Source organism: Brevundimonas sp. ZS04 (assembly GCF_001956865.1).
GTDB classification, from domain to species: domain Bacteria; phylum Pseudomonadota; class Alphaproteobacteria; order Caulobacterales; family Caulobacteraceae; genus Brevundimonas; species Brevundimonas diminuta.
This window is the reverse complement of the sequence record NZ_MTHE01000004.1, coordinates 1-53,049: the sequence shown is the minus strand read 5'-3', so window position 1 is coordinate 53,049 and position 53,049 is coordinate 1. Positions and strand designations below refer to the sequence as shown.

Genomic DNA, 53,049 nt, shown 5'->3' with positions numbered 1-53,049 from the left:
ATCAGCGTTGCGTCAATGCGCGCGCCAGGGATCCGATCGTGGGGTGGAACAGCCCGTTCCACTCATAGCCCTCGTGCAGGCGCTTGATGACGAAGTCCGCCTGCGCCGCGCTTTCGGCCAGGCGATAGCCCAGCCGTTCGAGCGCCCTGCCCAGCCAGAGTCCCGCAGGGCCGGCCGCGTCGACAAAGGCCACGCCTCGCGGCGAGGCGCGGGTTTCAAAGCGCCCGCTCGATAGGGAGAAGACCAGGTTCGACTGGTCGAAGGCCTCGCCGATGGCGCCGGACAGGGCCACGTCCTCAGGCGCGCCGTCGATGAAGCGGCCCTCGCCGGGCAGCAGCCAGATGCGGTCGGCGGCGTTGAGCGACAGCTCCAGATCGTGACTGGAAAGAATGATCGAGACGCCCGTTTCATGGGCGACTTTTCGCAGGGTCGATGTGATCGTCACCCGGCTCGGCAGGTCCAGGAAGGCGGTGATCTCGTCCAGCAACATCACCTGCGGCTGTTGAGCCAGGGCGCGCGCGATCATGACCCGCTGCCGTTCGCCGTCGGACAGGCTGTCGACGAAACGATCACGCAGGTGTTCGCCCTCGACCTGCGCCAAGGCCTCGGCGGCGATCGCCCGATCGTCTGCGGACAGGGCGCCGGTCCAGCCGGTGTACGGCTGCCGCCCCATCTCGACCAGCTCCCACACGCGCAGCGCGCCGACCTGCGGCCGATCGGTCAGCACGACCGCGACCTTGCGCGCCCGTTCGGCGGCGGGCCAATCCCGCACGGGCCGACCATCGAGCCGCGCCTCGCCCGCGACCGGTCGGATGAACCCGGCGAAGGTCCGCAGCAGCGTGGACTTGCCCTGGCCGTTTCGACCCAGCAGGCAGATGAACTCGCCCGGCTCCACCGTGACCTGCGAGAGGGTGGACAGAACCCGGCGGCCGTACCCGATCTGAAGATTGTCGATCGCGAACATTCAGCCCTCGCCTCCCCGCAGACTGCGAGCGCGCAACAGCAGCAGGATCACCAAGGGCGCGCCGATCAGGGCGAGAATGGCGTTCAGGTGCAGGAAATGCTGCTCCCACGGCAGGTGAACGACCAGGTCGGCGCTCAAGGTCAGCGCAGAGCCAATCAAGGCCGTCGCCGGGATCAGGACGCCGATCCTGGCGGTCCCCGCAAGGCCCCGCGCCAGATGCGGCACGATCAGACCGACGAACGCCACCGGGCCGCAGAAGGCCGTCACCGGGGCGGCGAGAAGGATGGTCGCGCCCAGCACGAGACGCCTGAACCGGGGCACGTTCACGCCCAGGCTTTCCGCATAGACGTCGCCCAGCAGAAGCGCCGTCAACGGCTTGGCCAGAATGACGCAGCCGATCAGGCCCAGCCCCAGCAACGGCGCCAGGGCGGCGAAGTCGCCCCACGTCACATTGGCGAAGGTGGCGTCGTTCCAGGCCGCGAAGATTCGGCCCTGGCTGCGGTTGGTGAAATGCAGCAGCACGCTGATCAGGCCCTGGGCGAGAAACCCCAGCATCAGCCCCAGAACCAGCAAGGTCACCGCGCCGACACGACGCGCCATCGCGCTCATGGCGAGCGCCACGGCGAGCATGCCCAAGGCGGAACCGGCCACGACGCTCAGGCCCGCGAACCCCGTCAGGACCATCAGGAATCCCGGCCCGACGACCGCTCCGGCGACGATGACCAGGGCGGCGCCCAGCTGGCCGCCCGCCATGAGGCCCAGCGACCAGGCGTCAGCCAGCGGATTCTGGAACAGGGTCTGCATCATCAGGCCGGCCAGTCCCAGGGCGGCGCCGCCGAGGATCGCCGCCAGGACGCGCGGCAGGCGCAGATCGAAGACGATGCGGCTTTCCATCGACCCGGACCCGATGGACCCCAGCCCCGTCAACACCTCGCCGGGACTCAGCATGACCTGACCGACCATCAGGCTGGCGACGGCGACCGCCGCAAGAACGCCGGCGGCCGCCAGACTCACGGCGACCGGACGAAAGGCGGCGTTCATTTGTAAGCCCCCTGAGCGACGGGCTTCAGGAAGCGAAAAGGCTCGCTGACCAGATCGGGATGAAGCGCCTTGACGAAGTCGGCCAGCACCCAGTCCGGCCGCACAAAGGCGGTCTGATACCAGTCATAGGCGTTGGCGGCGGGATTGCTGCGGCCCGTATTGGCGAACAGGCGGCCGGTGCGGAACGCCGGAGACGCGCGCTCCACGCCCGCGCCGCGCGGCGGGGCGGCGTGCAGATCGCCCACGATCCACACCTGGGCCTGATCGACGACCGGCAGCATCTGCTCGGTCGCCAAGGTTTCGGACGACCATTTGCGCGCATCCTCCGGTCGGAGCAGCAGATTCCGACCGCCAGCGTCCGCAAGATAGGCCTGTTCGGCGCCCCGCACGGTGACCACCCATCGATCGCCGCCCGCCGGATAGGCCCACACCATCGGCACAGGCGGCCGTTGCGACGCCACGCCCTTCAACGCCGTCACCCGCGCCTCGATCTGTTCGAAGAGGCGATCCGCCTCGGCCTCACGTCCGGTCAGAAGACCGTGCAGCCGAATCCATTCGGCCCGCCCGAGATAGGTCGGCTCGTCCTCGGCGAAGGTCGGCGCCACGGTCAATCCAAGGCGACGCGCCCGGTCCAGAACCGGCGTATGGGCCAGGTCCGACAGACGCATCAGGAAGACGTCGGGCCGGACCGCCAGCAGGACATCCAGATTGGGCGGCGCGTGCCAATTGTAGCCGATCTGTCCGATCCGCCCCTCCATGACGCCGCGCCGGACGTCATCGTCATAGGATACGCGCCCGCCGACCGCCGCCAATCGCTCCTTGACCCCCAGCTGCCCCAGGAAGGCCTCATCCGAACTTGCATTGGCGGCGATCCGCGTGACGGGCGTGCGGATCACCGTGGCGTCCTGCAATCTCCCGACCAGGACCGGGGCCGGTCCGTCCTTCGGCGCCAGCACCAGCACGGCCGTCTGCTCCTGCGCCTGTCCTCCGCTCTGGTCCGCAACCGGCGCGCGCAGCCGGGCCACGACGAACCCTTCATGACGTTCGAGCCGCAGATAACGGGCGTGGCGCAGAGGGATGGGAACGCCGCCGCCTTCATCGACAGAGGCCGTCTGACGCGCGTCGTCGCCACACCCAGCCAGCGCCGAGGCGGCGCTCGCCAACAAGAAGGACCGTCTCTGCATCGCTTCCCCTCTGCGGCCGCCTGCAACGCCCGGCGCCCGCCGTGACTGCAGATCGCATTTATGGGGTGACTATATGCAACGTTATATCATAACAACCCCAAATCATTTCATCGGGGATCTCATGAAAACGCTGCTCACGACCGCCGGCCTCGCCGCGCTTCTCGCCAGTCCGGCGATCGCCCAGGACGCCCCCATCGTCACAGGGGCCGACGATGTGACCGAGGTGGAAGCCATCACCGTCTTCGGCCGCGCGTTGGGCCGCATTCCCGGCGAGACGGCGACCAAGTCGGGCGCCCCGACGCTGGAAACGCCGTACACGGTCAACATCGTGTCGCGAGAACTGCTGGATCTGCGCAATGTGTCGAACATCGGCGAGGCGGCCGAGACGATCAGCGGCGTTCAGCGCACCATCGGCTTCTCGGGCAATCAGCGCTTCCGCATTCGCGGCTTCCAGAACATCTCCACCCTGCGCGACGGTTTCCGCCAATCGGTGAGCCAGCCGGAAATCGACCTGCAGGGCGTGGAAAGGATCGAGGTTCTGAAGGGCCCCGCCTCGGCCCTCTACGGCCGGTTCGAGCCCGGCGGCGTGATCAATTTCGTGTCCAAACGCCCCTATTCCGAGGTCGGCGGCGAAGCCTTCGTCGTCGCAGGATCGAACGACTACTGGCGCGGAGGACTGGACCTGAACACGCCGCTGACCGCTGACGGCGCGGTCCTGGCCCGGCTCAACATCGGCTATGAGAACGCCGGGAGCTTCCGCGAACTCGTCGACAACGAACAACTCTACATCTCGCCCGTCGTCGAATGGCGCCCCGACGCCGACACCAGCCTGCTGGCGCGGCTGGAATATCTGCAACGCGACGCCGCCTTTGACCGCGGCTTCGGCAACAACGCCGCCTTTCTGAAACAGCCTGTGCGCCGCAACTACGGCGAGGACTTCATGCGGGTCGAGAAGGAGCAATGGGTCGCCGGTCTGGAGTTCAACCGCCGCCTCAACCCGGATTGGCGCCTGCGCCTGGGCGGCTTCATCTCCGCCGTCGACGTGCCCGAGGAACAGTTCTTCAACTACGGCTTTCCGGCCCTGTCCGGCACGACGGTCAACCGCAACTTCGTCAGCTATGACGAAACCCAGGACGACCTGACCCTTCAGGCGGAACTATACGGCCGGGTCGTGACCGGGCCCCTGACCCATAGGCTGCTGATCGGGATCGACCACAGCCGCGACCAGCTCTCCTACCTCGACGGCCAGATCGCCTTCGGCCGTCCGATCGACCTGTTGAACCCGGTCCGCACCGGACGTCCGACGACCTATCTGCCCGTGGGCGACAGTCACTACGACTACACCTCCACAGGCCTCTATGTTCAGGACGAAATCGCATGGAGCCGGTGGCGGCTGCTGCTGGGCGGTCGGCTCGAAGAGGTCGAGACCTACGCCTTCGCCGCAGACTTCATCGAGCCCGGCGTGCGCCGCACGGACCGCCCCTTCTCGCCCCGCGCGGGACTGACCTATCTGGCGACGCCCGACTGGTCGATCTACGCCAGCTGGGCGCGGTCATCGCGCAATGAAGGCGACGCCGGCCTGTTGGAGAGCGGCCTGACGCCCAAACCCACGCGCGGCGAGCAATTCGAGATCGGCACCAAGGCCCTGGCGTTCGACGGCCGCGCCGAACTGACGCTGTCGGCCTTTGAAATCACCAAGACGGATGCGGTCGTGGCCGACCCGATCGACTTCAACCTGGTGATCCAGGCTGGCGAAATCCGGGTGCGAGGCCTGGAAGCCGAGGTCTCGGCCAGGCCGCTGGATCCATGGACGATCATCGCCTCCTACGCCTATAGCGACAGCGAGATATCCAGGGACACCAACGCCTTCATCGTCGGCAATCGCCTGGCGGGCGTGCCGGATCACCAGGCCGCCCTGTGGACCTCCTGGGCTTTCGGCGGCGACCTGGACGGCCTGACCATCGGCGGCGGCCTGTTCCACGCCTCAAGCCAGGCGGCGACGACCGGCAATAACCTGGACCTGCCCGGATACACGCGGCTGGACCTGAACGCGGCCTATCGGTTCGGAGCGGGCTATGAGGTGCGCCTGAACGTCGACAACGCCACTGACGAGACCATCTACATCACCGGCGGCTTCTCCCAGATCCACCCCCAAGCGCCGCGCACGGCGCGTCTGACCCTCAGCAAGCGGTGGTGAGATGATGCGGTTCGCCCTTGCCCTCTCAGTTCTGGGAACGCTGACCACGGCCGACGCGAAAGCTCCGGACGCGCCCCAGCAGCCGCCCGCCTTCGCCGTTGCGTCCAGACCCGCGCCGGCGTTGAACCATGTCTATGTCGTGCTGGACGCCGCCACGTTCGCGGCCGTCCGCGACAGCCTCCCTCTCAGCCGACTGCTCGGGCGCGCCGACGGCGGCCTGCCCGACTACGCCCCGCCGCAGCCCGGCGCCGACCGCGTCTTCTTCCGCGGGCGAGAGACCTATCTAGAGTTCTTCGCGCCGGAGAACCGCTTCGGCGAACCCGTCGGCAAGGTCGGCCTGGCTCTGGGCTATGACGCCTCCGGCGACCTCGACGCCCTGGAGCGGATTTGGCGGCGAACCTGCCCGATCGGCGCCAGGCGCACGCCCGTCCGCTATCGTCGTGTCGACCCGTCCGTGCCCTGGTACGATTCCATACAGTGCGACGAGACGGCGGGCGGAGATCATCTCGCGGTGTGGGCCATGGCCTACCGCCCGGAATTCCATCGCTGGCAGTCGGGAACCGGCCCGACGGAGGCGCCGCAGACGTCGCGCGCGCACATCCTCGCCCCGCGAAGTGCAGAGGGCCAGGGGCGTTTCGACATCACTCGCCTAGCCCTTCAGGTCACGCCGCCCATGTTCCGCCTGCTGATCCGGCAGTTGGAAGACGCCGGTCTGCAGCGGCGGGAAACCGCCGACGGAACCCTGCTGACCGGGGATGGCTGGACGCTGTTGCTTCGCGCCTCCGAAGATCCGCCGCGTCTGCTGTCGCTCGACCTTGCGACCGCCGACGCGCCGCCCGACAGGCTGTCGTTGGGCTCAGGCCTCCTGATCCGAATGGACCGGCAGACGGTCGCCTTTCGTCCTAGGAAAGACGTGGGGTGACTGGCGGCGCTCAAGAAGGGGCGAACCCCTCTTAACGGCGCGCATGTCGTCAGCGTCATCGCGGGCCTGTCGGAAGGCGTGGCGGCGCGCGCGCTGCGGGTTCTGGACGTCGATCTCTCTCGGTTGAAAGCCGCGGCGGACGACGTCAACGCGGCGAGCCGCGCCGGTTGACCTCCAGCCGAGACAGGACCGGATGGCCACGCGCCGCCGCCCTCACGGCTTCGGTCGTCCTTTCAGAAGTCGGTACAGCCAGAAGCCCTCGTCATTCCGGACCGAGGTTTCCAACCTGCGCGGCGACAGTCCAGTCACCCGCCGCACCTCCCGACCAAGATGCGATTGATCGGAGAAGCCCGCGTCGATCGCGGCGGCGGCGAGATCCGGCGGCGTCTCCCGCTCCCCCGCAAGGCCGTGAAGCGCCGCGGCCTCCACACGCTCATAGAGCTGCAGATCGCGTCGGCTCTGGCCGGTCCACCCCTTGATGCGGCGCTGCACCTGGCGCGCGCCCTCCCCATCCGGAGACGCCGCGCGCGCGCAGATCATGGACAGCCACGCCCGAATGTCGACGCCGCTCGGCTCGACCGGGTGGCCCGATGGCCAGGATGAGACGATCGACTGCACGCGCGAAAAAGGCTCAGGGCCGCGCTCGATGTTCAGCAAGCATGTGAGCGCCGCCCCCGACATCACCGCCTCGAGCGGCAGGATCACGTCCAGACAACGCTCAAGGGAAATGTCCAGCACGCGGCCGAGGGCTTCAGGATAGAAGCTGACCGTAAGCGCATGGACGGCGCCGGGCGACCAGCTCGCCACAGGCCGTCGATGCGGCCCCGCGAACACCACCCGAGGAAGCGGCCGCCCCAACCTCCCTTGCGCGACAGCCGGGCGCTCTGCGGCCATGTGCAGCTCGCCCTCGAAAATCCATGAGATGCTCGGAAACGGCGTGGCCGGATAGCAGTTGAAGCGCTGTTCGTCGGCGAGCGGCAGGCCGCGCGTATCGCGTTCGACCGCCATATAGATCCATGCTGACGCCGGGGCGCTGGGCCGGTGCAGGCGGGCCGACATCACGCGCGACGGCCCCCGTGTCGCTTCGGTTCTATACGCAGAACAACCTCCCCAGCATGGATCGCCGGGCGTCGGCCTGAAGCCCCCGCTGACGCAGCGCGCCGTCCTCCAGGCGCAGCTCCCATTCGCCTGCACCCCTGCTCAAAAGGCCTATTATGAAGCCCAAAGACTTCCTGTTTCAACGCTTTCCGTTGGACGGCCGCGTCATGGTCGCGGACGAAGAACTCACCACGCCCTATCATGTCTATGACGGCGTCATGCTGTGCATGAACGGCACGGTCGATGGGAAGAAGGCGGCCGACCTGCTGGCCCAGGAAGGGCTGACGCCCCTGATCGACACGCAAGGCCGGGCGCTGGCCGCCATCTGGATATGCGACTTCGTTAAGGCCAACCTCGGCGCCCATCACGAGTTGCAGATATCCCTGTTCGCGACCCCCGTCGCGGGAGCGAAACTGCCCGCCCACCCCTTTGCGTTTTTCGGCGCCCTGGCGAACCGGCCGGATCTTCACATGGTCTGCCACGGCCTGTGGAACGATACGCTGCGCGTCGTTCGCTACAATGACGAGCATCTGCGCCTGCCCGCACGCCTGACCCGAAGCGAGATCAAAAAGGAAGGCGAGCTGTGGCGCTTTCGATTTGCGGACACGGCCGGCGATCTGATCGCCGAGGGCTCCATTCTGCACCGCCATGGCTCGTCCATCGCGCCGGCCTGGCGGATTGCCGGACAGACCGGCCTCAAAGGGATGATGACGCTGATGCGCGCCCCCGCCATTAACATCCCCGTGGTGAACCTGAGACGAGCCGGCGAGACCCATAATCAGGTCTGTCAGACCTATACGACCTATAATCGGGCGCATGTGAGAGCCGCCGGACCCAGCGATGAGGTGACGATCCGTCACCCCGTCTACGCGCCGCTCGATTTCAAACCGGCGGCCATCCAGCAGTTCGACAACGTCGGCTTCATCTTTCTGCGCCCGGAACCTCTGTTTGACGACCGCCCCCCCGTTGACGCGCCAACCGGCCTATCGAAATGAAACAGACTGGACCTTTCTAACCACCCGGAAAGCCAGCACCCTCGCCCCGGTCGCCACAGTTCACGCGATTTCGGACAAGCAGGACGACCGGCCATGAACCAAGACTCGCGCATCCATAACCCAGGGCCGCGCAGGCGCTCTTTCGAAGGGGCCGATACGCCGGAAGGCGGCGCTTCGCGCAAGACCGCCCTGATCCAGATACTGGCCCTTCCCATCGCCGTAGTGACGGCGGCGGTGCTCATTGCGACCATCGCCGTCATCACGATCGGATGGAGCTGAATTCGCTTCGCGGCGCTCAAGCCGCCCTGCTTGAGCGCCCGCCTCGCGTCAAAGCCCCGCAGGCGGCTTCGAGGCGGGCTCCTGCGTCGGCGATCTCCTTGGCCGTCACCGTCAGCGGCGGCGCGAAACGCACGACGTTATCGCGCGCCGCCAGGGCGATCAGCCCCTGCTCGCGCAGCGCCGCCACGACATCGCGCGCCTCGACGCCTCGAGCGCAGAAGCCCTGCAGCAAGCCCTCGCCGCGCAGTTCTCCGACCAGCCTGCCGTAGACGCGCTGCACTCGCTTCAACTGGCGCCGCAACAGCACCGCCTTGTTCAACACCCGCGCCAGGAAGGCGTCGTCCTGTACGATGTCCAGCACGGCGTTGCCGACCGCCATGGCCAGGGGGTTGCCGCCGAACGTGGTGCCGTGGGTGCCCAGGGTCATCCCTTCCGCCGCATGGCGCGTCGCCAGACAGGCGCCCATGGGAAAGCCGCCGCCGATGCCCTTGGCCACCGTGACGATGTCGGGAACGATCCCGCTCCATTCATGGGCGAAGAACCGGCCGGTGCGGCCCACGCCCGACTGAACTTCGTCGAGGATCAGCAGCATGCCGCGCTCGTCGCACATGCGCCGCAGCCGCTCCAGGGTCTCGGTCTTGACGACGCGCAGCCCGCCTTCGCCCTGGATGGGCTCGATCATCAGGGCGGCGGTCTGATCCGTGACGACCGCCTCCAGCGCGTCCCAGTCGTCCAGCCGGACCTGATCGAAACCTTCGACCTTGGGGCCGAAACCTTCGATGTAGGGCGGGTGGCCGGTGGCGGCGATCATGGCCAGGGTGCGTCCGTGAAAGGCCCCCTCGAAGGTGACGATGCGATACCGCTCCGGCCGACCCGCCACGGCGTGGCGACGGCGCGCCATCTTGACCGCCGCCTCATTGGCCTCGCCGCCCGAGTTGGCGAAATAGACCACTTCGGCGAAGGTGCTGTCGACGAGCCGCTGCGCCAGCCGTTCGCCCTCGGGAATGCGCACCGTGTTGGACGTGTGCCAGATCTTGCCCGCCTGCTTCTTCAGCGCCCGCACCAGGTGCGGGTGGCAATGGCCCAAGGCGTTCACCGCGATCCCCGAGGCGAAGTCCAGATAGGCCTTGCCGTCCTGGTCATAGAGCCAGGCGCCCTTTCCATATTCGAACGCCAGATCCAGACGGGCTGCGACGGGTAGGATGGGGCTGGTCATGAGGCTCTTCGTGAATAGGCCGGACACGGCGAAAACCTGTCGACAGGACAGGCACGCAGCCACGCTAATCCGACGCCGGATGGTTCATCAGGGTCGGTTTCAGGAATTCGCCTAGACCGGATGACCGTCCGATCAGCAGAGGCCTGACGGCCTGACCAACCTCAGTCGCGCGCCACCTGGAAGCCGGCGAACGACTGGCTGACCGGCATCAGCTCCAGCGCATTGATGTTCAGATGCGCCGGCAGGGTCGCGACCCAGAACAGGGTCTCGGCGATGTCTTCGCCGGTCATCGGCGCCGCCCCGCCATAGAGGGCGTCGGACGCCGCCTGGTCGCCGCCGGTGCGGACCAGGGTGAACTCCGTCTCGGCCATGCCCGGCTCGATGGAGGTGACGCGCACCCCCGTCCCGTGCAGGTCCGAGCGCAGCCCCAGCGAGAACTGGCGCACGAAGGCCTTGGTCCCGCCATAGGCGTTGCCGCCCTTGTACGGATAGGTCGCCGCCACCGAACTGATGTTCAGGATCGCCCCTTTGCGAGCGATCAGGCGCGGCAGCAGCCGGTGGGTCAGCGTCACCAGACCGGTGATGTTGGTGTCGATCATCTGGCGCCACTGGGCCAGATCAGCCTCCTGCGCGGTGGCCGTGCCGAGCGCCAGACCGGCGTTGTTGATCAGCACGTCGATGTCGCGGAAGCCCTCGGGCAGGGCGTCCAGCGCCGCGTCGATGGCGGCTTCGTCCCGCATGTCGAACGGCGCGGCGTGGACCCGGTCCGCGCCCAGTTCGGCGACCAGTTCGTCCAGACGTTCCTGACGGCGGCCGGTGGCGATCACCTTCCAGCCCGCGCCGGCGAAGCGACGCGCCGCCGCCCGGCCGATGCCCGAGGTGGCTCCGGTGATCAGAATGACGCCGCTCATGATGTCCGTCCTGGCTGAGGCTTTACTGTCGGCCCGACTTAATCCCGCACCAGCCCGCCGTCGACCACCAGATTCTGCCCTGTCACCGCTCGGCTCCACGGCGAGGCGAAGAAGAGGGCCGCATCGGCGAACTCTTCCGGCGTGGTGACGGACCGCAGCGGGGTCATGCCGGCGATCAGGTCGAACACCGCCTCCGGCGTCGCGGCGCTGGCGTCGGTCGTGCGAAGAAGCCCGCCCGAGATCATGTTGACGGTGATCCCCGACGGCCCCAGATCGCCCGCCGCCGTTCGCGTCAGGCTGAGCAGGGCGGCCTTGGCGGCCGTGTAGTCGTGATAGGGCACGACCGGATTCTGGAACAGGTTGGTGCCGATATTGACCACCCGACCGAACTTTTGCGCGCCCATGCCCGGCGCCGTCGCCTGAATGACGTTCAGGGCGCCGCGGATCACGGTCGCGAACTGACGCTCCATGTCTTCCCATGGAATATCGGCCATCTGGGCGCGGGCGTCGCCGTTGAAGCTGTAGTCCAGCGCATTGTTGACCACGGTGCTGACCCGGCCGCCGAAATGGGCCTGAACCTTCGCCACCATGGCGTCCACGGCCGCACGATCGGTCACATCAGCCTGAACGGCGAAGGCGCGCTCGCCCAGTTCCGCCGCCAGCGCCTCGGCCTGCTCTCCGCTGTTGCGCCAGTTGATCGCCACCCGCGCGCCCTGCCCCGCAAAGGCCCGCGCCGCCGCCGCGCCCACGCCGCGCGCGCCGCCGGTGATGAGAACGATCTGATCGCGGATTTCCATGAGAACAACTCGCAAATTCTGAACCAACCTCTGCCATAGGCCGTGGCCGTGATGAAGACCAGCCGCCCCTGAAGAACAGCGGTTGCATTTAGCGTACTTCCTAATTAGCTTCCTGCCTATGAACAGCCTGTTCAAGGCCCTGTCCCACCCAGTGCGACGGCGCATCATCGCCATGCTGCGCAAGGGGCCGCTGGCGTCCGGCGACATCGCCGCCGCCTTCGACATGAGTTGGCCGACCATCACCGGCCACCTCAACGCGCTCAAGGAGGCCGGTCTGGTCAGCCCCGAGCGCGAGGGGCAGTCGATCCGTTATCGGCTGGAGATTTCGGCGGTCGAGGAGGCTCTGGCCTTCCTGATGGACCTGAGCAGGACAGGCAAAACTGAGGAGGAGGACCATCATGACTAGAGTGAAACTGGACGTCCTGGACCTGGCCTCGATCGTTCTGATCGTCGCCGTCACCTCCCTGGCGATCTGGGTCGGAACCGCAGGCCCGACGACGCCGATCCCCATCCATTTCAACCTGGCGGGAGAAGCCGACGGCTGGGCCCCGCGCGGCCAGGTCGCATGGATGATCGGCGGCCTCGGCGTCGTCGCCGCCGCGACCGTCGGCGGGTGCAGCCTTTACGCGCGGCAAGCGCAGGCCGATCCCGCGCGCCGACGCAGCCTCAAGAGCGCCCAGTTGGTCAGCCTGCTGGCCTTCGCCGGCTGCATCGGCCTGATCGCCTTTCCCCTGTTCAGCGCCGCCCCGCCTAGCCAGGGCGCGCACATGGCTCTGACCGCCCTGCTGTTGCTGGCGGTCGGCGCCTTCCTCGGTCGCGTCGGGCCCAACGTCGCCGTCGGGGTGCGCACCCCGTGGAACTACAAGAGCAAGCTGGCGTGGGAACGCTCCAACCGCCTGGCCGGACGGCTGATGTTCGGCCTGGGTCTGGCCGGGCTGGTAGCCGCGCCGATCGCGCCCCAGCCGCTGGGGTTCAGCGCCCTGATCATCGGCGTCCTGATCGCGACCGCCTGGTCGGTGTTCGAGAGCTGGCGCGTGTGGCGCGCCGATCCGGACCGACAACCCTTCTGACCCCTGCCCCTCTGACGACGGAGACGACCATGCTGACCCTCGCCGCCGCCCTGCTCCTCTCACCGGTTTCGACGCCGGTCGAGTCGCCGTCCAGCCCTGCGCCCTTGCACGGAACCCTGCTGACGCCCGAAGGCGAGACGCGCGCCACCGCCGTCATCATTCCCGGCTCGGGACCAGCGGATCGAGACGGGAACAGCCCGCAATTCGGCATTCAGGCAGCGACCTATCGCCTACTGGCCGAAGGTCTGGCCGAGCGCGGCGTCGCTACCGCCCGCATCGACAAGCGCGGCATCGGCGAAAGCGCAGCCGCTGGTCCTTCCGAAGCCGACCTGCGCTTTTCCGCCTATGCGGACGACGCCCGCGCCTGGGCGGCCGAGGCGGCGGCGAAGACGGGCCGCCCGTGCGCCTGGCTGATCGGCCACAGCGAAGGCGCGCTGGTGGCCCTGGCCGCCGTGGCGGAGGGCGACGACAAGGTGTGCGGCCTGGTGCTGCTGTCCGGCGCCGGACGTCCGGCGGGAACAGTGCTGCGCGAGCAACTGACGAGCCTGCCCGAGCCGCTGAAGGCCGAGGCCTATGCCGTCGTCGGCGAACTGGAGGCAGGCCGCACGGTCGCCGATCCGCCTGCATCGCTGGCCGCCCTGTTCCGACCGTCGGTCCAGCCCTACCTTATCTCCTGGCTGGCGCTGGATCCGGCGAAGATGGCCGCCGCCTATGACGGCCCGATCTTCATCGGTCAGGGAACCACCGACATTCAAATCAGTCTGACCGACGCCGAAGCGATCAAGGCGGCCCAGCCCCGCGCCGAACTCGTCGTCTGGGACGGCGTCAACCACGTCCTGAAGACCGCGCCCGCCGAACGTGCGGCCAATATCGCGACCTATATGGACCCAGCCCTGCCCTTGGCGCCCGGCGTGGTCGAAGCGACAGCGGATTTCATCCTGAAACCGCGCTAGGCCCTAATCGTCCAGTTCCGCCCGCGCCTGTTCAGCCAGGTCGAAGAAGCGGCGGCGGACTTCGGCGGCGAAGGGGTTGTCGTGTTCGATGGCGCGGAACACCGCCGCGCTGTCGTGACGGACCATGTCGACGCCCTGAATGAGGCGCTCGAAGCTGGTCGTCGTCATGCGCGTCGGCAGCGGCTCCATCGCCAGCAGCACCTTGGCGATCAGATGGGTCAGGCCCTGCACTGTCGCCGCCTCGCGGTCATGATCCTCGGGCGTGACGACGAAAACCTTCAGCCCCAGCGCCTTCCTGCAGAAGGCGGCCACGCGCCACGCCGCCTTGTCGCCGCGCACCGGACAGACGGCGATCCTCAGCCCCGCAATGCCGTCCTTGCCGCTCTGGGGGCCGAACAGGGGGTGGGTTCCGACGATGCCGACGCCGTCAGGCAGGCCGTCCAGCATGACCTTGGCCGGCTTCACCTTCACCGAGCCGACGTCGAGAACCAACGCCCCCGGCGTCAGGTGCGGCGCGATCGCCGCGACCGTTTCCGCCAACACGCCGACCGGCACGGCCAGCACCACCACCGGACAGGCGGCGGCCTCTTCCAGCGCGGTCAGCCGCGCCAGCCCCTCGTCGTCGCTGGCCGCCGGATCATGGGCGAGGATGTCGAACCCCGGCGACAGATGCTTCGCCGTCAGCCGCCCGAAGGCGCCGAAGCCGATCAGGCCGAGTTGGGGCTTTGGGCCGCTCACCCCGCCAGCGTTTCCTGGAATCGCACCGGCTGGCCGTGGGCCTGACCGATCAGTTCGCCGTCCTTCATCACCACGCGGCCGCGCACGATGGTGGCGACCGGCCAGCCGGTAGCCTCGAAGCCGTCGAAGGGGGTCCAGCCGCAGCGCGTGGCCTGCTGGTCGTGCGTAATAGTCTTCTTCGCCTTCAGGTCGACGATGGTCAGATCGGCGTCATAGCTGACGGCCATCCGGCCCTTGTTGGCGGTGCCGAACACCCGCTGCGCCCCGCCCGAGGTCAGGTCGATAAAGCGTTCCAGCGACAGCCGCCCGTTGGCCACATGGGTCAGCATTAGCGGCACCAAGGTCTGCACCCCCGGCATGCCCGAAGGCGAAGCCGGATAGGGCTTGGACTTTTCTTCCTTGGTGTGCGGCGCGTGGTCCGAGCCCAGCACATCGGCCACGCCCTGCTGCATGCCCCACAGCCACAGGGCGTCGACATGCTCCTGCGACCGGATCGGCGGGTTCATCTGGGCGTAGGCGCCGAGGCGTTCATAGGCTTCCGGCGCGGCCAGCGTCAGGTGCTGGGGCGTGATCTCGACCGTGGCGACGTCCTTGTGGAAACGCAGGAACTCCATCTCGTCCTTCGTCGTGACGTGCAGGACGTGGATGCGGGCGCCGGTCTCCTTGGCCAGGCCCACCAGACGGCGGGTGGACATGATGGCGCTTTCGGCGTCGCGGACCTCGGGGTGGCTGGTCCAGTCGCCGGTGCGGGCCAGGTTGCGGCGCTCAACCAGGCGGTATTCGTCTTCGGAGTGGAAGGTGGCGCGGCGGCGGACGTTCGACAGCACCTTGCGCACGCCCTCGTCGTCGGCGATCAGCAGGTCGCCGGTCGAGGCGCCCATGAAGACCTTGACCCCGCAGCAGCCCGGCAGGCGCTCCAGATCGGCCAGATGCTCGGCGTTCTCATGCGTGCCGCCGACGTAGAAGGCGTGGTCGGTCCACATCCGATCCTTCGCCCGCGCCAGCTTGTCGGCCATGGTGTCGGGGTCGGTCGTATTGGGGTTGGTGTTCGGCATCTCGAACACGGCGACGACGCCGCCCAGAGCCGCCGCGCGGCTGCCGGTCTCCAGGTCTTCCTTCCATTCCAGCCCCGGCTCGCGGAAGTGGACCTGGGTGTCGATGACGCCCGGCAGGACGGTCAGGCCGGTGGCGTCGAACACCTCTCCGGCCGAGGCCTGAGACAGGTCGCCGATGAAGGCGATGCGGCCGTCGATGACGCCGACGTCGGCCTTGCCGCGCCCGGCGTGGTTGGCCACCTCGCCGCCCCGAACGATCAGGTCATAGGTCTGGGTCATCGCGCGCATCTCCTGAAGTTCCGGCGCTTATGCGCGCCGAAGGCTTGGAGACGCAAGCCGAGGGCGATCAGGCCGTCCGTTCGGCCAGCAGCTTCTTCGCCGCCTTCAGCACCCGCTCATAGGGCAGGTCCATCATGTGCTGGATGTGCTGGTTCAGGCGCGGGTCCAGTTCGCGGAACTCATCCAGGGTGCGCGGGCCGCGTACGGCGACGCCGGTCCACGGGCGTTTCAGCGTCTCGTCCGAAGGGCCGAACACCGCCACTGCCGGAACGTCCGCCGCCACGGCCAGCTGGGTCCACAGGGAGTCGCCGCCCAGATAGAGGTCCGCGTGCGACAGGGCCGCCGCCGTCTGCAGGCGCGTCAGCCGCCCCTGCAGTTCGATCACCCGGTCGCGCTTGACCGCCGAGCGGACGGTCTGGGCCGCGTCGCGGTCCGCCTCCTCGCCCACGATCATCAGCCGTCCACCCGCCAGCGGCCCGCCCTCGCCCAGAAGGGAGATGGCGACCTTGGCGTAGCGATCGGCGGGCCAGCGTTTGCCGATCCAGTCTGCGCCCGGCCCGACGGCCAGGATCGGACCTTCGCCCGGCGGGATCAGGGCGTCGGCCGCTTCCTGCGCATCCCGTGCGATGAACAGTTTCGGCGGCGGAATCTCGTCCAGTTGCAGGGTCCGCGCCGCCTGCTCCACCAGATGCACGCCCGGCAGGGTCTTGCCCCGAACCGCCCGACGCTGGCGCCGCAGCTTGCCCGACAGGGTCGAGCCGCGCATGTCGACCACCAGCCCCCAGTTGGTCTCGCGCACCTGGTTCCACAGGGCGATCCAGTCCCAGCGCCCGTCGCGGTCAAGGGTGATCAGCCGCTGCAGACGCGGCAGGTCGGCGAACAGCGGCGCGCTGGCCGGCGAGCCGACGACGGTGAAGGTCGCCTGAGGGATGGCCTCGACCAACTGGGCCAACACGCCCGACGACAGGACCGCCTCCTCGGCGTCCGCCTCGGCGATGTAGAGGATCGGAAAACGACCATGCATGGGCTGAGTCTAGCCGGATTCTCTTCGGAATTCAGCGGGAATGCAGGACGGCGGGCCGCCGCTGCACGCCAACCGCCCCATCGTCCTCGAGTCGGACGAAGCGCACGGGCTAGCGGCGCGCTCGCACCCCGCCAAACGCCCTGACAGCGGGAAGAAACGACTTTTCGGACGCGCCTTGAAATTGTGCTTCGGTGGTCGAAATTTGCGATCAGGCCAACATTGTTTCATAATCGAAGGATTGAAATGACAATATGAGAACAACTTGGAGAATATTTCTTCATATTCGCTAAAAAGACATTTGTTCTGATGTTGCCGATCAATCGAAGAATTATAAAGATAAACACTCAATCCGATAAGTATGAACTCTAAAATATTAAGACGATTTTATATTTTCGCGCGCCGATTCCATGACCTCATTCCATATATTGGGAGTGCTGGCGGTTCGGCCCTTCGTTCGCCCCGTGTGATTTGCGGCCGCAGCGCCGCCCTGCGCCGGGGCCTCTGACCCATCAGCCCAGAGTGAATATGCCCAAGCAAAAACGTATCGCCATCATCGGCGCCGGCCCTTCGGGACTGGCCCTGCTCCGCGCCTTCCAGTCGGCCCGCGACAAGGGCGCGGACATCCCCCAGATCGTCTGTTACGAGAAGCAGAAGGACTGGGGCGGCATGTGGAACTACAGCTGGCGCACCGGCATCGATGAGAACGGCGAGCCCGTTCACGCCAGCATGTACCGCTACCTGTGGTCGAACGGCCCCAAGGAATGCCTTGAGTTCGCAGACTACACCTTCGACGAGCATTTCAAGAAGACGATCTCTTCCTATCCGCCGCGCGAAGTCCTGTGGGACTATATCCAAGGCCGGGTGAACAAGGCGAACATTCGCCCGTACATCCGGTTCAACACCGCTGTGAAGGACGTGGTCTTCGACAAGGCGTCGGGCCGGTTCACCGTGACGGCCAAGGACTATTCGGCCGGTCGCCGCACCACCGAGACGTTCGACCATGTGATCGTCGCCACCGGCCACTTTTCGACGCCGAACGCGCCGTCCTATCCGGGTTTCGACCTGTTTCCCGGCCGCATCCTGCACGCCCACGATTTCCGCGACGCGGCCGAGTTCAAGGGCAAGGACGTGCTGCTGATCGGCTCCAGCTATTCGGCAGAGGACATCGGCTCCCAATGTTACAAATACGGCGCGAAATCAGTCACGACCAGTTATCGCAGCCGGCCTATGGGCTATGACTGGCCCAAGGGCTGGGAGGAAAAGCCCTGCCTGACGCGCGTGGACGGCAAGACCGCCCACTTCAGCGACGGCACGCGCCGCGACGTCGACGCCATCATCCTGTGCACCGGCTACAAGCACCACTTCCCCTTCCTGCCGGACGAACTGCGCCTGAAGACCAGCAACCGTCTGTGGCCGCTGAACCTGTATGAAGGCGTGGCCTTCACGCCCAATCCCAAGCTGTTCTACCTGGGGATGCAGGATCTCTGGTACAGCTTCAACATGTTCGACGCCCAGGCCTGGCTGACGCGCGACATCATCATGGACCGCATCCAGCTGCCGTCGCGCGCGGACATGGAGGCCGCCAACGACCACTGGCGCGAGAAGGAGGTCGAAATCCGCACGGATGCCGAGGCCTTTGAATACCAGGGCGAATACATCAAGCGCCTGATCGCCCAGACCGACTATCCGGATCTCGACATCGACAACATCAACCGGATCTTCCTGCAGTGGAAGAAGGACAAGAAGGCCGACATCATGGGCTATCGCGACAAATGCTATCGCTCGGTCCTGACCGGCACGCTGGCGGCGCGTCACCATGTGCCCTGGATGAAGGCGTTCGACGACTCGCTGGAAGCCTATCTGCGCCTGCCCTCGACCCGCAGCCAGGCCGCGCGCGCCTGATGCATGGCCCCGCCCTGCGGTCCGGCGGGTCGCAGGGCGGGACGCCCCGTGCGCCAGAACTCCGTCAAAGCCCGCGAATTTGCGCCCGACCTGCGCTAGACGGCGGCCATGTCCCTGCCCCTTCTTCCTGAGCGCACCTGCGGCGGCTGCGTCGAATGCTGCCGCGTGATCCCGCTGGACCTGCCCGAACTGGCCAAGCCGACGGGCGAACTGTGCGCCTATTGCGTCAACGGCGCGGGGTGTTCCGTGCATGAGGTCCGGCCGCAGACCTGTCGGGTCTGGTTCTGCCTGTGGCGGGCGGTCGAACTGTCCGACGACTGGCGTCCCGACCGCAGCGGCGTGATCGTGCGGCCTGACGGGGTCGAGGACGGGATCATCACCCTCTATGTCCTGCGCCGTTCGGACTTTCTGCTCGGGATGGACTTCTTCATCACCGTGGCGGGCTGGATCGCTGAGGGGATCGAGGTCGCCCTGAGCGCGCCCGGCCCGGTCGGAACCTATCCGGCGCGCGCCGTCGTCACCGACTGGCTGCGGCCCGCCGTCGAGGAGGGCGACCCCGACGCCTTCGCCGCGCGCGTCCTCGCCTCGCTGGACCGGCTGGCCGCCCACGACTTCCAGCCGGACGGGATCACCGCGCGCTACGCCGTCGGCTGAGCCCCGTCGACGACCGTGATCTCGGGCCAGCGGCCGCGAGCGTTGGCGATCACTCGTTCCCAACCTTTGGCCAGGCCGCGCGTCGGATTGGGGCGGATGGTCATGGCGAACACGTCCTCCAGTCCGAAGGGCGCGACCACGCTGATCGCGTCGTCCGCCTCCAGCCGCACGCCCACGGCGAAGGCCGGAGCCACGAAGCGGGCCGGGGCGTCGTCGGTGCAGGTCAAGGGGTCATAGGGCTCGCCGAACTTGTCTTCGAACCACAGATGGACCCGCGCCTGGTTCCGCACCTCGACCTGATCGCGCAGGGGCGGCTCAAAGGCGGCGGCGACGCGCTTGATGACGACGTCCTCGGCGTCCCAGGAGGTGTCGGCGTCGAAATAGCCGATGTCGTAGTCCTTGATCCCATAGCCGACCGGGCGGCCTGTCTGGGCGTTCCACACCGCCTGATAGACGGCGCCGGAGAACAGCCGCCAGTCGGGCAGATTCAGTTCCCGCATCACGGTCAATACGTGCATCAGGCCCGCGTCGGCGCGGACGATCTCGGTCAGGCGAGCTTCCAGGGTCATGCCGTCCTGTGAGGGCGATTCCGGCGCCGCGCCAAGCGGCCTCAGCCCCGCACCGGCCAGGCGTGATCCAGCGGACCGTGACCCTGACCCAGGCCGGGCGCGCGGCGGATGGCTTCGGCGACATAGGCCCAGGCTTCCGCCACCGCGACCGGCAGGGGCAGCCCCTTGGCGATCCCCGCCGCGCAGGCGCTGGCCAGGGTGCAGCCGGTGCCGTGCGTGTGGCGCGTCTCTATCCGTTCGCTCTCCAGCACCGTCTCGCCGTCGGCTGTCAGCAACAGGTCGACCACCGTCGCGCCCGGCACATGGCCGCCTTTCATCAGAACCGCCCGCGCGCCCATGTTCAACAGCGCCTCGCCCGCGCGGCGCTGGCCGTCCAGATCGGCGACCTCCAGCCCGGTCAGGGCCTCGGCCTCCGGCGCATTGGGGGTCAGCAGGGCCGCGCGCGGAACCATCAGGCGGCGGACGGCCTCGACGGCGCGGTCCTCCAGCAGGGGCGAGCCGCCCTTGGCGATCATGACGGGATCGACCACGGCCGGAACGCCCCCCGCATAGTCGATCAAACCGGCGACCCTCTCCACCACCTCGACCGAGCCCAGCATGCCGGTCTTCAGGGCGTCGGCGCCGATGTCGTCCAGCACCGCCGTGGCCTGGGCCTCGATCACCTCCAGCGGCACGGGGTGGACGCCGTGAACGCCCAGGGTGTTCTGGATGGTGATGGCGGTGATCGCCGTGGCGGCGAACCCGCCCAGCATGGTCACGGCCTTGATGTCCGCCTGGATGCCTGCGCCGCCGCCGGAATCCGAGCCCGCCAGGATCAGCACCCGGCCTTTCATACCGTCACGCCCGAGAACAGCTTCAGCCCGACGATGCCCGCGACGATCAGCAGGATGCAGACCGCCCGCACCGCCGTCGCCGGCTCGCCATAGACGGCCACCCCGACCACCGCCGCACCCACGGCGCCGATGCCCGTCCACACAGCATAGGCCGTGCCGACCGGCAGGCGCTGCGTCGCCGCCCACAGCCCGACCATGCTGGCGGCCAAGGCTACGGCCACGCCCAACGAGATCAACGGCCGCTGCACGCCGACGTATTTGACGCCGGACGCCCAGCCCACTTCGAACAGCCCCGCCACCACGAGAACCAGCCAGGGATTAAGAGACAGAAGCCAAGACATGACGGCTGAATGGCGGATGGCGCCCATTCAGACAAGAGGCCGCCTGCCCTTGCAACGCAAGCGCCAGGCGATCCCAGCACTCCCCGCCCACAGGACAGTCCATCACCACAACAACATGCATGAACAACGATCACTATAAACATTTACACATGGTAACGTTCGTCGACATTGAGTTATCACTTAGGTTGCATTCTTTTATTCACGCCACAGAAACAATTACTCGACTACAAGCGTTGCCGCCTCGATTCCCAAAAAGAATGGGTCTGCATGTCGACGCCCACAGTTCATACCGGAATACTCATTCGACGCCCCATCGATGAGGTTTATCAAGCCTTTACCGAACCAGGGGTGACGTCGTGGTTCTGGTTCACCCACGGCGATCGTCGCCTGTCACAGGGAGCGACCGTGACATGGACCTGGGGGATGTACGGCGTTTCGACCCGCGTCCTGGTCAAGGATGTTCAGGTTAACCGGCGAATTCTTGTCGATTGGAACCTGGATGATCAGCCGACCGAGGTCGAATGGCGCTTCGAAGCGCGCGGCAAGACGACCTGGGTCGAAATCTTCAACCGGGGCTTTCCCGCCTCGGATGAAGGGGTGAAGGCCGCGCTTGACGCCATGGAAGGCTTCACCCTGGTCCTGGCAGGGGCCAAACTGTGGCTGGAGCGGGCGATCGAGCCGACATTCATCGTCGATCGCTTCCCCGATCAGGTGCTGCCTGACTGGAAGGGCTGAGGCTTAACCGGCCGCCGTCACCGCCGCCTGAAGCTTCAGAGCCTGGACCGTTTCGCGCACGTCGTGGACCCGCACCATGCGGGCGCCGCGCCGCCCGCCCTCCAGCGCCAGAGCCAGAGAGCCGCCCAGACGATCGCCCGCCTCTATCGCCGCGGCGTCCACGCCCTGAATGAGACGCTTGCGACTGGCGGCGTAAAGGACCGGAAAGCCCAGATCGACCAGGGCGCCCAGTCGCGCCGTCAGTGTCAGATTGTGGGCCGTCGTCTTGGCGAAGCCGATGCCGGGGTCCAGCCAGATCTTCTCGCGCGCGATACCCGCCGCCACGGTCGCCTCGGCCCGCGCCGCCAGAAAGGCGACGACCTCGGCCACAACGTCGTCATAGCGCAGGTCGTCCTGCATCGTCTTGGGCGCGCCCTTCATGTGCATCAGCACCACCTCGCAGCCCAGTTCGGCGGCGGTCGCCAGGCTGTCGGGCGCATGGTTCAGGGCCGTGACGTCGTTCCACATCGTCGCCCCGGCGGCGACAGCGGCGCGGGCGACGGCGGGCTTCATGGTGTCGATGCTGATCCGGCCGCCCCAGCGCGCGCGAATCTCGGCGATCAGGGGCGCGACGCGGGCGATCTCTTCGGCCTCATCGACCGGATCCGAACCGGGGCGCGTGCTTTCTCCGCCCACGTCCAGCACGTCGGCGCCCTGTTCGATCAACTTCAGGGCGTGAACCAGGGCGGCCTCGATCGTGGCGTGCCGCCCGCCGTCGGAAAAGCTGTCCGGCGTGACGTTGAGGATGCCCATGACGAGCGGCGGCTTCACGAGGGATTGATGGGTCATGCGACATCGACTCCAGAGGCCGCAGTTTGACTTTCACCGCGCCTGGGTCCAGCCTCTAAAGGCAATGGAACGCTTCGTCAGCCAGGCTCGACGCCTCACCCACGCGGGACGCCGCGTCGAAGGCCTTTAACCCGTAGCGGTCCGCCGTGCGCCCCTGCGCCGGGCGCCCGTTACGGGACCAAGTTGCTTTAAGTCTCCTGTTTCCCCCATTCATTTTGCAGGACCGCGCCGGCCTGGAGCCGCTCGCGTAGATTTGCGCCATGACACGCCGCCCAGACACTACGGACGACAGCCGTCCCGGCGAACCGCCGCGCGGCGCCGACATCATTCCGTTTCGGAGGCCGACCGCGCCTGGGGCGCCGTCCGACCCCGAACATGCCGATCCAGAACAGCCCGACGACGACGGCCCCTCGGCCGCCTGACGTCGCCCGAATTTCCAGAGAGTTTTCCTCATGACCACCCCCCGCAAGGGCGCCCTGCCCGCCATCACGCTTCGCAGCGACGACTTCGACGCCCTGGACCGCCTGGTCGGCGACCTGCCCGGCTCAGGCCCCGCCGGCCTGCTGCAACAGGAACTGGACCGCGCCAAGGTGTGCGAGCCCAAGGCCATGCCCAAGAACGTCGTCACCCTGAACCGCTGGCTTCAGTACGTCGACGACCACAGCCCCGAGGTGCGTCGCGTCCAGCTGGTGCTGCCCAAGGACGCCGATATCGACGCCGGGCGCGTCTCCATCCTGTCCTATGTCGGGGCGGGACTGATCGGCCTGAAGGAAGGCCAGTCGATCAACTGGCCCGACACCTCCGGCGCTGCGCGCAAGCTGACCCTGGTCAAGGTCGAAGACGCCGAAGCGGCCGTAGGCTGAACCGCTTTCGATCAGAGCAAAAAATAGGGGCGCGTCCGACGGACGCGCCCCTTTTCATACCGGCCTGCCGGACAGGCTCTACGCGCTCGTCGCGGGCTGGACGGCGGGCTCGGCCTGCGGCGCCGCCTCGTCTTCCGGCGTGGCCGGGACCGACAGCGACGGACCGACGACCGTGTCGTTCTCGTCGTCGCGTTTGGGCGGCTGGTCGTTCTCCAGCAGATCCTTGATCTCGTCGCCCGACAGGGTCTCGTACTCCAGCAGGGCCTGCGACAGCTTCTCGTGGTCGCCCGCCTTCTCGGTCAGGATGCGGCGCGCCTCTTCCCAGCCTTCGGTGACGATGCGGCGGACCTCTTCGTCGATGATGCGGGCCGTCTCTTCCGAGACGTTCTGGCTGCGCGACACCGAGTGGCCCAGGAAGACCTCTTCCTGGTTTTCGCCGTAAGCCACCGTGCCCAGCTTCTCGGAGAAGCCCCAGCGCGTGACCATGGCCCGCGCCAGCTTGGTCGCCTGCTCGATGTCCGAGCTGGCGCCCGAGGTGATGCTTTCCGGCCCGAAGATCAGCTCCTCGGCGACCCGGCCGCCCGCCATGATGGCGATACGGTCGATCATCTGCTGGAACTTCATGGAATAGCGGTCGCCTTCCGGCAGTTGCATCACCATGCCCAGGGCGCGGCCGCGCGGGACGATGGTCGCCTTATGCACCGGGTCGGCCATCTTGACGTTGATGGCGACGATGGCGTGACCGGCTTCGTGATAGGCGGTCAGGCGGCGCTCTTCCTCGTTCATGGCCATGGACTTCCGCTCGGAGCCCATCATGACCTTGTCCTTGGCGTCCTCGAAGTCGCGGTGCGTGACCATGCGACGGTCCTTGCGGGCCGCCATCAGGGCCGCCTCGTTGACCAGGTTCGCCAGGTCCGCGCCCGAGAAGCCCGGCGTGCCGCGCGCCAGGGTCTTCACATTCACATCGGCGGCCAGGGGCACGTCCTTCATGTGGACGCGCAGGATGCGCTCGCGGCCCGAGACGTCGGGGTTGGGCACCACGACCTGACGGTCGAAGCGGCCCGGACGCAACAGAGCCGGGTCCAGCACGTCGGGACGGTTGGTCGCAGCGATCAGGATGATGTTCTCCGACGCCTCGAAGCCGTCCATCTCGACCAGCAGCTGGTTCAGCGTCTGCTCGCGCTCGTCGTTGCCGCCGCCCAGGCCGGCGCCGCGGTGACGGCCCACGGCGTCGATTTCATCGATGAAGATGATGCACGGCGCGTTCTTCTTGGCTTGTTCGAACATGTCGCGCACGCGGCTGGCGCCGACGCCGACGAACATCTCGACGAAGTCCGAGCCGGAGATCGAGAAGAAGGGCACGCCCGCCTCGCCCGCCACCGCGCGCGCTAGCAGGGTCTTGCCGGTGCCCGGAGGGCCGACCAGCAGGGCGCCCTTGGGGATCTTGCCGCCCAGACGCTGGAACTTGGCCGGATCCTTCAGGAAGTCGACGACCTCCTGCAGTTCGTCCTTGGCCTCGTCCACGCCGGCGACGTCGTCGAAGGTCTTGCGGCCCTTGTGCTCGGTCAGCAGCTTGGCCTTGGACTTGCCGAAGCCCATGGCGCCCTTCGCCCCGCCCTGCATGCGGTTCATGATGAACAGCCAGAAGCCGATGATCAGCGCAACCGGCAGCAGCAGGCCCAGCAGGCCCGACCACCACGGCTGGCGCGTGCTCTTGGTCTCGACCTCGACGCCGGACTTGCGGATCTGCTCGACCAGCTCGGCGTTGGGCACCGGGGTCACGGCGGTGAATTTGCTGTCGTTCTTGAAGACGCCGGTGATCGTCTCGCCGCGCGCGACGATCGACTTGATCTCCTGACGCTCAACGGCGGTCATCAGCTGGGAATAGGTGATGGGTTCGGGGCGACCGGCGGCCGCGGCGCCCTTGGCGCCCGGCATGGCGGGGGCGCCGCCGTTCTGGCTGATCGCAGCGTAGACCGTCACCAGTCCCAGAAGGATCACGCCCCAGATGGCGAAATTGCGCAGGTTCATTCGGTCCTCGGTTCCTCGACGCGGCCGCGCTCGGTCCGTCGATCAGCAGTCTTTCTCTGAAAATAGGTCAGACGGCGGCGTTTCGCCATGAAGGGATTGAAAGAGTCCGTCTTCCTGCGTCGTTTCGCCCCCGAACGCCGCCAAGGCGAGCGCCAGACGTCGCGACGCCAGCGCCCTTACACACGCCCCGCGCCAGGCCAGAACCAGCCGTCCTTCGGGATCGATCAGCACCGGCGCAGCGGCGCGCGCGGCGGGCGGCAGGGGCGCCAGAACGGCGCGCTCGACGTCGGAAAGTTGCGCCAGCCGCCCGGCGGCCGCCTCGACGCGCAGGCCCGACTGATCCGTCACGATCTCGAAACGCCCGTCCCAGACGGCGGATCGCCCCGGCAGCAGGGCCAGCGCAGCAGGCGGGCGGCGTTTCCACTCGCCCGGTTCACGCATCGCCTGAACATGCGCGCCGGACGCCTCGACGCGAGCGCCGCACAGGACCGCGGTGAAGTCCTCGCGGTCCGCCAGTCGCGCCTGAAGGGCCGCCAGGCGATCCCCGCGCGGCGGCGTCGCGCCGCCGCCTGCGCACAGCAGCACGGCCGCCAGCATCGACGCAGGCAGGTCGCGCGATAGAGGCAGAACCCCGGCCCAAGTCTGGTCGCCCGGCTCATGGGCCGCCCTCGCACAAGCAACAGTCGCCGATGACGCAGCAGGGCCCTCTACCTGCGCCAGCGCCGCCCGCGCCCTGCCCCGCCCGTAGCGCAGGTCCGCGTTGGCGGGGTCTTCCAGCCATGTCAGACCGCGCGCGCGCAGATGCTCCCTCAGCGTCTCGCGCCCCTCGCCCAACACAGGCCGCAATAGCAACAGCCCTCGCCCTTCCGGCCAGGCAGGCGACGGCGACGCCTCGCGCAGGCGGCCCAGCGTCGCGCCTTGGGCCCGCATCCAGTCGCCCTCGGCGACGTCATCGGCGGTGTGGCCGGTCAGGATGACGCGCGCGCCTGCTTCCCGCGCTGCCTCGGCCAGCAGGGCGTGACGCGCCGCCCGCGCCCGCGCCGGGACGCCGGGACCGCCGCGCGCGCCCTGCCACGCCAGCCCCCGCCAGTCGGCGCCCGCCGCACGCGCGGCCTCGGCGGCGAAACGGGTCCAGTCCGCGCTGTCGGGGTGGAGATTGTGGTCGACCGTCAGGGCCAGAAGCCGCCGCCCCCTCGCCTTGGCCCAACCGGCGGCGAGGTCCAGCAGGGCCAGGGAATCGCCCCCGCCCGACAGGGCCAGGACGACCGGCTCAGGCCCGGCGTGGTTCAGGCGTGCGTCCAGCCGGGCCCAAATCCGCCGAAGCAGATCCCGGCCGGCCAGATCGCCCATCAGCTGCAGCTGGCGCGCGTCCGAAGCTGGGTCGCGCGGGTCTTCTGCGCCGCCGTGGCCGCCTCGGCGTAGCGGCGGCTGAACTCGGTCAGGGCGCCGCAGGCCTGGGTCGCGCGGTCGGTGGCGCGCAGGGCCTCGGCCAGCTTCAGCGTCGTCTCGGGCGCCCACGGCGTGCGCGGCCAGCCGTTCAGGGCGGCGGCGTAGGCCTGAACCGCCGAAGCGTTGTCGCGCGCGGCGACGTGCAGATCGCCCAAACGGCTGTTGGCCTCGCGCGCCTGAGGCGTGTTCGGCCAGGTGACGATGACGGTCTCCAGCGCGCGTCCGCCGCGCGCCGCGTCCTCGCCCGCCAGACGCATGGCGGCCTGCAGATCCTGCGCCGCATCGCCGGTCGGCGAGTGGGCGACGATCGGCCCGTTCAGTTCAGCGGCTTCCTCGGCGGCCTTTTCGGCGCGCTCGACGCGGCCTTCCAGATCGCGCAGGCGGCGGCTCAGCTGCGTGTTCTCGCGCGTGACCTCGTCCAGTTGGAAGGTCAGACGCTCGCTGTCGGCGTTCATGCGCTGGAACGTCTGCTCCACGTCGCTCAGACGGCGCTCCATGATCGAGACCTGGCCTTGCAGGGCCACGACCTCGGGATCCGTCTCGACCAGCACCGGCTCCCCGGCCGCGTTGCGCTGGGTCAGGGCGCGCTCCAGACGGCGGACGTTACGATCCAGCTGGTCCAGGCGGCGCTTGTCCCACTGGATCGGCTCCATCGGCTGCACCTGGGCGACGACGGCGCCCCCGATCAGGGTCAGGCCGATCGCCGTCAGGACGGCGGGTTTGGTGAGGCGGAATGGCGTCTTCAGCATGGTCCTGTCGTCCCATCGATTTGCGGCGACGGCAAGGCCCCGATCAATGTCCGAGGCCCAGATAGATGATGGCGACGATGAACAGCGTCGCCGCGATCTCGCAGAAAATCAGCAGCGCCACCGTCCGCCACAGGGTCGAAAAGACCTTCAGGCTGTAGGCGCCCTTCAACTGGGCGAACATGTGCGCCGGCACGATCAGGGCCGCGATCGTCGCGGCCGCCGCGCCCGCTCCCTTCAGCGTCGTGGCGACCAGCACCACCGCCATCAGCAGCAGGGACATGAAGGTCAGGGAATAGAGGACGAAGACCCCGTGGTCGTACAGGGTGAAGCCCCGCTTCCACAGAAACATCAGGGCCACGAAGGGGATGGACAACGGCACCAGCAGGAAGGCGAATTTGTAGATGGTCTGCTGCAGCTTGTAGAGCGCCAGGTCCGGGTTCTTCAGCTTCTTGGCGACGGTCTTGGTCAGGCCGTTGGTCTGGCCGTCCGTGCCGACGCTGGAGGCGATGTCCGCCACCTGGGCCTGCCAGCTGCCCGAGGCCAGACCGTCCTTGCGGCCCTCGATCGCGTCCTTCTGCAGACGCTCCAGCTTGGCCTTCTCAGCAATGACGCCGGCTTCAGCTCCGGCCAGAGCGCCGGCGGCGGCGCCGGCCCGCGCGCCGCTGTTGAACGCCGGGGGCGAGCCGTCCGACGGCTCCATCGCCGCCTCCGCCGCATCGACTTCCTTGCGGGCGGCGGCGGCGACCTGCTCCGCTTCGACTATCGCCTCCTTCTGGGCCTCGATCTGCTGCGGCAGGGACGGCAGCGTCACCGCCTGATGCGGCATGAAGCTGAGGGCGAAGAACATGACGAACAGGGTGAACAGGAACATCGCCAGCGGCGAGACGTAGCGGGTCCGCTTGCCCTGCACCCATTCGCGGGTCAGCCGCCCCGGATTGAGGATCAGCAGCGGCAGGGTGCGCCACAAACGGCCGTCGAAATGCATCACCCCGTGCAGCAGCTCTTCGCCCAGATGCAGCAAGGTGCGGTGGACATGGGCCGCCTGGCCGCAGTCGGAGCAGAAGTTGCCCGTAACCTCGGCCCCGCAGTCGGCGCAGGCGCCGTGAGCTTCGCCCGCATGGCCCGTCGGCTTCTCGATCGCCCCGGCGATGACGCCCGCCGTCACCGCTCCGCCCGCCGCTTCCAGATCCATGCTGTCCCTCCCCAGGATTCGCGGCGGACTTTGATCGTCTGGAGGCGCAAAGAAAAGAGGCGCCGGCTTACGCCGACGCCTCGATCCGTCTGTTTTTACGTCGCGTGTTTAGCGCGGCGCGCCCGACACGATGGCGGTGCGGGCGTTGCGGTTCTGGGCCCAGGCCGACTCGTTCGAACCCTCGGCGATCGGACGTTCCTTGCCGAAGCTGATGGTGTCGATGCGGGCGGCCGGAACGCCGCGGCTGATCAGGTAGGAGCGAACGGCCTCGGCGCGGCGGGCGCCCAGGGCCAGGTTGTATTCGCGCGTGCCGCGTTCGTCGGCGTTGCCTTCGATGCGGACCGTGACCTGCGGATAGCGGGCCAGCCAGGCGGCCTGGGCGTCCAGACGCGGCTGGGCCTCGGCGCGCACCGAATAGGAGTCCAGGTCGAAGTAGACGCGGTCGCCGACGTTGACGACGAAGTCCTGCTCCGAGCCGGGCGCCGGGGCGCCGACGTTGCCGCCGCTGACGGGGCCGGTCGGGGCGGTCGGATACTGCGGACCGACGGCCGGCGGCGGCGTTTCGACCGGCACGGCCGGCTCGACCTTGGGCTTGGTGCAGGCGGCCAGCGAGGCCATGGCGACGCCGACAGCGGCGAGCCGGATCAGGGTGGAGGTGTTCATGGATCGTCTCCTTCTCATTCGGTTCGAGGCCGACGCCTCTAGCTTGACTGTATGCGAGCGCTGCTAACGCGCAGCGCAACACCGCGCCAGCCGCGATAACGCACAGTTTATGGGAATGGCTCCGCTCGTGATCTCACGAAGCCGTAAGCCCGTCAGGCCGGGCAGGAATCCGCGCCCTGGCCGATGCCCAGATTGACCGGCGGCGCATCCAGCAGACCCGACCAGGCCGGGTCCGAACCGCGTCCGTCATAGCCCGCCTGAGACACGACGCGGCCCGACAGGTCGACGGTCCACAGACGGGTGTCGCCGCCGGGGCTCTGACGCGCGAAGGCGATGTAGCGGCCGTTCGGCGCCCAGGACGGGCCTTCCTCGAAATAGGAGGACGACAGGATGCGCTCGCCCGTGCCGTCGGACTTCATCACGCCGATGTGGAAGCGGCCGCCTTGCTGCTTGGTGAAGGCCACCAGGTCGCCGCGCGGGCTCCAGGCCGGGGCGGTGTAGCTGCCGCCGCCGCGGCTGATCGGGCGCTGGCCCGAGCCGTCCGCCCGCATGGTGTAGAGACGCGCCGAACCCGAACGGTCCGAGGTGAAGACGATCTGATTGCCGTCGGGGCTGAACGACGGCGAGGTGTCGATGCCGGGGTCGGTCGTCAGACGCGACAGCTGGCGGCTGCGCAGGTTCATCACATAGACGTCGGTGTTGCCGCCCCGGATGATCGAGAAGGCCATCTTGGACCCGTCGTTCGAGAAGCGCGGCGCCAGAACCTGGCCGTCGAACTCGCCCAGGCTTTCGCGGCGGCCGGTCGACAGATTGTAGAGGTAGATGCGGCTGTAGTCCTTGCCCAGCGCCACATAGGTCACTTCGTCAGGGTTCGAGGCCGAGAAGCGCGGCGACATGATCACCTCATCGCCCTGGGTCAGGAAGACGGGGTTGTAGCCGTCCTGGTCGACGATGGTCAGGCGCGACAGCTTGTTCAACTGGGTGCCGCTTTCGGACACGAACAGGACGCGGGAATCGAAGAAGCCCGCCTCGCCGGTCAGGCGCTGATAGACCACGTCCGAGATCTTGTGCGCGATCCGGCGCCACTGCTCGGAAGTGGCGGTGAACTGATAGGAGACCAGCTGGCACTGGCGATAGGGGTCGTACAGGCGGAAGCCCACGTCGATCCGCCCGTCCGCGCGGGGCGTCACCCCGCCGTACAGCACCGCCTGGGCGCCGATGGAGGTCCACTGCGGGAAGTTCGGGGCGTTGGCCAGGGTCAGGCCCGTCTCCACGAAACTGGCCGGGTTCAGCGGATCGAAGAAGCCGGATCGCTTCAGGTTGCCGCTGATGACGCCCGAAATCTGCGACCCGTTCTGGCCGGTGAAGGGCACGACGGCGATCTGAAGCGGGCGCAGCACGCCCTCGTCCACCACCACATCCTGCATCGGCGCCCCGACGGCCGGGGTGGATTGCGCCTGGACGGACCCGCCCAGCGCCAGGGGCGCGGTCATCGCAAGCACGGCGGCCGAGGCGAGAAGGCGGTTCAGGCGCATGGATCGATCCTTCGGGTCGTTACGGTCAGGCTGGCCGCCCCTCTTAACATCAGCGCGGCGGATGATCGCCAGCTTCACGGGGATTTGGGCGACTTTGGGGTGATAGGCGATTTACGTCCTAACGGTTCCCGCATTGACGCTTGGTTTCAAAGCGGAAGGGCACTTCCTGCGCCTGGAAGCCATCGGGCACGGTGAAGGGCGAGGTCGCCCGCAGCGCGCGCAACATGGCCTCGGACGCGGCGCGCCAAGTCGGGTCGTTCTGGGTGTCCTGAAGGCGCGGCGTGCCGATGATCTGGCCGTCGGCGCTCAACCGCACCGTCACGCGGATCACCAGGTCGTCCATGCCCGGCATGTCGCAGTTCAGGTTCCAGTTCGGCGTCACCTGAGCGCCCAGGGCGGCCAGCTGCGGCCCGGTCGCGCGCGGCGCGGAGCCCGCGCCCTGCTGGCCCGGCGCCGGACGGCCGCGGTTCTGGGTCGGGCGCGGCGGCCCGGCCAGGGCGTCAAGGTCCAGTCCCGGCGTCGGGCGCGTACGCGGCGGCGTGGCGGGGGCCTTCTTCTCGGGCGGCGTCGGCGTGGGCCGGGGCGACGGCGTCGACGCCTTCTTCTCAGGCGGCGTCGGGGTCGGCCGCGGCGTAGGCGCGGGACGCGGCGTCGGGGCCTTTTTCTCGGGCGGAGTCGGGGTCGGGCGCGGCGCGGGCGGCGTCGGGCGCGGTTGCGGCGCGGGCGGCGTGGGGTCCGGCTCGGGCGGAGTCGGCTCGGGCGGGGTCTCGACCGGGGCCGTCTCCCCATCCTCGAGCGAAGGCTCCTCCTGCGGATTGTCGGCGGGCGCAGCGGCGATCTCGATGTCCGAGACGATCGACACCGGCACGGAGTTCACCAACGGCTTCGGCTCGTCCTTCGACGACCAGGACACGAAGGCGAGCGCCACCACCCCCGCGTGCAGGGCGATGGAGCCGAGGATGGCGGGGCTGGGGCGGCGCAAGGTCCGTCAGCCCTCCGTCGGCTCGTCGGCGGCGGTGTCGGTGATCAGGTTCAGCTTGGTGAAGCCCGAAGCCGACAGGCGCGCCATCACGCGCGCCACGGCCTGATAGGGGGCGCGGCCGTCGGCGCGGATGAAGACGGCCTTGTCGCGCGCGTTCTCGCCGCCCTCTTCCGCCACGCGCAGGGCCAGTTGCTCCCAGCGGACCTCGCCCTCGCCGATGAAGATGGCGCCGTTCCGGTCGATGCTGACCGTAACCGGCTTGTCGGTCGTCTCGACCGCGCTGGCCTCGGTCTTGGGCAGCTCGACCGGCACCCCGACCGTCAGCAGCGGCGCCGAGATCATGAAGATGATCAACAGCACCAGCATCACGTCCACCAGGGGCGTGACGTTGATCTCGCTCAGCGGCCGTTTGCGCGCGCGGCGACGGCCGCGCCCGCGCGCTTCACCGCCGCCTCCTCCACCCAGGGCCATGGATCAGGCGCCCCGGCGCAGGTTCAGGTCGGACGACGGCGGCGGCGGCGGGGGCGGAGGCGTCGCAGGCGCGCCCAGACGCCGGGCGATGGCCGACTGCAGATCGTCCGCAAAGGCCTCCAGACGGCCCGTGAACTTGCCCGCCGACACCGAGAAGGCGTTGAAGGCGATATAGGCCGGGATGGCCGCCGCCAGACCGATAGCCGTGGCGAACAGGGCCTCGGCAATGGCCGGCGCCACCGTCGTCAGATTGGTGTTGCCCGCCGCCGCAATGCTGTCGAAGGCGTTCATGATGCCCCACACCGTGCCGAACAGGCCGATGAAGGGCGAGGCCGTGGCGACCACCGACAGCACGCCCAGACCGTTCTCGATATTCTGGCTTTCCCGAGCGATGACCGAATCCAGCGCCCGGTCGATACGGGCGATCAGCATGTTCCCTTGCGTGTCCGTCATGGCTCCGCGCGCGCGCGCCTCGCGCCAGTCCTGCAGGGTCAGCACCAGCATGCGCGGCAGGGGATCGACCGGCTGAGGCCCAGCCTGGGCGGCGACCTCCTCCAGCGAGCGGCCGCTCTCGACCTGCTTTTCGAACTCGGTCGCGCGGGCGTTCATGCGTGAGAACCGCACCGCCTTGTCGATGATGATGGTCCAGGACCAGACCGAGGCCGCGGCCAGGCCGATCATCACCGTCTTGACCACCCAGTCGGCGGTCATGAACAGCTCGATGGGATTCAGCAGGGAGGCGTCGGCGGGCGGAGTCATGCGTGGTCCTTGGCGAAGAGTCCGTTCATCCGCCTTTTGCACCGGGCGGACGTGGCAGTTTCATGGCGGCGGGTCTAGCGGGCGTCGCGCCCGGCGTCATCAGCCTACCGGCTGACAACCTCGTTATTGCCGAGCCGATCCTGTTTCCCCCGACAGCCAGGGCGTCACCAGTTCGATCAGCCGCTTCGTCGGACGGCGCGGACGCCCGTCCAGATGGATGCAGACGGCGACGACGTCCGCCCGGCACAATACGTCGCCGTCGCGCTCGACCGTCTGGCGGATGATCAGGCGCGGCCCCTTGATCGCTTCATAGCGGGTGCGCACCGCCAGGGCGTCGTCGATCCGCGCGGGCTTCAGATATTTGATCGCCAGATCCGACACCACGAAGGCCAGCGGCTCGTCCTGCTCCAGCAGGTCGACATGCCCTACCCCCGCCAGACGCAGGAAGTCCGACCGCCCCCGCTCGAAATAGCGGACGTAGTTGGCGTGATAGACTAGGCCGGTGAAGTCCGTGTCCTCGTAATAAACCCGCACGGGCAACAGGTGATCGCGGCCGTCGAAGCGGCCGGCGCTGGGTTGGTCGGTCATGGTCTCAGCTCTTGCCGGAAACGGCGGCGGGCGCCGGGGCGTCGAAGCCCGGACAGTAGCGCGATTTCAGCGTCGCGAACTCGCCCGTCAGCGGGTCGTGGCTCATCAGGATGCGGTTGGGCCGGGAAACGAAGGCCACGGCCTCCCGACTGCCCTTCAGCCCGGCGTAGCCGCAGGCGGCCTTGCCGCGCCCGGCCTCGACATGCCGGACCTCGGCCTGCGGCCCCATCTGTTCGCGCACCTGCTCAAGCGCGCGTTCGGCGGGCGTGGTCTGGCGGGGTCCGAAGCGCGCCCCCTGGGTCAGGGCGTAGAGGCTGAAACCGCCCAGCACCAAGACAGCCGCGCCGAGCACGACGATCATCCGGTTCATCCTGCGGGGATGCGCCAAGGCCGCCTCCTTCTGGGAAAGGGAGGATGACCGGCTTTACCGCCGAGGTGAAGTCTTTTTGCGAAAGATTCGCGCGACGTCTGCTCAGTCGCGGTCGTAGAGGCGCATCACGGCCAAGGCGCCGATGGTGGTCAGCACGCCCAGCGCAAAGGCGCCGACCAGCGAGCTGGTGGCCGCCGCCGTCGACACCGTGACGGGCCGCTTGGCGTACCACTGAACGATCTCGCCGGCGTGGGCGTGATCGATGCCCTCGTCATAGGCTTCGTCCAGATAGGTGTCGTCGGCGGCGGCCATCGGCGTCTCCAATTCTTGCCTGCGCATAATCCCCGGCGCGTTCGGGCGGTTCCCCTCTCGTGACAGAGGAAGCGCCATCCAGTAAAGGGCGCCCCTCAGCATATTCGACATCTGGCGAGCGACTCCATGGCCGGCCATTCCAAATTCAAGAACATCATGCACCGCAAGGGCCGCGCTGACGCGGTCCGTTCAAAGCTCTTTTCGCGCCTGTCACGGGAAATCACCGTGGCGGCCAAGTCGGGGATGCCCGACCCGGCGATGAACCCCCGGCTGCGTCTGGCGGTGAACAACGCCAAGGCCGAATCGATGCCGAAGGAGAACATCGAGCGCGCCATCAAGAAGGCCTCGGGCGGCGAAGTCGATGCGATGGAGGAGATCCGCTACGAGGGCCGCGGCCCCGGCGGCGTCCAGGTCATCGTCGAAGTCCTGACCGATAACCGCAACCGCGCCGCCTCGGGCGTGCGCTCGGCTTTCGCCAAGAACGGCGGCGCCCTGGGCGAGAGCGGCTCGGTCACCTTCATGTGGGATCGGGTCGGCAAGATCCACTATCCGGCCGAGGCGGGATCTGAAGACGCCGTGATGGAGGCCGCCATCGAGGCCGGCGCCGCCGACGTCGAGAGCGACCTGGTCAAGCCCGACATCTATGAGGACGCGCCGGGCCACACCATCTGGACCGCCTTCGAAGACCTGAACGAAGTGGCCGAGGCCATGTCCAAGGTGCTGGGCGACCCCAAATCCACCGCCATCGTCTGGAAGCCGCAGTCGGAGATCGACCTGACGGGCGATTCGGTCGGCGTCCTGTTCAAGCTGCTGGACGCCCTGGACGGCGAAGACGACGTGCAGCAGGTCTATTCGAACGAGAACATCTCGGACGAAGACGCGGCCAAGTACGCGGGCTGATCCGCACGCGATGATCCTGTCCCCGACGCCGCACCCATGCGGGAGCGGCGTCGGGGCTCAGGAACCGGACCTGAGTTCGGAGGCTTCTTAGGGCTCAAGCCTTGCCGCGAGGAGCCCGCCCCATGGACATCACCCAGCTGATCCTGGACGACCACGCCGAACAGCGCAGGCTGTTCTCGTTGATCGAGCAGATCGGCGCGGACAATGTCGAGGCGCTGGAGGCGGTCTGGGGGCGGCTGTCGGCCTTTCTGGACGCCCACGCCGAGGCCGAGGAGCGGCATTTCTATCCCGCCCTGCTGAAACTGGGCGAGGGCGTCAATGACGCAGACGACGGCACGGTCGAGGGCGAGACCGAGGACGCCATCGAGGATCACAACAAGCTGCGCGACGCGGTGAAGGCGGTGGCCGCGCACGCGGTCGGCAGTCGCGCCTGGTTCGACGCGGTCGGCGCGGCCAACATCGTCAACTCCAAGCACATGGGCGAGGAGGAGCGGCAGGGGCTGACCGACTTCCGCCTGAACGCAGACCTGCAGACCCGGCACGACCTGGGCGTGCGCTTCGCCGCCTTCCAGGCCCGCCACATCGCCGGGGTGAAGCCGGTCAACAAAGACCCCGAAACCTACGTCGAGAACCATGGCTGACGCCGCCTGGCTGGAGACCGTCGTCCTGCCCATCGCCGGCGCCCTGATCGCCGGCGGGATGATCGGCTTCGAGCGCGAGTGGCGCGGCCGGCCGGCGGGGTTCCGCACCCACATCCTGGTCAGCCTGGCGTCCTGCCTGCTGATGCTGGCGGCCATGACCCAGGCCGACTGGGCTTTCCGCGCCCTGCCGGACGAGAACATCGTCACCGACCCCACCCGCATGGCCCACGGGGTGCTGACGGGAATCGGCTTCCTATGCGCCGGGGTCATCTTCCGCACCGGCTTCTCCATCCACGGCCTGACGACGGCGGCCTCGCTGTGGATCACCTCGGCCATCGGCCTGCTGTTCGGGGCCGGCCTGTTCGCCCTGGGCGCGGCGGGGACGGTGATCACGGGCCTGATCCTGGTCGCGCTGCGGCTGGTCAGCGCGCGGCTGCCGGACCGCACCCTGACCGATGTGGAGGTGTGCTGGCGTCGTGACGGCCGCTCGCCCGAAGCCGAGGTCGAGGCCGCTCTGCGCGCGATCGATCCGAAGCCCGCGCCCGACCGTTTCGAACTGATCGACGACGGCGCGGTGGTGCGCCGCAGCTGGCGCGTCCGCGCCGAGGGCGAGACGGCGCTCAAGACCCTGGCGGGGCGGCTGTCGGCCCTGCCTTCGGTCTGCGGCTACGTGCTGAATCCGCGCGACGACTGACGACTTGCCCCGGCCTGCGCGGAGGTCCAACCTGCGCGGTCGTTGGGAGCGTTGGGATCATGGCGATCGACTGGGGCGTGACGCATTGGGGCGTCGAGGAACTGAGTCTGCTGGCGCCGGTGGCCTCGGCCATGGTGGCGGGCGGGCTGATCGGCATCGAGCGGACCTATCACGGCCATCCGGCGGGGTTCCGCACCCACATCCTGGTCTGCATGACCTCCTGCGTCCTGATGCTGGCGGCCATGCATCAGGCCAGCTGGGGCTTCGTCGCCCTGCCCGAGCAGCGGCTGGTGATCGACCCGACGCGGATGGCGCACGGCATACTGACCGGCATCGGCTTCCTGTGCGCCGGAGTGATCTTTCGCGAGCGGTTCTCGGTGCACGGCCTGACCACGGCGGCTTCGTTGTGGACCACCTCCGCCACCGGGGTGATGTTCGGGGTCGGCCTGTGGAAGCTGGGACTGATCGCGGCGGGGGCGACCCTGCTGGTGCTGGCCATCCTGCGCTTTCTCGACGCGCGCCTGCCCCACGTCGGGGTGCTTGACGTCACCCTGCGCTGGACGCGCGGCGCGGCGCCGCAAGAAAAGGCGCTGCGCGCCCTACTGGGCGAGAACGGCCTCAAGCCCACGCGTATCGGCCATGTCGTCAGCCCCGACGGCCAGATCCACGAACACCACGTCAAGGCGCGGGGCCCCATGCCGCTGAAGGTCGACGCCCTGTCCCGCGCCCTGTCGGATCAGGCGGGTCTGGCCGGTTTCTCGGTCATGCCCAGAGACGATTGAGCCGACATCGGGCCCTGAAGCTGCGCCCGGTCATTGTTCGCTAACCCTCTTTGGGGCAATAGGAACGGATGGCGAACGAAACGACTCGGATCCTGGGGCTGGACCCCGGCCTGCGCCGCACCGGCTGGGGCGTCATCGAAAGCGAGGGCAGCCGCCTGCGCTGGATCGCGCACGGCGTCGTCGCCCCCGACGACAAGGCGCCTTTCTCCGAGCGGCTGCTGCATCTGCTGGAGCAGGTCGGCGAGGTCTGCGCCGCCTATGACTGCGACGAGGCGGCGATCGAAGAGGTCTTCGTCAACGTCAATCCGGCCTCGACGCTGAAGCTGGGCCATGCGCGGGCCGCGGTCATGCTGGCCCCGGCGCGGGCGGGACTCAGCGTCGCCGAATACGCCCCGACCCTGATCAAGAAGGCGGTGGTGGGCGCCGGGCAAGCCGACAAGAGCCAGATCGCCTTCATGATCAAACGGCTGCTGCCCGCCTCGGGCGAGGTCAAAGCCGACGCCGCCGATGCGCTGGCCGTGGCGGTCACCCATGCGCATCATCGTCGGTTTCGGGCCTTGCCGGTGCGAGGCGCGGCATGATCGGCCGTCTGCGCGGCATCCTGGCCGAGGTCGGCGAGGCGGAGTGCCTGATCGACTGCGGCGGGGTGGGCTATGTCGCCACCTGCGGGGCGCGGACGCTGGGCCGCCTGCCCGCGCCGGGCGACGAGACCCTGCTGTTCATCCAGAGCCAGTGGAGCCAGGACCAGGGGCCGCGTCTCTACGGCTTCCTGAGCCGGGACGAGCGCAAGGTCTTCAACCTGATGCTGACCATTCAGGGCGTCGGGCCGAAGGCGGCGCTGGGGGTGCTGGACGTGCTGCCGCCCGCCGAATTGGCCGCCGCCGTCGCGCGCGAGGACAAGGCCGCCGTCGGCCGCGCCAACGGCGTGGGCCCGAAGCTGGCCCTGCGCATCGTCACCGAACTGAAGGGCAAGAGCCTGAGCGAGGGCGTCTTCGCTCCGAGCGCGCCGGGCGTCCATGTCGAAGCCGCCGTCGCCCCGCCGCCGCCCAGCGTCACCGGCGAGGCGGTCGCCGCCCTGCTGGGCCTGGGCATCGCCGAGGTCAACGCTCGCCGCGCCGTCGATCACGCCCTGATCAAGCTGGGCGAGGAGGCGGAGCTGCCGCTCGTCATCCGCACGGCCCTGCAGGAGCTGGGACGATGAGGGGCCCCCACGTCATTCCTTCTCCCTTGAGGGGAGAAGGTGGGCGCCGCAGGCGCTCGGATGAGGGTGCTGTTTCCGCGCGCTCTTCCAGCAGTCGTTCAGCTTGCCGCCAGCCTCACCCTCATCCGTCTTGCTCCGCAAGCCACCTTCTCCCCTCAAGGGAGAAGGCGAAATGACTGACGACCGCATCATCTCGCCTGCCCCTGCGCCCGGCGAGCAGCACGACCGCGCCCTGCGGCCCCAGACCCTGTCCGAGTTCGTCGGCCAGTCGGCGGCCAAGGGCAATCTGAAGGTCTTCATCGACGCCGCCCGCGCCCGCTCCGAGGCGCTGGACCACGTCCTGCTGTTCGGTCCTCCGGGGCTAGGCAAGACGACCCTGGCGCAAATCGTGGCGCGCGAACTGGGCGTGGGCTTCCGCGCCACCTCCGGCCCCATCCTGGCCAAGGCGGGCGACCTGGCGGCCATCCTGACCAACCTCGAACCGCGCGACGTCCTGTTCATCGACGAGATCCACCGCATGGCCCCGCAGGTGGAGGAGATCCTCTATCCGGCGATGGAGGACCATGTGCTGGACCTGATCATCGGCGAGGGGCCTTCGGCGCGCAGCGTGCGCATCGACCTGGCGCCCTTCACCCTGGTCGGGGCGACGACGCGGGCGGGTTTGCTGGCCACGCCGCTGCGGGACCGTTTCGGCATTCCGCTGCGGCTGGAATTCTACACCCCCGAAGAGCTGACGGCCGTCATCCGCGGCGCGGCGCGCAAGATGGGCGCGGCCATCACCGAGGACGGGGCCATGGAGATCGCGCGCCGCGCGCGCGGCACGCCGCGCATCGCCGGACGGCTGCTGCGGCGGGTGCGGGATTTCGCCGATGCTGAAGGCGGCCCCATCGACCGGCTGGCCGCCGCGCGGGCGCTGGCGCGGCTGGAGGTGGACGAGGCCGGGCTGGACAGCCTGGACCGCCGCTTCCTCAAGGCCCTGATCGAGAACTACGGCGGCGGGCCGGTCGGCATGGACACCCTGGCCGCCGCCATCGCCGAGGCGCGCGACGCGGTCGAGGACGTGATCGAGCCCTATTTGCTGCAGCAGGGCTTCATCCAGCGCACGCCGCGCGGCCGCATGGCCTGCGCGCGCGCCTATGAGCATCTGGGCTTGGAGACGCCGCAGGCGCCGCCCGCCGCCGCGCCGGACCTGTTCGGGAAATAGAAGGCCCTACCCCGCCATCAGGGCCTCGACCTCGGCGCGGTCGCCCAGCGACGGCTGCGCCCCCGGCCGGGTCGCCGCCAGCGCCCCGGCGGCGCAGGCGAAGTGAAGCGCGGCGTCCGGCTCCATGCCCTCCAGCAGGGCCACGGCGATCGCCCCGACGAAGGCGTCGCCCGCCCCCACCGCGTCCACAGCCGTGATGCGCGGCGGCGTGGCCCAGGCCATCGCCACCCCGCGCCGATACATGACCGCCCCGCGCGCGCCCTTGGTCACGACCACCAGCCCGCCGCCGACGTGCAGGGCGTCGCCGTAGAAGGCGGCTTCCGTCTCATTGACCACCAGCAGGTCCGCGCGGCGCAGCAGGGCCTCCGACACCGGCGCGGCGGGCGCCAGGTTGACGCAGACGAAGTCCGTCGCCCGGCCCACCGCCGCCTCCACCGTCTCGATCGGCAGCTCCAGCTGGGCGATCAGCGGCGTCTCGATCCGGGCGGGCAGTTGCTCCGGCGTCACGAAGTGGTTGGCGCCGGCGGCCACGGTGATCTGGTTCTCGCCGGTCGGATCGACGGTGATCAGGGCCACGCCGGTCGGGGCGGCGAGGTCCGTCTCCACCCCCGACAGGTCGACGCCGTGGGCCAGCATCAGGGCCACCGCCGCGCCCGACATTTCATCATCGCCAACCCGGCCGATCAGCGAGACCTCGGCGCCCAGCCGACGCGCGGCCAGCGCCTGATTGGCGCCCTTGCCGCCGGGATGGCGCGACAGGGTCGCCCCCGTCACGGTCTCCCCCGGGGCAGGCAGGGACGGCGCCGCCGCCACAATATCCAGATTGATCGAGCCGACGACGGTGATCCTCATGCGCCTTCTCCCAAACGCTGGGTGATCAGGGCGAAGACCCCGGCCGCGTCGGCCTTCGTCGCCCAGAAATGGTTCGCCCCGGCCGCCTCGACACGGAACTCGACCGCTGTGTGGCCTCGGGTCAGGTCGCTTTCGGTCTCCACCGCGATGCGGCAGGGAGCCAGCTCGAACAGGTCAGGCCGCAACAGCCAGGCCACCGTGCAGGGGTCGTGCAGCGGCCCCGCATCCCAGCCCACGATCCGCCGCTCCACCCGCTGGGAGAAGCGCAGCATCGCCGCCGCCGTGCGGGCCGAGGCCGTGGGCAGGGCCTCGATCGCCGCGATCCTACCTTCCGTCGCCCGCACCTGATGGGTGGCGTCCAGCCCCATGACGATCATGCGGCAGCCCGAAGCGAAGACCTCGGCCGCCGCGTCCGGGTCGGCCCAGATGTTGAACTCGGCCGAGGCGGTGATGTTGCCGCCTTCCGAGCGCGCGCCGCCCATGACCACGACCGGCCCCAGATGCGCCGCCAGCGCCGGTTCGGCCCGCATGGCCAGCGCCAGATTGGTCATCGGCCCCATGACGGCCAGCGCCACGGCCCCCGCAGGCCGCGCCATCACCAGCCGCACGATGGCCTCAGCCGCCGTACCATCCGCCACAAGGGCGGCGGGCTCGAACGGGGTCAGGTCGCCCAGCCCCTCAGCCCCGTGGAACTCGCCCGCCCCGGCCGGCTCGCGGCGCAGGGGGCGCTCGGCGCCCGCGAACACCGGCACGTCCTCGCGCCCGGCGATCTGGCGCAGGATGCGGGCGTTGCGCGCGGTCTTTTCGGCGCTGACGTTGCCCCCGACCGTGGTCACGGCCAGCAGGTCGAGGTCAGCAGAGGCGAAGGCGGTCAGCAGCCCCGTGGCGTCATCCACGCCGGGGTCGCAATCAATGATCAGGCTCTGTTTCACTGATCCGGTGTGCCGGTTGGCAGGCCGTGAATCAATGCCCGGCGCGCCTTGCCTCCTCCCTTCGCGCGCCCATATGCTTCGTCACACACGCTGTTCCAGAAAGCCCCGCCGCCATGACCGACGCCGCCCCGCTCAAGCCGCTGAAGATCGACTTCGTCTCCGACGTCATGTGCCCGTGGTGCGCCGTGGGGCTGGGCGGGCTGGAGCAGGCGCTGGAACGGCTGCAGGGCGAAGGGATCGCCGCCGACATCGCCTTCCAGCCGTTCGAGCTGAACCCCGACATCGCCCCCGAGGGCGAGAACATGGGGGAGCACCTGGCCCGCAAATACGGCTCCACCCCCGAACAGTCGGCCGCCAACCGCGCCGCCATCACCGCCCGCGCCGCCGAGGTCGGGGTCGAGATGAACTTCCGCGACGACAGCCGCATGTGGAACACCTTCGACGCCCACCGCCTGCTGCACTGGGCCGGCCTGACGGCGCCGGACAGGCAGGCGGCGCTGAAACACGCCCTGTTCGGCGCCCACTTCACTGAGGGCCGCAACGTCTCGGACGCGGGCGTCCTGACCGAGGCGGCGCAGGCCGCCGGGCTGGACCGCGCCGAGGCCGCCGAGGTGCTGGCCTCCGGCCGCTATGTGCAGGAGGTGCGCACGGCGCAGGCCCTGTGGCGCGCGCGGGGAATCACCTCCGTCCCCGCCGTGGTGGTGGAGGACAAATATCTGATCTCCGGCGGCCAGCCGACGGAAGTCTTCGTCAACGCCCTGCGCGAGATCGCGGGCAAGGCGTAGTTTCCTTCTCCCCTTGCGGGAGAAGGTGGACGACGAAGCCGGACGGATGAGGGGGTGCGACGCCGTGTCCGCCCCATGTATCGGTCGGTGAGAGACCCCTCATCCGGCCCTTACGGGCCACCTTCTCCCACAAGGGGAGAAGGGGCGGAAAAAACAGAGTCCAATTCGTCTGAATCGTCTGAAATCACCGCCCTCTCTTCCGGCGCGAGGCGGGCGCTGAGGGCGTTGATGCGGGCCTCGACGGCTCGGCGGCCCGCGTGGTCGTCGGGGGCCAGACGGGCGGCGTCGCGGGCGACGGCGACGACCGCCTTCATGTCGGCTTCCAGCGTATCGAGCGGGTCAGGCCGGGGCGCCGGGCTGGGCGCAGGCGGCGAGCTTTCCGGCTCGGCGGCGGCCAGCAGGGCCGGGTCCGTCAGCGCCCGCCAGGTGCGCAGCCACGACGCCGCCTCGGCCGCCCGGCCGCGCCGCACCGCCCGGTTCAGCCGCATCAGGGCCTGAGCCGCCATCGCCGCCAGATCGGGGGCGTCCGCCGCCGCATCCTCGACCGGATAGTCTTCGTCAGGCCACGGGTCCGGGTCGCCCGCGTCGCAACGGCGCCAGCCCTCGCGCGCGGCGCGGGACCGCAGCGTCCCCAGCTTCAGCCCATAGCGGTCGCAAACGGCCTCGGCCGTATCCCCGGCCAGATAGTCACGCCGCGCCGCCGCCCAGGTCGCCTCGGAGCGGACGCGATAGCCGTCCCGCGGCGCCGGGTCTTCGTAGTAGTGGCCACGCCCGGCGTCATCCGTTTCGGTCCGCTCGGCGGTCGAGGGCCGCACATGATCGGGGATGTAGGTGGTGTCGCCGTACTCGTCCTGCTCCCACCGGCCGGAGGCGATAATGCGCGGCGCCTTCTCATGCCAGTCTTTCTCCCGCTCTTCGTTCATCGCGCCGCCTCCTGCCTGAAAGGCGGAGGATGGCGGACGGGTGCGTCAGGATCGGACGGGACTCCTGTTCATTCTCCCTTCGCCAAACGTAAGAGAAGCTCAAGAGAAGCGTTGCGGTTAGCCAAACGATTTCCCATATCGGCGTTCTTGCCGCATTTCGCGGCCCATAAAAAGGAAACGCTTTGGCCTATAGATACGTCCCATTGATCCGCAGCAAGGCTGGTGAAGCCACCGCTCTTGCAAACTTGCAACCAGCGACGAAGGCGCGTGTTTTTCCCGTCGTCCATCTCACGAGCAGCGTAGCAGAAAGCTTCGTGAACCGACTTGTTGCTGGCTGGGCAGGTCATGCGATAGCTATCGATGGCCTATTCAACTTCAGCGAAACTGGTTCCGCTGTCGATATGGTGAACGTTATCACCGATTTGCGTGCCGGCGGCGTACCCGCGCTGCCCTCCATCGAAATGGCCGCATCAACGGCTTACATCGCAGCAGCGCTTCCTCTCGCGGCTGCCTATGGTGCCGTTGTCAAAGTGCGTCTTGGAGACCTGCCCACCTTGATCGCTTGGTGTGCAGCTAATGGATTGCCCGCAAACCAGGTCGACATCATCCTCTGTGCGGGTCACCTGCCCGCGTTCGGGGCCGGGGTTATCGATCCTGTCGTGGTGAATGCGCTGCAAACCTTCCCTGGCGCTGGGACATGGCGGTCTGTGACCGTTGCATCGTCGGCAGCACCAAAAGATCATACTGGCTTGGCGCTAGGCCCCAATGTGGTCCCGCGTCTTGACTGGCAGCTCTGGCAGAACGTCCATGCTTCAGCTCCATTCAAAGTCGACTATGGTGACCACGGGATCGGCCACCCAGATATGACTGAGCCGCCAGGTGTGGCGATGGCAAGAGCGACCGTCAGTGCACGCTATACTCGCGACAACGACTGGCTTGTAATTAAAGGTCGGCCGACATCAGGATCTACGGGTCAACCAATGCGTGTTCAATATCAAGCTCACGCAAACACCTTCCGAGCGGATCCAGGTTTCGGCGGACTTGCGAGTTGCTGGGGGGATACGCGAGTACTGCACTTCGCATCACCGACCAACAGTTCCGGCAGTCGGACCTCATGGGTAGAGTTGAGCACCAATCGCCACATTGAGTTGGTTATCGATCGGCTGCCCTAGCCATCCCTGACGACGTTTGAGCGCGCTACGAACTTCCGAACGCAGCTCATCTAAGCTAAGCACTTCGCAGAGACGGCCGTGCAATTGCGCGGCCGTCTTACTTTTCCAACCAATAACCAATCCGTGCCTATCTAGCACTTCCAGAACTTCTTCTCGCCACAGCATTTGCGCGACAATCATCGGGTCATGCTTAGGATTCATCTTGGCGTCGCGTGATTTGCAAATGTGCACTTTGCTTCCCACTGACGTGGCTACATGAATGCCCCACCAATTAGGGATAACCTTGCGAGCTTCGCGAGAATGCTTCGAACCAACGACTAAGTGTACTCGATCGAAAAGACGGCTGTAGAGCTCAGCCTGTTGAGGGAGGCGCGCAAGGGTATCACGATCACTTTTGAGCTCGTACCCGACAAGCTCGCCATTGATTACAGCGATGTCTACTCGAACAGAGCCGGCCCAGACGCCCATTTCCTCGACAATGCGAGTATCACGGTCACCAGCGTGCTCGACAGCGAGTAATTCTCGCACAGCCATACGAACATCTGCGTCTCGCATCGTGCACCTCCCCCCGGCAGCGAATCCAACTTAGCGCACTACCCGGGCGCGCAGCGTGACGTATTGGACTCGGCTAAAAAGAAATCAAGCGGCACAGCACTCACACCTTCACCTCAATCTCCCCGCCCCCGGCCCTGAACTTCGCGCTCATCTCAGCCATGCCCGCCTCGGCGTCCGTCAGGCTGGCGCCCGCGTCGTTCTGGGCCTTGGCGGCGTCGCGGATGTCCTGGCTGATCTTCATGCTGCAGAATTTGGGGCCGCACATGGAGCAGAAGTGGGCGGTCTTGTGCGCCTCCTTCGGCAGGGTCTCGTCGTGGAATTTGCGGGCGGTCTCGGGGTCCAGGGAGAGGTTGAACTGGTCCTCCCAGCGGAACTCGAAGCGGGCTCTGGAGAGGGCGTCGTCGTGGGCGCGGGCGCCGGGGTGGCCCTTGGCCAGGTCGGCGGCGTGGGCGGCGATCTTGTAGGTGATGACGCCGTCCTTGACGTCCTGGCGATCGGGCAGGCCCAGATGCTCCTTGGGCGTGACGTAGCAGAGCATGGCCGTGCCGAACCAGCCGATCATGGCCGCGCCGATGGCCGATGTGATGTGGTCGTAGCCGGGGGCGATGTCGGTGGTCAGCGGGCCAAGCGTATAGAAGGGAGCCTCGTGGCAGTGCTTGAGCTGCTCATCCATGTTGGCCTTGATCTTGTGCATCGGCACGTGGCCGGGGCCTTCGATCATGACCTGGCAGCCCTTGGCCCAGGCGATCTTGGTCAGTTCGCCGAGGGTGCGCAGTTCGGCGAACTGAGCCTCGTCGTTGGCGTCGGCGATGGAGCCGGGGCGCAGGCCGTCGCCCAGCGAGAAGCTGACATCATAGGCGCGCATGATGTCGCAGATGTCCTCGAAGTGCTCGTAGAGGAAGCTCTCCTTGTGGTGGGCCAGGCACCACTTGGCCATGATGGAGCCGCCGCGCGAGACGATGCCCGTCACGCGCTTGGCCGTCATCGGCACGAAGGGCAGGCGCACGCCCGCGTGGATGGTGAAGTAGTCCACGCCCTGTTCCGCCTGTTCGATCAGGGTGTCGCGGAAGACTTCCCAGGTCAGATCCTCGGCGACGCCGTTCACCTTCTCCAGCGCCTGATAGATGGGGACGGTGCCGATGGGCACGGAGGAGTTGCGGATGATCCAGTCGCGGATGTTGTGGATGTTGCGGCCGGTCGACAGGTCCATGACGTTGTCGGCGCCCCAGCGGGTGGCCCAGACCAGCTTGTCGACCTCGTCATCGACGGACGAGAGGACGGCCGAGTTGCCGATGTTGGCGTTGATCTTCACCAGGAAGTTGCGGCCGATGATCATCGGCTCGACCTCGGGGTGGTTGATGTTGTGCGGGATGATGGCGCGGCCGCGGGCGATCTCCTGACGCACGAACTCGGGCGTGACGAAGTCGGGGATGGCGGCGCCGAAGTCTTCGCCGTCGCGGATGCAGGGGGCGGTCTGTTCGCGGCGCAGGTTCTCGCGGATGGCGACGTATTCCATCTCCGGCGTGATGATCCCGGCCCTGGCGTATTCGTACTGGGTGACCGGGCGGCCCTCGACGCCCTTGAAGACCTGATGGTTGGAGACGTCGAAGCGGGGGGCCAGGTGCTTGCCGCTGGCGTGGCCGTTGTCCTCGGGCTTGACCTCGCGCGGGTTCGCGACGGGGGCGATGTCGCCGCGATCCAGCTGCCAGCTGGATTTGACGCGCGGCAGGCCCTTCTTGATGTCGATGGTGACGGCCGGGTCGGTGTAGGGGCCGGACGAGTCATACATCGTCACCGGCGGCTCATTGGCGCTGGGGTGGACGGCGACTTCGCGGAAGGGGACGCGGATGTCGGGGAAGAGCTCGCCCGCCACATAGACCTTCTGACCGCCCGCGCGGGGGCCGGTGGGGATGCGGCCGTGCTCGGCGGCGACTTCCTTGCGGGCGTCGGCGAGGGCCAGATCGACCTGCGGCTCGTGCGGCTGTTCGTTGGAAACGTGGATATTCATTGTGGCGGCCTCCTGCGAGAAGAGGTCCGCCGGCGCGGTAGGAGCGCCCCCTACGCCGGACTTCGGGCGTCGAAAGCGGTGAACTCGTCCCTTCGCCGGCATGACCCGGATCAGGTTCGACGGGTCAGAGGAGAAACCTCAATCTCAGCCGCTCGATTGCGACCCCCCGGAGAACGGCGCGACCCTAGCCCCTTTCCCCTGCGGGTCAAGCCGCGGGGCGTGCTAGGGATCGGGACATGTTGACCATCCGCCCCTATCGCGCCGAGGATCGTGAGGCCTGCCTGACCCTGTTCGACGGCAATATGCCGCGCTTCTTCGATGAGAGCGAGCGCGAGGGATTTGTCGCCTGGCTGGACGACCAGGCCCTGCATTGGCCTTACCTAGTGATCGAGCGCGACGATCAGATCGTCGCCTGCGGCGGCCATGCCGTCCAGCCGGACGGCAGCAGCGTGGCGATGTGCTGGGGCATGGTGGGGAACGCCCTGCACGGCCAGGGTCTGGGCCGTGCGCTGACCGAGGCGCGGCTGGCGGCGGCGCGGGCGACGCCGGGCGTCCGACGCGTGGTGCTGGACACCGGCCCGCACACTCACAGCTTCTACGCCCGCTTCGGCTTCAAGACGGTGAAGGTCACGCCTGACGGTTATGCGCCCGGCATGGATCGCTGGGACATGGAACTGAAGCTGGATTGAGGGAGAGGGGGCGGCCCGGCTTCTCAGTCGGGGGGGCGTTAAGGCCGGGCCGCCGCAGACTTCGTCGGGGTTGGGGGGGGCGTCCGACGTGTCCGATTGCACAATCCCCGGCCGCGATGTTGGTTCCGCTGATTTTCGCGTGTTAACGCTCTTTGTCGAACAATAATCGTTTTTCCCGCTGCGCCCGGTTTACTTGGCGCGCGGCGGTTCAGCAGGATCGTAAACATGGCGCGCGTACTGGGCGTTCTGGGCGGCATGGGGCCCGCCGCGACAACAGCCTTTCTGGCGCGGGTGCAGGCGCTGACGCCGGCCGGGGCGGACGAAGACCATGTGCGCGTCATCGCCGACATCAACCCCCAGGTGCCCAATCGCCATACTCAGCCCGAGGCGGCGGGCCGGACGCTGGGCGAGATGGCGCGGGCGCTGAAGGCGGCGGGCGCGCAGGTGCTGGCCATGCCATGCAACACGGCCCACGCCCATGCGGGCGCCATCCGCGCGGCGGGCCTGCCCTTCATCGACATGATCGCCGAAACCGCGAAGGCGGCGGGCGCGACCGGGGCGCGGCGGGTCGGGGTGCTAGCCACCCCGGGCGCCGCCTTGCTGTACGCCGAGGCTCTGGCCGCCGAAGGGCTGGAGATGGTCGCCCCCTCCCCCGCCGAGCGCGAGCGGTTCATGCAGGTGGTGTTCGGGGTCAAGGCGGGCGACGTCGGCCCCGAACAGCGCGCAGCCATGCGCGATTTGGCGAAGGCGCTGATCGCGGCGGGGGCCGAGGCGGTGATCGGGGGCTGCACCGAGGTTCCGCTGCTGCTGGATCAGGGCGACGTGGACGCGCCGCTGATCGACTCGGCCGAGGTGCTGGCGCGGGCCTGCGTGGCGGCGTGCCGCTGACCGGCCGCTAGGCGAGGCGCCCGGCTTGGCCTAAGCGGAAGGCGACGCCGTTTCAGCAGGAGCCTTCATCATGGATCGCCGCGCCTTCATCGCCGCTTCGTCCGCCGCCGTCGCCGCCTCGACCCTGGCCGGACCGGCCCTGGCGCGGAACAACCGCTTGCAGATCGGGATCATCGGCACGGGGCTGCGGGCGCAGAGCCTGATGTCCATCCTGCTGAAGCGGGCCGATGTGGACATCGTCGCCCTGTGCGACATCGAGCCGCTGATGATCGCGCGGGCCAAGGGGATGATCGCCGCCGCCGGGAAGCCTGCGCCGCGCGCCTATGAAGGGGCGCCGGATCGGGCCTATCGCGACCTGCTGGCCCATCCGGGGCTGGACGCCGTCATCATCGCCACCCCGTGGGAATGGCACGCCCCCATGGCCATCGCGGCGATGGAGGCCAAGATCCCGGTCGGCTGCGAGGTGGTGGCGGGCGTCAGCCTTCAGGACCACTGGGACGTGCTGGAGGCGCACGAGCGGACCGGCACCCCCTATATGGTGCTGGAGAACGTCTGCTATCGCCGCGACGTGCTGGCGGTGCTGAACATGGTGCGCGCCGGGCTGTTCGGCGAACTGGTCCACCTGCAGGGCGGCTATCAGCACGACCTGCGTGCGGTGAAGTTCAACAGCGGCGATCCGCAGCAGCCCTATGGCGGCGGGGTCGAGTTCGGGCCGAAGGGCTGGTCCGAGGCGCGCTGGCGCACCTGGCATTCGGTCAACCGCAACGGGGAGCTTTACCCGTCGCACGGCATCGGGCCGATCGCCAACTGGATCGACCTGAACCGGGGCAACCGGATGACGACGCTGACGGCCTACGCCTCCAAGGCGCGGGGGCTGCACGCCTATGTGGTCGACAACGGCGAGGCCGATCATCCGAACGCCCAGGTGCAGTTCAAGCTGGGCGATGTGGTGACGACCTCGATCGGCTGCGCCAACGGCGAGACCCTGCTGCTGCAGCACGACACCAATCTGCCGCGGCCCTATTCGCTGGGCTTCCGGGTGCAGGGGGTGAAGGGGCTCTGGATGGATTTGAACAAGTCGGTCCACATCGAGGGCCGCAGCCCCGAGCACCAGTGGGAGGCGCAGGAGGCCTGGTTCGAGCAATACGACCACCCGCTGTGGAAGACCCACGCGGACACGGCGGCCGGGTCGGGGCACGGCGGCATGGACTTCTTCGTCATCCACGCCTTCGTCGAGGCGCTGAAGGCCAAGGCGGCGATGCCGCTGGACATCTATGACGCCGTGAGCTGGAGCGCGATCACCCCCCTGTCGGAACAGTCGATCGCCGAGGGCAATCGCACGGTGGACTTCCCCGACTTCACGCGCGGGGCGTGGCGCGAGCGCAAGCCGATCTTCGGCTTCGACGGCGTGTATTGAGGCCTCTCCCGCCCCCGTCACCCTCGGGACAAGCCCGAGGGTGACGGAGCAGAGGTCAGTTCTCCGACTTCCTGCCCATCAGGGGCGACAGCAGGCTGTTGACCTCGTCCATCTGGCCGTGGCCCTGGGCGGCGCGGTGCTCCAGTTCGTCGGCGCGGCGCTCAAGCGCGCGCGCGCGTTCGGCGCGCGGGTCGTCCTCGGGCACGGCGTGAAGGGCGGGACGACGGGCCTCCAGTTCGGCGATCAGCTCGTCGAAACGGGCCTGGTTCATGTTCTCGCCCTGCTCGAACAGGGCGATGGCTTCCTCCAGGGCGGCTTCAAAGGCGTCTTGATCGGGCATGGGCCTCATCCTCTTATGCTTACGCTTTCAATGAGCGGGGCCGTGCGCCGGTTCCGCCTTGGCCGCCGATCACGCAGGGTTTACGAGACCGCCATGCGCACCCTTTTCGCCTCCGCCGCCCTGATGGTCCTGCTGACCGCCTGCACCGTGTCGACGGAAGCGGCGCCGGAGCGAGCCGAGGTCGCGGGCGCCGTCTGCGACGTGCCGGACGACCTGCGCCCCGCCCGCCCCTATCGCATTCCGCAGGACGAGGTGGCGGCCGACGTGCCGGTCGCCTTCAACATGCTGGCGGTCAGCTGGTCGCCCCAGGCGTGCCGCAGCGGCAAGGACTATCCCGACGAACGCTATCAGTGCGCGGCCAATCAGTTCGGCCTGACCCTGCACGGGCTGTGGCCCAACGGCGCCGCTGACAAGCACCCGCGCTATTGCGCCGCGCCCGGCCCGGCCATCCCGGTCGAGACGGTGCGCGAGCATTTCTGCATGATCCCCTCGCCCAGCCTGCAACAGCATGAATGGGCGGCGCACGGCACCTGCGGCTGGGACAGCCCCGAGGCCTATTTCGAGCAGGCGGCGAAGATGTGGGACGGGCTGAACAAGCCCGATCTGGAGGCCATCCCCGCCCAGCGCCTGACCGCCGGGGCGATCCGCGACGCCTTCGTCGCCGCCAATCCGGGCTTCCCGCGCGACGGGGTGTTCATCGCCACCACCGACGGCTGGTTCCGCGAGGCGCGGCTCTGCTACTCCAAGGACTATCGGCCGATGCGCTGCCCGCGCGGCCTGGGCGCGCCGGACCGCGCGCGGCTGAAGCTGGCCCCGAAAGGGGTTCCGGACGGCGTGCAAACCGCCGGTTAACCAAAGCAGGCACAGGCTGCAGGGCTGCTGTTTCGCCCGAGGCCGTCATGTCGACCATGCTGACCCAGTCCCGCCGTCGTTCCAGCGACCATTTCCAGCCCGAGGACATGGAGCCGCAGGAGCAGCGCCGCCTGCGCGGCCTGCTGGAGCAGATCGACTACGCCGCCTATGTCGCCAACCGCGAACTGATCGGCCACGCCCTCGCCCAGGTCGACGTCGGCGCCTTTCAGAAGCTGGCCGTGCTGACGGCCCAGGCGCGGGCGCGCTGGGGCGCCGAGGCCGTGCGCCTGGCCGAATCCGGCGCCCCGGCCACCCCCGACCAGGTGGCCCGCCTGACCGCCGCCCGCACCGCCTATGACGAGCTGGCCGAGGCCTATGACGCCCTGCGCCGGATGGTGGAACGCGGTTATTTGCCCTTGCGCCAAGCGTGACCGTTCCCCTTATCCAGGGGCATGAAACGCCTGATCCCATCACTGGCAGCGGCGCTGCTTCTTTCCGGCTGCGGTTCTCAGGGTCGCGCTGACGATCCGCCAGCGGCCCGAGCCGACAATCCGGCGCTGACCGCCCTGTTCAACGCCGACCAGAAGGCGCGCAAGGACAATCATCTCGACCTGCTGGAAGCCATGGCCGACGCCGAACGCCTGGCCGAGACCAAGGCGATGCTGGGCCGTGGCGAGGTCCGATCCGGCCCCGACTACTACCGAGCGGCCTTTATCTTCCACCACAGTCGTGAGGCGGACGACATCCTGAAAGCCCATGTGCTGGCGACCGCTGCCCTGGCGCAAGGTCATCAAGACGCCGCCTGGATCGCTGCGGCGAGTCTGGACCGCTACCTGCAGGCGACGGAACGGCCGCAGATTTACGGGACGCAGTACATTCAGATCGACGCAGGGATGACGCGCGGCGCCTTTGATCCCGGCTTCATGCCCGACAGCGTGCGCCGCGACACCCGCGTGCCGCCGCTGGCCGAGCAGAAGGCGCCGCCGCTCGTACGCTAGATCAGTTCGGCCGCCAGATCAGTCCAGCTTCTGGGGCCGGGTGACGATGGGGGCGTTGGGGTCGGTCTGGGCCGGACGCGCCTGGGTCGGCGGCGGGCCTTCGACCTGGGCCGGGGCGTCCGGTTGGGACGCGGCGGGCGGCGTCACCACCACCACCGGCGCGGGAGGCGGCGTCGCGGGCGCCTGGGTTGCGGGCGCCTGGGCTGCGGGCGGCGCGGGGTTCGGTCGGGGCGACGGCGCGGGCGCTGGGCGCGGGGGCTGGGCCGAAGCGGCTCGCGTCGAAGGCGACGGGGCGCGGGCGGCCGGAGCGGCGGCGGGCGGCGTCTCGACCGCGACCGGAGCAGGCTGCAGCGTCGACGTTTCGAGCGGGACGGCGGGGGCCTCGATGGCGGGTTCCGTTGCGACGGCGGACGGCGGAGGCACGGCGTCTTCCGCGCCCGAACGGGCCCACAGCCAGACCGCCACGGGAACCAGGACCGCGGCGGCCGCCGCCCCAGCGTAGAGCGGCCAACGCGAACCGGGCTTGGGCGCAGGGGTCGCCACGGGCGCGGCGATCGTCTCGACCACCGGCGGCGCGGCGGGCGGGACGACGGGGGCCGGCGCCGCGGTCGGCGCGGCCGGAGCCGACGCGGCGGGCGTCGGGCTGGGCGCGGCTTGCAGCAGGGGG

The 53,049-nt window shown here is 68.3% G+C and carries 59 protein-coding genes, 1 pseudogene and 1 riboswitch; of the genes and pseudogenes, 27 read left to right on the top strand and 33 right to left on the bottom strand.

Features of this window, described 5'->3' with window-relative positions; translation table 11 throughout:
* Position 1 precedes the first annotated feature (1 nt).
* The 3 genes from BJP32_RS06655 to BJP32_RS06645 are packed head-to-tail and all read right to left on the bottom strand — an operon-like array spanning position 2 to position 3,171.
* Positions 2–964: an ABC transporter ATP-binding protein gene (locus tag BJP32_RS06655; protein ID WP_052747945.1), complete on the bottom strand. Its 963-nt coding sequence runs from the start codon at positions 962–964 to the stop codon at positions 2–4.
* Positions 965–2,005, bottom strand: coding sequence for an iron ABC transporter permease (locus BJP32_RS06650; protein WP_076223408.1), 1,041 nt, complete (start codon positions 2,003–2,005; stop codon positions 965–967).
* Positions 2,002–3,171 carry an ABC transporter substrate-binding protein gene (locus BJP32_RS06645; protein WP_143255434.1) on the bottom strand — a complete coding sequence of 390 codons (1,170 nt, stop codon included), beginning with the start codon at positions 3,169–3,171 and terminating at the stop codon, positions 2,002–2,004. Before BJP32_RS06645 ends, BJP32_RS06650 begins: the two co-directional genes overlap by 4 nt.
* A 139-nt stretch (positions 3,172–3,310) precedes the next feature.
* Here BJP32_RS06645 and BJP32_RS06640 point away from each other — a divergent pair, with 139 nt between their 5' ends.
* Both BJP32_RS06640 and BJP32_RS06635 read left to right on the top strand, forming a co-directional pair.
* Positions 3,311–5,386, top strand: a complete 2,076-nt coding sequence (locus BJP32_RS06640) for a TonB-dependent siderophore receptor (RefSeq protein ID WP_076223404.1) — start codon at positions 3,311–3,313, stop codon at positions 5,384–5,386.
* 4 nt (positions 5,387–5,390) lie between these two features.
* The gene (locus BJP32_RS06635) at positions 5,391–6,308 is read left to right on the top strand and encodes a DUF5829 family protein (protein WP_158043298.1); all 918 of its coding nucleotides are present in this window, start codon (positions 5,391–5,393) and stop codon (positions 6,306–6,308) included.
* 213 nt (positions 6,309–6,521) lie between these two features.
* Here the strand turns inward: BJP32_RS06635 and BJP32_RS06630 are convergent, their stop codons facing one another.
* On the bottom strand, positions 6,522–7,316 hold the full coding sequence (locus tag BJP32_RS06630) for a helix-turn-helix domain-containing protein (protein WP_198935262.1): 795 nt from the start codon (positions 7,314–7,316) through the stop codon (positions 6,522–6,524).
* Between the two features lie 206 nt (positions 7,317–7,522).
* Between BJP32_RS06630 and BJP32_RS06625 the strand changes: the two genes are divergently transcribed.
* Both BJP32_RS06625 and BJP32_RS06620 read left to right on the top strand, forming a co-directional pair.
* The gene (locus tag BJP32_RS06625; protein ID WP_046651791.1) at positions 7,523–8,401 is read left to right on the top strand and encodes a hypothetical protein; all 879 of its coding nucleotides are present in this window, start codon (positions 7,523–7,525) and stop codon (positions 8,399–8,401) included.
* Positions 8,402–8,494: 93 nt separating this feature from the next.
* A complete protein-coding gene (locus tag BJP32_RS06620) occupies positions 8,495–8,680 on the top strand; it encodes a hypothetical protein (protein WP_046651792.1) in 186 nt (61 codons plus the stop codon).
* A gap of 16 nt (positions 8,681–8,696) precedes the next feature.
* Here BJP32_RS06620 and BJP32_RS06615 read toward each other — a convergent pair whose 3' ends face one another.
* From BJP32_RS06615 to BJP32_RS06605, 3 genes are all read right to left on the bottom strand, one after another.
* A complete protein-coding gene (locus BJP32_RS06615) occupies positions 8,697–9,896 on the bottom strand; it encodes an aspartate aminotransferase family protein (RefSeq protein WP_046651793.1) in 1,200 nt (399 codons plus the stop codon).
* Between the two features lie 161 nt (positions 9,897–10,057).
* The gene (locus tag BJP32_RS06610; RefSeq protein ID WP_046651794.1) at positions 10,058–10,807 is read right to left on the bottom strand and encodes an SDR family NAD(P)-dependent oxidoreductase; all 750 of its coding nucleotides are present in this window, start codon (positions 10,805–10,807) and stop codon (positions 10,058–10,060) included.
* Between the two features lie 38 nt (positions 10,808–10,845).
* The gene (locus BJP32_RS06605; RefSeq protein WP_046651795.1) at positions 10,846–11,604 is read right to left on the bottom strand and encodes a 3-oxoacyl-ACP reductase; all 759 of its coding nucleotides are present in this window, start codon (positions 11,602–11,604) and stop codon (positions 10,846–10,848) included.
* Between the two features lie 118 nt (positions 11,605–11,722).
* On the opposite strand from BJP32_RS06605, the gene BJP32_RS06600 reads away from it, so the two are divergent.
* Genes BJP32_RS06600 through BJP32_RS06590 form a run of 3 tightly spaced genes read left to right on the top strand, consistent with a single transcriptional unit; the run spans position 11,723 to position 13,627 of the window.
* Positions 11,723–12,010 carry a metalloregulator ArsR/SmtB family transcription factor gene (locus BJP32_RS06600; RefSeq protein WP_046651796.1) on the top strand — a complete coding sequence of 96 codons (288 nt, stop codon included), beginning with the start codon at positions 11,723–11,725 and terminating at the stop codon, positions 12,008–12,010.
* Complete coding sequence (locus tag BJP32_RS06595; RefSeq protein ID WP_046651797.1) at positions 12,003–12,674, top strand: SdpI family protein; 672 nt, start codon at positions 12,003–12,005, stop codon at positions 12,672–12,674. Before BJP32_RS06600 ends, BJP32_RS06595 begins: the two co-directional genes overlap by 8 nt.
* Positions 12,675–12,703: 29 nt before the next feature.
* Positions 12,704–13,627 (top strand): alpha/beta hydrolase, encoded by a 924-nt coding sequence (locus tag BJP32_RS06590; RefSeq protein WP_046651798.1) that lies wholly within the window; start codon positions 12,704–12,706, stop codon positions 13,625–13,627.
* Between the two features lie 3 nt (positions 13,628–13,630).
* Here BJP32_RS06590 and BJP32_RS06585 read toward each other — a convergent pair whose 3' ends face one another.
* The 3 genes from BJP32_RS06585 to BJP32_RS06575 form a co-directional block, all read right to left on the bottom strand.
* Positions 13,631–14,365, bottom strand: coding sequence for a prephenate dehydrogenase/arogenate dehydrogenase family protein (locus tag BJP32_RS06585; protein ID WP_046651800.1), 735 nt, complete (start codon positions 14,363–14,365; stop codon positions 13,631–13,633).
* Entirely contained in the window at positions 14,362–15,699 is a 1,338-nt protein-coding gene (locus BJP32_RS06580; RefSeq protein WP_003163843.1) for a dihydroorotase, read from the bottom strand. The genes BJP32_RS06585 and BJP32_RS06580 overlap by 4 nt, the downstream gene beginning before the upstream one ends.
* 67 nt (positions 15,700–15,766) lie before the next feature.
* The gene (locus BJP32_RS06575) at positions 15,767–16,723 is read right to left on the bottom strand and encodes a glycosyltransferase family 9 protein (protein WP_076223399.1); all 957 of its coding nucleotides are present in this window, start codon (positions 16,721–16,723) and stop codon (positions 15,767–15,769) included.
* Between the two features lie 525 nt (positions 16,724–17,248).
* Here BJP32_RS06575 and BJP32_RS06570 point away from each other — a divergent pair.
* Together BJP32_RS06570 and BJP32_RS06565 are read left to right on the top strand one after the other, a co-directional pair.
* Positions 17,249–18,625: an NAD(P)/FAD-dependent oxidoreductase gene (locus BJP32_RS06570; RefSeq protein ID WP_040344551.1), complete on the top strand. Its 1,377-nt coding sequence runs from the start codon at positions 17,249–17,251 to the stop codon at positions 18,623–18,625.
* A gap of 108 nt (positions 18,626–18,733) precedes the next feature.
* Positions 18,734–19,279: a hypothetical protein gene (locus BJP32_RS06565; RefSeq protein ID WP_076223398.1), complete on the top strand. Its 546-nt coding sequence runs from the start codon at positions 18,734–18,736 to the stop codon at positions 19,277–19,279.
* Here BJP32_RS06565 and BJP32_RS06560 read toward each other — a convergent pair.
* Genes BJP32_RS06560 through BJP32_RS06550 form a run of 3 tightly spaced genes read right to left on the bottom strand, consistent with a single transcriptional unit; the run spans position 19,264 to position 21,022 of the window.
* Positions 19,264–19,848, bottom strand: coding sequence for a nucleotidyltransferase family protein (locus BJP32_RS06560; RefSeq protein ID WP_046651803.1), 585 nt, complete (start codon positions 19,846–19,848; stop codon positions 19,264–19,266). The genes BJP32_RS06565 and BJP32_RS06560 overlap by 16 nt on opposite strands.
* A 41-nt stretch (positions 19,849–19,889) precedes the next feature.
* Positions 19,890–20,681 (bottom strand): bifunctional hydroxymethylpyrimidine kinase/phosphomethylpyrimidine kinase, encoded by a 792-nt coding sequence (thiD, locus tag BJP32_RS06555; protein WP_046651804.1) that lies wholly within the window; start codon positions 20,679–20,681, stop codon positions 19,890–19,892.
* Positions 20,678–21,022 carry a multidrug efflux SMR transporter gene (locus BJP32_RS06550; RefSeq protein ID WP_003163849.1) on the bottom strand — a complete coding sequence of 115 codons (345 nt, stop codon included), beginning with the start codon at positions 21,020–21,022 and terminating at the stop codon, positions 20,678–20,680. Before BJP32_RS06550 ends, thiD begins: the two co-directional genes overlap by 4 nt.
* Before the next feature lie 267 nt (positions 21,023–21,289).
* Between BJP32_RS06550 and BJP32_RS06545 the strand changes: the two genes are divergently transcribed.
* Complete coding sequence (locus BJP32_RS06545; RefSeq protein ID WP_046651805.1) at positions 21,290–21,757, top strand: SRPBCC domain-containing protein; 468 nt, start codon at positions 21,290–21,292, stop codon at positions 21,755–21,757.
* A 3-nt stretch (positions 21,758–21,760) separates the two neighbouring features.
* Here the strand turns inward: BJP32_RS06545 and folP are convergent, their stop codons facing one another.
* Positions 21,761–22,585, bottom strand: coding sequence for a dihydropteroate synthase (folP, locus tag BJP32_RS06540; RefSeq protein ID WP_046651806.1), 825 nt, complete (start codon positions 22,583–22,585; stop codon positions 21,761–21,763).
* A 260-nt stretch (positions 22,586–22,845) separates the two neighbouring features.
* Here folP and BJP32_RS17325 point away from each other — a divergent pair, with 260 nt between their 5' ends.
* Both BJP32_RS17325 and rnk read left to right on the top strand, forming a co-directional pair.
* Positions 22,846–23,007, top strand: a complete 162-nt coding sequence (locus BJP32_RS17325) for a hypothetical protein (protein ID WP_157683788.1) — start codon at positions 22,846–22,848, stop codon at positions 23,005–23,007.
* A gap of 30 nt (positions 23,008–23,037) precedes the next feature.
* Positions 23,038–23,448, top strand: a complete 411-nt coding sequence (gene rnk / locus BJP32_RS06535) for a nucleoside diphosphate kinase regulator (RefSeq protein ID WP_003163854.1) — start codon at positions 23,038–23,040, stop codon at positions 23,446–23,448.
* A 78-nt stretch (positions 23,449–23,526) separates the two neighbouring features.
* Here rnk and ftsH read toward each other — a convergent pair whose 3' ends face one another.
* The 12 genes from ftsH to BJP32_RS06475 all read right to left on the bottom strand — a co-directional run bounded on the left by ftsH (position 23,527) and on the right by BJP32_RS06475 (position 34,549).
* Complete coding sequence (ftsH, locus tag BJP32_RS06530; protein ID WP_003163855.1) at positions 23,527–25,479, bottom strand: ATP-dependent zinc metalloprotease FtsH; 1,953 nt, start codon at positions 25,477–25,479, stop codon at positions 23,527–23,529.
* 42 nt (positions 25,480–25,521) lie between these two features.
* On the bottom strand, positions 25,522–26,829 hold the full coding sequence (tilS, locus tag BJP32_RS06525; RefSeq protein WP_083673909.1) for a tRNA lysidine(34) synthetase TilS: 1,308 nt from the start codon (positions 26,827–26,829) through the stop codon (positions 25,522–25,524).
* Entirely contained in the window at positions 26,829–27,677 is an 849-nt protein-coding gene (locus tag BJP32_RS06520) for a tol-pal system protein (RefSeq protein WP_046651808.1), read from the bottom strand. The genes tilS and BJP32_RS06520 overlap by 1 nt, the downstream gene beginning before the upstream one ends.
* Before the next feature lie 43 nt (positions 27,678–27,720).
* Complete coding sequence (locus BJP32_RS06515; protein WP_076223396.1) at positions 27,721–28,869, bottom strand: DUF3667 domain-containing protein; 1,149 nt, start codon at positions 28,867–28,869, stop codon at positions 27,721–27,723.
* A 108-nt stretch (positions 28,870–28,977) separates the two neighbouring features.
* Positions 28,978–29,532 carry a peptidoglycan-associated lipoprotein Pal gene (gene pal / locus BJP32_RS06510; RefSeq protein WP_003163860.1) on the bottom strand — a complete coding sequence of 185 codons (555 nt, stop codon included), beginning with the start codon at positions 29,530–29,532 and terminating at the stop codon, positions 28,978–28,980.
* Positions 29,533–29,684: 152 nt separating this feature from the next.
* Positions 29,685–31,067 carry a Tol-Pal system beta propeller repeat protein TolB gene (gene tolB / locus BJP32_RS06505; protein WP_040344558.1) on the bottom strand — a complete coding sequence of 461 codons (1,383 nt, stop codon included), beginning with the start codon at positions 31,065–31,067 and terminating at the stop codon, positions 29,685–29,687.
* Positions 31,068–31,185: 118 nt separating this feature from the next.
* On the bottom strand, positions 31,186–32,049 hold the full coding sequence (locus BJP32_RS06500; RefSeq protein WP_076223395.1) for a TonB C-terminal domain-containing protein: 864 nt from the start codon (positions 32,047–32,049) through the stop codon (positions 31,186–31,188).
* A 6-nt stretch (positions 32,050–32,055) separates the two neighbouring features.
* A complete protein-coding gene (locus tag BJP32_RS06495; protein ID WP_076223393.1) occupies positions 32,056–32,520 on the bottom strand; it encodes an ExbD/TolR family protein in 465 nt (154 codons plus the stop codon).
* A gap of 3 nt (positions 32,521–32,523) precedes the next feature.
* A complete protein-coding gene (gene tolQ, locus BJP32_RS06490) occupies positions 32,524–33,279 on the bottom strand; it encodes a protein TolQ (RefSeq protein WP_076223392.1) in 756 nt (251 codons plus the stop codon).
* A gap of 123 nt (positions 33,280–33,402) precedes the next feature.
* On the bottom strand, positions 33,403–33,867 hold the full coding sequence (ybgC, locus tag BJP32_RS06485; RefSeq protein WP_076223390.1) for a tol-pal system-associated acyl-CoA thioesterase: 465 nt from the start codon (positions 33,865–33,867) through the stop codon (positions 33,403–33,405).
* 4 nt (positions 33,868–33,871) lie between these two features.
* Positions 33,872–34,255 (bottom strand): hypothetical protein, encoded by a 384-nt coding sequence (locus BJP32_RS06480; RefSeq protein ID WP_223850955.1) that lies wholly within the window; start codon positions 34,253–34,255, stop codon positions 33,872–33,874.
* 84 nt (positions 34,256–34,339) lie between these two features.
* Positions 34,340–34,549, bottom strand: a complete 210-nt coding sequence (locus BJP32_RS06475; protein ID WP_003163865.1) for a hypothetical protein — start codon at positions 34,547–34,549, stop codon at positions 34,340–34,342.
* Positions 34,550–34,675: 126 nt separating this feature from the next.
* Between BJP32_RS06475 and BJP32_RS06470 the strand changes: the two genes are divergently transcribed.
* The 7 genes from BJP32_RS06470 to ruvB all read left to right on the top strand — a co-directional run bounded on the left by BJP32_RS06470 (position 34,676) and on the right by ruvB (position 39,971).
* A complete protein-coding gene (locus tag BJP32_RS06470) occupies positions 34,676–35,449 on the top strand; it encodes a YebC/PmpR family DNA-binding transcriptional regulator (RefSeq protein ID WP_003163866.1) in 774 nt (257 codons plus the stop codon).
* 122 nt (positions 35,450–35,571) lie between these two features.
* Positions 35,572–36,090, top strand: a complete 519-nt coding sequence (locus BJP32_RS06465) for a hemerythrin domain-containing protein (RefSeq protein WP_003163867.1) — start codon at positions 35,572–35,574, stop codon at positions 36,088–36,090.
* Positions 36,083–36,784 (top strand): MgtC/SapB family protein, encoded by a 702-nt coding sequence (locus BJP32_RS06460; protein ID WP_076223388.1) that lies wholly within the window; start codon positions 36,083–36,085, stop codon positions 36,782–36,784. The genes BJP32_RS06465 and BJP32_RS06460 overlap by 8 nt, the downstream gene beginning before the upstream one ends.
* Before the next feature lie 59 nt (positions 36,785–36,843).
* Positions 36,844–37,566: an MgtC/SapB family protein gene (locus BJP32_RS06455; RefSeq protein ID WP_076223387.1), complete on the top strand. Its 723-nt coding sequence runs from the start codon at positions 36,844–36,846 to the stop codon at positions 37,564–37,566.
* 68 nt (positions 37,567–37,634) lie between these two features.
* Entirely contained in the window at positions 37,635–38,147 is a 513-nt protein-coding gene (ruvC, locus tag BJP32_RS06450) for a crossover junction endodeoxyribonuclease RuvC (protein ID WP_003163870.1), read from the top strand.
* Positions 38,144–38,767, top strand: coding sequence for a Holliday junction branch migration protein RuvA (gene ruvA / locus BJP32_RS06445; protein ID WP_076223385.1), 624 nt, complete (start codon positions 38,144–38,146; stop codon positions 38,765–38,767). The genes ruvC and ruvA overlap by 4 nt, the downstream gene beginning before the upstream one ends.
* Before the next feature lie 172 nt (positions 38,768–38,939).
* Positions 38,940–39,971, top strand: a complete 1,032-nt coding sequence (ruvB, locus tag BJP32_RS06440) for a Holliday junction branch migration DNA helicase RuvB (protein WP_076223384.1) — start codon at positions 38,940–38,942, stop codon at positions 39,969–39,971.
* 6 nt (positions 39,972–39,977) lie between these two features.
* Here the strand turns inward: ruvB and BJP32_RS06435 are convergent, their stop codons facing one another.
* Together BJP32_RS06435 and BJP32_RS06430 are read right to left on the bottom strand one after the other, a co-directional pair.
* Positions 39,978–40,823 carry a ribokinase gene (locus BJP32_RS06435; RefSeq protein ID WP_076223382.1) on the bottom strand — a complete coding sequence of 282 codons (846 nt, stop codon included), beginning with the start codon at positions 40,821–40,823 and terminating at the stop codon, positions 39,978–39,980.
* Entirely contained in the window at positions 40,820–41,755 is a 936-nt protein-coding gene (locus tag BJP32_RS06430) for a nucleoside hydrolase (protein WP_076223380.1), read from the bottom strand. Before BJP32_RS06430 ends, BJP32_RS06435 begins: the two co-directional genes overlap by 4 nt.
* Positions 41,756–41,868: 113 nt before the next feature.
* On the opposite strand from BJP32_RS06430, the gene BJP32_RS06425 reads away from it, so the two are divergent.
* Positions 41,869–42,540 (top strand): DsbA family oxidoreductase, encoded by a 672-nt coding sequence (locus BJP32_RS06425; protein WP_076223378.1) that lies wholly within the window; start codon positions 41,869–41,871, stop codon positions 42,538–42,540.
* A 110-nt stretch (positions 42,541–42,650) separates the two neighbouring features.
* On the opposite strand, the gene BJP32_RS17320 is transcribed toward BJP32_RS06425, so the two are convergent.
* The gene (locus tag BJP32_RS17320; protein WP_076223377.1) at positions 42,651–43,463 is read right to left on the bottom strand and encodes a hypothetical protein; all 813 of its coding nucleotides are present in this window, start codon (positions 43,461–43,463) and stop codon (positions 42,651–42,653) included.
* Positions 43,464–43,645: 182 nt separating this feature from the next.
* Between BJP32_RS17320 and BJP32_RS06415 the strand changes: the two genes are divergently transcribed.
* The gene (locus BJP32_RS06415) at positions 43,646–44,635 is read left to right on the top strand and encodes a hypothetical protein (protein WP_076223375.1); all 990 of its coding nucleotides are present in this window, start codon (positions 43,646–43,648) and stop codon (positions 44,633–44,635) included.
* Here the strand turns inward: BJP32_RS06415 and BJP32_RS17100 are convergent.
* Both BJP32_RS17100 and thiC read right to left on the bottom strand, forming a co-directional pair.
* Positions 44,576–45,190, bottom strand: coding sequence for a sce7726 family protein (locus BJP32_RS17100; protein WP_076223374.1), 615 nt, complete (start codon positions 45,188–45,190; stop codon positions 44,576–44,578). The genes BJP32_RS06415 and BJP32_RS17100 overlap by 60 nt on opposite strands.
* 100 nt (positions 45,191–45,290) lie before the next feature.
* Positions 45,291–47,198, bottom strand: a complete 1,908-nt coding sequence (thiC, locus tag BJP32_RS06405) for a phosphomethylpyrimidine synthase ThiC (RefSeq protein ID WP_233126754.1) — start codon at positions 47,196–47,198, stop codon at positions 45,291–45,293.
* A 69-nt stretch (positions 47,199–47,267) separates the two neighbouring features.
* A riboswitch (TPP riboswitch) is annotated at positions 47,268–47,377 on the bottom strand.
* Between the two features lie 57 nt (positions 47,378–47,434).
* Between thiC and BJP32_RS06400 the strand changes: the two genes are divergently transcribed.
* From BJP32_RS06400 to BJP32_RS06390, 3 genes are all read left to right on the top strand, one after another.
* Complete coding sequence (locus tag BJP32_RS06400; RefSeq protein WP_076223372.1) at positions 47,435–47,887, top strand: GNAT family N-acetyltransferase; 453 nt, start codon at positions 47,435–47,437, stop codon at positions 47,885–47,887.
* 225 nt (positions 47,888–48,112) lie between these two features.
* The gene (locus BJP32_RS06395) at positions 48,113–48,775 is read left to right on the top strand and encodes an aspartate/glutamate racemase family protein (protein WP_076223370.1); all 663 of its coding nucleotides are present in this window, start codon (positions 48,113–48,115) and stop codon (positions 48,773–48,775) included.
* Between the two features lie 70 nt (positions 48,776–48,845).
* Positions 48,846–50,192, top strand: a complete 1,347-nt coding sequence (locus tag BJP32_RS06390; RefSeq protein WP_076223368.1) for a Gfo/Idh/MocA family protein — start codon at positions 48,846–48,848, stop codon at positions 50,190–50,192.
* A 55-nt stretch (positions 50,193–50,247) separates the two neighbouring features.
* Here BJP32_RS06390 and BJP32_RS06385 read toward each other — a convergent pair whose 3' ends face one another.
* Entirely contained in the window at positions 50,248–50,532 is a 285-nt protein-coding gene (locus BJP32_RS06385) for a hypothetical protein (RefSeq protein WP_003163879.1), read from the bottom strand.
* A gap of 93 nt (positions 50,533–50,625) precedes the next feature.
* Between BJP32_RS06385 and BJP32_RS06380 the strand changes: the two genes are divergently transcribed.
* Genes BJP32_RS06380 through BJP32_RS06370 form a run of 3 tightly spaced genes read left to right on the top strand, consistent with a single transcriptional unit; the run spans position 50,626 to position 52,382 of the window.
* Positions 50,626–51,384 carry a ribonuclease gene (locus tag BJP32_RS06380; protein ID WP_076223366.1) on the top strand — a complete coding sequence of 253 codons (759 nt, stop codon included), beginning with the start codon at positions 50,626–50,628 and terminating at the stop codon, positions 51,382–51,384.
* A 47-nt stretch (positions 51,385–51,431) separates the two neighbouring features.
* The gene (locus BJP32_RS06375; protein WP_003163882.1) at positions 51,432–51,815 is read left to right on the top strand and encodes a hypothetical protein; all 384 of its coding nucleotides are present in this window, start codon (positions 51,432–51,434) and stop codon (positions 51,813–51,815) included.
* A gap of 21 nt (positions 51,816–51,836) precedes the next feature.
* Positions 51,837–52,382 carry a hypothetical protein gene (locus BJP32_RS06370; protein WP_076223365.1) on the top strand — a complete coding sequence of 182 codons (546 nt, stop codon included), beginning with the start codon at positions 51,837–51,839 and terminating at the stop codon, positions 52,380–52,382.
* Positions 52,383–52,400: 18 nt separating this feature from the next.
* On the opposite strand, the pseudogene BJP32_RS17315 reads toward BJP32_RS06370, so the two are convergent.
* Positions 52,401–53,049, bottom strand: a pseudogene (locus BJP32_RS17315) (hypothetical protein); the annotation flags it as partial.

What these genes read in the sequence shown, in the direction of transcription:
- BJP32_RS06655 (WP_052747945.1), bottom strand. Translation starts at nt 964, where the DNA reads ATGTTCGCGATCGACAATCTTCAGATCGGGTACGGCCGCCGGGTTCTG.
- BJP32_RS06650 (WP_076223408.1), bottom strand. Translation starts at nt 2,005, where the DNA reads ATGAACGCCGCCTTTCGTCCGGTCGCCGTGAGTCTGGCGGCCGCCGGC.
- BJP32_RS06640 (WP_076223404.1), top strand. Translation starts at nt 3,311, where the DNA reads ATGAAAACGCTGCTCACGACCGCCGGCCTCGCCGCGCTTCTCGCCAGT.
- BJP32_RS06635 (WP_158043298.1), top strand. Translation starts at nt 5,391, where the DNA reads ATGCGGTTCGCCCTTGCCCTCTCAGTTCTGGGAACGCTGACCACGGCC.
- BJP32_RS06630 (WP_198935262.1), bottom strand. Translation starts at nt 7,316, where the DNA reads ATGGCGGTCGAACGCGATACGCGCGGCCTGCCGCTCGCCGACGAACAG.
- BJP32_RS06625 (WP_046651791.1), top strand. Translation starts at nt 7,523, where the DNA reads ATGAAGCCCAAAGACTTCCTGTTTCAACGCTTTCCGTTGGACGGCCGC.
- BJP32_RS06620 (WP_046651792.1), top strand. Translation starts at nt 8,495, where the DNA reads ATGAACCAAGACTCGCGCATCCATAACCCAGGGCCGCGCAGGCGCTCT.
- BJP32_RS06615 (WP_046651793.1), bottom strand. Translation starts at nt 9,896, where the DNA reads ATGACCAGCCCCATCCTACCCGTCGCAGCCCGTCTGGATCTGGCGTTC.
- BJP32_RS06610 (WP_046651794.1), bottom strand. Translation starts at nt 10,807, where the DNA reads ATGAGCGGCGTCATTCTGATCACCGGAGCCACCTCGGGCATCGGCCGG.
- BJP32_RS06605 (WP_046651795.1), bottom strand. Translation starts at nt 11,604, where the DNA reads ATGGAAATCCGCGATCAGATCGTTCTCATCACCGGCGGCGCGCGCGGC.
- BJP32_RS06600 (WP_046651796.1), top strand. Translation starts at nt 11,723, where the DNA reads ATGAACAGCCTGTTCAAGGCCCTGTCCCACCCAGTGCGACGGCGCATC.
- BJP32_RS06595 (WP_046651797.1), top strand. Translation starts at nt 12,003, where the DNA reads ATGACTAGAGTGAAACTGGACGTCCTGGACCTGGCCTCGATCGTTCTG.
- BJP32_RS06590 (WP_046651798.1), top strand. Translation starts at nt 12,704, where the DNA reads ATGCTGACCCTCGCCGCCGCCCTGCTCCTCTCACCGGTTTCGACGCCG.
- BJP32_RS06580 (WP_003163843.1), bottom strand. Translation starts at nt 15,699, where the DNA reads ATGACCCAGACCTATGACCTGATCGTTCGGGGCGGCGAGGTGGCCAAC.
- BJP32_RS06575 (WP_076223399.1), bottom strand. Translation starts at nt 16,723, where the DNA reads ATGCATGGTCGTTTTCCGATCCTCTACATCGCCGAGGCGGACGCCGAG.
- BJP32_RS06570 (WP_040344551.1), top strand. Translation starts at nt 17,249, where the DNA reads ATGCCCAAGCAAAAACGTATCGCCATCATCGGCGCCGGCCCTTCGGGA.
- BJP32_RS06565 (WP_076223398.1), top strand. Translation starts at nt 18,734, where the DNA reads ATGTCCCTGCCCCTTCTTCCTGAGCGCACCTGCGGCGGCTGCGTCGAA.
- BJP32_RS06560 (WP_046651803.1), bottom strand. Translation starts at nt 19,848, where the DNA reads ATGACCCTGGAAGCTCGCCTGACCGAGATCGTCCGCGCCGACGCGGGC.
- thiD (WP_046651804.1), bottom strand. Translation starts at nt 20,681, where the DNA reads ATGAAAGGCCGGGTGCTGATCCTGGCGGGCTCGGATTCCGGCGGCGGC.
- BJP32_RS06550 (WP_003163849.1), bottom strand. Translation starts at nt 21,022, where the DNA reads ATGTCTTGGCTTCTGTCTCTTAATCCCTGGCTGGTTCTCGTGGTGGCG.
- BJP32_RS06545 (WP_046651805.1), top strand. Translation starts at nt 21,290, where the DNA reads ATGTCGACGCCCACAGTTCATACCGGAATACTCATTCGACGCCCCATC.
- folP (WP_046651806.1), bottom strand. Translation starts at nt 22,585, where the DNA reads ATGACCCATCAATCCCTCGTGAAGCCGCCGCTCGTCATGGGCATCCTC.
- BJP32_RS17325 (WP_157683788.1), top strand. Translation starts at nt 22,846, where the DNA reads ATGACACGCCGCCCAGACACTACGGACGACAGCCGTCCCGGCGAACCG.
- rnk (WP_003163854.1), top strand. Translation starts at nt 23,038, where the DNA reads ATGACCACCCCCCGCAAGGGCGCCCTGCCCGCCATCACGCTTCGCAGC.
- ftsH (WP_003163855.1), bottom strand. Translation starts at nt 25,479, where the DNA reads ATGAACCTGCGCAATTTCGCCATCTGGGGCGTGATCCTTCTGGGACTG.
- tilS (WP_083673909.1), bottom strand. Translation starts at nt 26,829, where the DNA reads ATGGGCGATCTGGCCGGCCGGGATCTGCTTCGGCGGATTTGGGCCCGG.
- BJP32_RS06520 (WP_046651808.1), bottom strand. Translation starts at nt 27,677, where the DNA reads ATGCTGAAGACGCCATTCCGCCTCACCAAACCCGCCGTCCTGACGGCG.
- BJP32_RS06515 (WP_076223396.1), bottom strand. Translation starts at nt 28,869, where the DNA reads ATGGATCTGGAAGCGGCGGGCGGAGCGGTGACGGCGGGCGTCATCGCC.
- pal (WP_003163860.1), bottom strand. Translation starts at nt 29,532, where the DNA reads ATGAACACCTCCACCCTGATCCGGCTCGCCGCTGTCGGCGTCGCCATG.
- tolB (WP_040344558.1), bottom strand. Translation starts at nt 31,067, where the DNA reads ATGCGCCTGAACCGCCTTCTCGCCTCGGCCGCCGTGCTTGCGATGACC.
- BJP32_RS06495 (WP_076223393.1), bottom strand. Translation starts at nt 32,520, where the DNA reads ATGGCCCTGGGTGGAGGAGGCGGCGGTGAAGCGCGCGGGCGCGGCCGT.
- tolQ (WP_076223392.1), bottom strand. Translation starts at nt 33,279, where the DNA reads ATGACTCCGCCCGCCGACGCCTCCCTGCTGAATCCCATCGAGCTGTTC.
- ybgC (WP_076223390.1), bottom strand. Translation starts at nt 33,867, where the DNA reads ATGACCGACCAACCCAGCGCCGGCCGCTTCGACGGCCGCGATCACCTG.
- BJP32_RS06475 (WP_003163865.1), bottom strand. Translation starts at nt 34,549, where the DNA reads ATGGCCGCCGCCGACGACACCTATCTGGACGAAGCCTATGACGAGGGC.
- BJP32_RS06470 (WP_003163866.1), top strand. Translation starts at nt 34,676, where the DNA reads ATGGCCGGCCATTCCAAATTCAAGAACATCATGCACCGCAAGGGCCGC.
- BJP32_RS06465 (WP_003163867.1), top strand. Translation starts at nt 35,572, where the DNA reads ATGGACATCACCCAGCTGATCCTGGACGACCACGCCGAACAGCGCAGG.
- BJP32_RS06460 (WP_076223388.1), top strand. Translation starts at nt 36,083, where the DNA reads ATGGCTGACGCCGCCTGGCTGGAGACCGTCGTCCTGCCCATCGCCGGC.
- BJP32_RS06455 (WP_076223387.1), top strand. Translation starts at nt 36,844, where the DNA reads ATGGCGATCGACTGGGGCGTGACGCATTGGGGCGTCGAGGAACTGAGT.
- ruvC (WP_003163870.1), top strand. Translation starts at nt 37,635, where the DNA reads ATGGCGAACGAAACGACTCGGATCCTGGGGCTGGACCCCGGCCTGCGC.
- ruvA (WP_076223385.1), top strand. Translation starts at nt 38,144, where the DNA reads ATGATCGGCCGTCTGCGCGGCATCCTGGCCGAGGTCGGCGAGGCGGAG.
- ruvB (WP_076223384.1), top strand. Translation starts at nt 38,940, where the DNA reads ATGACTGACGACCGCATCATCTCGCCTGCCCCTGCGCCCGGCGAGCAG.
- BJP32_RS06435 (WP_076223382.1), bottom strand. Translation starts at nt 40,823, where the DNA reads ATGAGGATCACCGTCGTCGGCTCGATCAATCTGGATATTGTGGCGGCG.
- BJP32_RS06425 (WP_076223378.1), top strand. Translation starts at nt 41,869, where the DNA reads ATGACCGACGCCGCCCCGCTCAAGCCGCTGAAGATCGACTTCGTCTCC.
- BJP32_RS17320 (WP_076223377.1), bottom strand. Translation starts at nt 43,463, where the DNA reads ATGAACGAAGAGCGGGAGAAAGACTGGCATGAGAAGGCGCCGCGCATT.
- BJP32_RS17100 (WP_076223374.1), bottom strand. Translation starts at nt 45,190, where the DNA reads ATGCGAGACGCAGATGTTCGTATGGCTGTGCGAGAATTACTCGCTGTC.
- thiC (WP_233126754.1), bottom strand. Translation starts at nt 47,198, where the DNA reads ATGAATATCCACGTTTCCAACGAACAGCCGCACGAGCCGCAGGTCGAT.
- BJP32_RS06400 (WP_076223372.1), top strand. Translation starts at nt 47,435, where the DNA reads ATGTTGACCATCCGCCCCTATCGCGCCGAGGATCGTGAGGCCTGCCTG.
- BJP32_RS06395 (WP_076223370.1), top strand. Translation starts at nt 48,113, where the DNA reads ATGGCGCGCGTACTGGGCGTTCTGGGCGGCATGGGGCCCGCCGCGACA.
- BJP32_RS06390 (WP_076223368.1), top strand. Translation starts at nt 48,846, where the DNA reads ATGGATCGCCGCGCCTTCATCGCCGCTTCGTCCGCCGCCGTCGCCGCC.
- BJP32_RS06385 (WP_003163879.1), bottom strand. Translation starts at nt 50,532, where the DNA reads ATGCCCGATCAAGACGCCTTTGAAGCCGCCCTGGAGGAAGCCATCGCC.
- BJP32_RS06380 (WP_076223366.1), top strand. Translation starts at nt 50,626, where the DNA reads ATGCGCACCCTTTTCGCCTCCGCCGCCCTGATGGTCCTGCTGACCGCC.
- BJP32_RS06375 (WP_003163882.1), top strand. Translation starts at nt 51,432, where the DNA reads ATGTCGACCATGCTGACCCAGTCCCGCCGTCGTTCCAGCGACCATTTC.
- BJP32_RS06370 (WP_076223365.1), top strand. Translation starts at nt 51,837, where the DNA reads ATGAAACGCCTGATCCCATCACTGGCAGCGGCGCTGCTTCTTTCCGGC.